Source organism: Sphaerisporangium perillae, from assembly GCF_023276435.1.
Classification (GTDB): domain Bacteria; phylum Actinomycetota; class Actinomycetes; order Streptosporangiales; family Streptosporangiaceae; genus Sphaerisporangium; species Sphaerisporangium perillae.
In genome coordinates, this window is record NZ_JALLPO010000054.1 from 1 (window position 1) to 51,396 (window position 51,396).

Annotated in this window: 52 protein-coding genes and 2 pseudogenes; 21 read left to right on the forward strand and 33 right to left on the reverse strand. The window is 66.1% G+C overall.

The genetic code is table 11. From position 1 onward, the window contains the following. Positions 1-458 precede the first annotated feature (458 nt). The 11 genes from MYF83_RS43360 to MYF83_RS36765 all read right to left on the reverse strand — a co-directional run bounded on the left by MYF83_RS43360 (position 459) and on the right by MYF83_RS36765 (position 4,582). Positions 459-584 carry a hypothetical protein gene (locus MYF83_RS43360; RefSeq protein WP_279340575.1) on the reverse strand — a complete coding sequence of 42 codons (126 nt, stop codon included), beginning with the start codon at positions 582-584 and terminating at the stop codon, positions 459-461. 38 nt (positions 585-622) lie between these two features. Beyond that, positions 623-745, reverse strand: a complete 123-nt coding sequence (locus MYF83_RS43365) for a hypothetical protein (RefSeq protein WP_279340576.1) — start codon at positions 743-745, stop codon at positions 623-625. Between the two features lie 44 nt (positions 746-789). Beyond that, positions 790-918 carry a hypothetical protein gene (locus tag MYF83_RS43370; protein WP_279340577.1) on the reverse strand — a complete coding sequence of 43 codons (129 nt, stop codon included), beginning with the start codon at positions 916-918 and terminating at the stop codon, positions 790-792. Next, the gene (locus MYF83_RS36730; protein WP_248965417.1) at positions 918-1,079 is read right to left on the reverse strand and encodes a hypothetical protein; all 162 of its coding nucleotides are present in this window, start codon (positions 1,077-1,079) and stop codon (positions 918-920) included. The genes MYF83_RS43370 and MYF83_RS36730 overlap by 1 nt, the downstream gene beginning before the upstream one ends. Before the next feature lie 20 nt (positions 1,080-1,099). After that, positions 1,100-1,255 (reverse strand): YjjA family protein, encoded by a 156-nt coding sequence (locus tag MYF83_RS36735; protein ID WP_248965418.1) that lies wholly within the window; start codon positions 1,253-1,255, stop codon positions 1,100-1,102. A gap of 16 nt (positions 1,256-1,271) precedes the next feature. Next, complete coding sequence (locus tag MYF83_RS36740; RefSeq protein ID WP_248965419.1) at positions 1,272-1,592, reverse strand: hypothetical protein; 321 nt, start codon at positions 1,590-1,592, stop codon at positions 1,272-1,274. Positions 1,593-1,615: 23 nt separating this feature from the next. Further along, positions 1,616-2,317, reverse strand: coding sequence for a DUF2637 domain-containing protein (locus tag MYF83_RS36745; protein WP_248965420.1), 702 nt, complete (start codon positions 2,315-2,317; stop codon positions 1,616-1,618). A 108-nt stretch (positions 2,318-2,425) separates the two neighbouring features. Further along, a complete protein-coding gene (locus MYF83_RS36750) occupies positions 2,426-3,586 on the reverse strand; it encodes an FtsK/SpoIIIE domain-containing protein (protein WP_248965462.1) in 1,161 nt (386 codons plus the stop codon). Positions 3,587-3,591: 5 nt separating this feature from the next. After that, positions 3,592-3,744 carry a hypothetical protein gene (locus MYF83_RS36755; protein WP_248965421.1) on the reverse strand — a complete coding sequence of 51 codons (153 nt, stop codon included), beginning with the start codon at positions 3,742-3,744 and terminating at the stop codon, positions 3,592-3,594. 2 nt (positions 3,745-3,746) lie between these two features. Beyond that, positions 3,747-3,974, reverse strand: a complete 228-nt coding sequence (locus MYF83_RS36760) for a hypothetical protein (RefSeq protein WP_248965422.1) — start codon at positions 3,972-3,974, stop codon at positions 3,747-3,749. 275 nt (positions 3,975-4,249) lie between these two features. Then, positions 4,250-4,582 (reverse strand): SCO3933 family regulatory protein, encoded by a 333-nt coding sequence (locus MYF83_RS36765; protein WP_248965423.1) that lies wholly within the window; start codon positions 4,580-4,582, stop codon positions 4,250-4,252. 149 nt (positions 4,583-4,731) lie between these two features. Between MYF83_RS36765 and MYF83_RS36770 the strand changes: the two genes are divergently transcribed. Further along, positions 4,732-5,481 carry a GntR family transcriptional regulator gene (locus MYF83_RS36770; RefSeq protein ID WP_248965424.1) on the forward strand — a complete coding sequence of 250 codons (750 nt, stop codon included), beginning with the start codon at positions 4,732-4,734 and terminating at the stop codon, positions 5,479-5,481. 9 nt (positions 5,482-5,490) lie between these two features. Beyond that, the gene (locus tag MYF83_RS36775; protein ID WP_248965425.1) at positions 5,491-5,916 is read left to right on the forward strand and encodes an NUDIX hydrolase; all 426 of its coding nucleotides are present in this window, start codon (positions 5,491-5,493) and stop codon (positions 5,914-5,916) included. Between the two features lie 900 nt (positions 5,917-6,816). Here MYF83_RS36775 and MYF83_RS36780 read toward each other — a convergent pair. The 3 genes and pseudogenes from MYF83_RS36780 to MYF83_RS36790 form a co-directional block, all read right to left on the reverse strand. Then, entirely contained in the window at positions 6,817-7,230 is a 414-nt protein-coding gene (locus tag MYF83_RS36780; protein ID WP_248965426.1) for a hypothetical protein, read from the reverse strand. 767 nt (positions 7,231-7,997) lie between these two features. Beyond that, on the reverse strand, positions 7,998-8,462 hold the full coding sequence (locus tag MYF83_RS36785) for a hypothetical protein (RefSeq protein WP_248965427.1): 465 nt from the start codon (positions 8,460-8,462) through the stop codon (positions 7,998-8,000). Positions 8,463-8,917: 455 nt separating this feature from the next. Continuing rightward, a pseudogene (locus MYF83_RS36790) lies at positions 8,918-9,677 on the reverse strand (transposase family protein). Positions 9,678-9,806: 129 nt separating this feature from the next. On the opposite strand from MYF83_RS36790, the gene MYF83_RS36795 reads away from it, so the two are divergent. Then, the gene (locus MYF83_RS36795; RefSeq protein WP_248965428.1) at positions 9,807-10,799 is read left to right on the forward strand and encodes a pentapeptide repeat-containing protein; all 993 of its coding nucleotides are present in this window, start codon (positions 9,807-9,809) and stop codon (positions 10,797-10,799) included. 152 nt (positions 10,800-10,951) lie between these two features. Here the strand turns inward: MYF83_RS36795 and MYF83_RS44610 are convergent, their stop codons facing one another. Next, positions 10,952-11,497 (reverse strand): GIY-YIG nuclease family protein, encoded by a 546-nt coding sequence (locus MYF83_RS44610; RefSeq protein ID WP_372500348.1) that lies wholly within the window; start codon positions 11,495-11,497, stop codon positions 10,952-10,954. Between the two features lie 269 nt (positions 11,498-11,766). Here MYF83_RS44610 and MYF83_RS36800 point away from each other — a divergent pair, with 269 nt between their 5' ends. Next, the gene (locus MYF83_RS36800) at positions 11,767-12,237 is read left to right on the forward strand and encodes a lamin tail domain-containing protein (RefSeq protein WP_248965429.1); all 471 of its coding nucleotides are present in this window, start codon (positions 11,767-11,769) and stop codon (positions 12,235-12,237) included. A gap of 386 nt (positions 12,238-12,623) precedes the next feature. On the opposite strand, the gene MYF83_RS36805 is transcribed toward MYF83_RS36800, so the two are convergent. After that, complete coding sequence (locus tag MYF83_RS36805; protein WP_248965430.1) at positions 12,624-13,580, reverse strand: SRA domain-containing endonuclease; 957 nt, start codon at positions 13,578-13,580, stop codon at positions 12,624-12,626. A 1,375-nt stretch (positions 13,581-14,955) separates the two neighbouring features. Next, positions 14,956-15,501, reverse strand: a complete 546-nt coding sequence (locus MYF83_RS36810; protein ID WP_248965431.1) for a GIY-YIG nuclease family protein — start codon at positions 15,499-15,501, stop codon at positions 14,956-14,958. Between the two features lie 146 nt (positions 15,502-15,647). On the opposite strand from MYF83_RS36810, the gene MYF83_RS36815 reads away from it, so the two are divergent. Next, positions 15,648-15,944, forward strand: a complete 297-nt coding sequence (locus MYF83_RS36815; RefSeq protein ID WP_248965432.1) for a hypothetical protein — start codon at positions 15,648-15,650, stop codon at positions 15,942-15,944. A 247-nt stretch (positions 15,945-16,191) separates the two neighbouring features. Here MYF83_RS36815 and MYF83_RS36820 read toward each other — a convergent pair whose 3' ends face one another. Continuing rightward, complete coding sequence (locus tag MYF83_RS36820; protein WP_248965433.1) at positions 16,192-16,824, reverse strand: hypothetical protein; 633 nt, start codon at positions 16,822-16,824, stop codon at positions 16,192-16,194. 703 nt (positions 16,825-17,527) lie between these two features. Beyond that, positions 17,528-18,664, reverse strand: a complete 1,137-nt coding sequence (locus MYF83_RS44040) for a helix-turn-helix transcriptional regulator (protein WP_248965434.1) — start codon at positions 18,662-18,664, stop codon at positions 17,528-17,530. 112 nt (positions 18,665-18,776) lie between these two features. Between MYF83_RS44040 and MYF83_RS36835 the strand changes: the two genes are divergently transcribed. The 3 genes from MYF83_RS36835 (at position 18,777) to MYF83_RS36845 (ending at position 20,212) form a co-directional block, all read left to right on the forward strand. Then, positions 18,777-19,283, forward strand: coding sequence for a cupin domain-containing protein (locus MYF83_RS36835; protein WP_248965435.1), 507 nt, complete (start codon positions 18,777-18,779; stop codon positions 19,281-19,283). Between the two features lie 9 nt (positions 19,284-19,292). Then, positions 19,293-19,688: a Cif family virulence factor gene (locus tag MYF83_RS36840; protein WP_248965436.1), complete on the forward strand. Its 396-nt coding sequence runs from the start codon at positions 19,293-19,295 to the stop codon at positions 19,686-19,688. A 173-nt stretch (positions 19,689-19,861) separates the two neighbouring features. Continuing rightward, entirely contained in the window at positions 19,862-20,212 is a 351-nt protein-coding gene (locus MYF83_RS36845; protein ID WP_248965437.1) for a hypothetical protein, read from the forward strand. 23 nt (positions 20,213-20,235) lie between these two features. Here MYF83_RS36845 and MYF83_RS36850 read toward each other — a convergent pair whose 3' ends face one another. Both MYF83_RS36850 and MYF83_RS36855 read right to left on the reverse strand, forming a co-directional pair. Further along, complete coding sequence (locus MYF83_RS36850) at positions 20,236-20,409, reverse strand: hypothetical protein (RefSeq protein WP_248965438.1); 174 nt, start codon at positions 20,407-20,409, stop codon at positions 20,236-20,238. A 415-nt stretch (positions 20,410-20,824) separates the two neighbouring features. Then, positions 20,825-23,860: a putative dsRNA-binding protein gene (locus MYF83_RS36855; protein ID WP_248965439.1), complete on the reverse strand. Its 3,036-nt coding sequence runs from the start codon at positions 23,858-23,860 to the stop codon at positions 20,825-20,827. Between the two features lie 1,124 nt (positions 23,861-24,984). On the opposite strand from MYF83_RS36855, the gene MYF83_RS36860 reads away from it, so the two are divergent. From MYF83_RS36860 to MYF83_RS36880, 5 genes are all read left to right on the forward strand, one after another. Next, a complete protein-coding gene (locus MYF83_RS36860) occupies positions 24,985-25,341 on the forward strand; it encodes a hypothetical protein (protein WP_248965440.1) in 357 nt (118 codons plus the stop codon). Between the two features lie 34 nt (positions 25,342-25,375). Continuing rightward, entirely contained in the window at positions 25,376-25,750 is a 375-nt protein-coding gene (locus MYF83_RS36865; protein ID WP_248965441.1) for a rhodanese-like domain-containing protein, read from the forward strand. After that, entirely contained in the window at positions 25,747-26,193 is a 447-nt protein-coding gene (locus MYF83_RS36870) for a MerR family transcriptional regulator (protein ID WP_248965442.1), read from the forward strand. Before MYF83_RS36865 ends, MYF83_RS36870 begins: the two co-directional genes overlap by 4 nt. A gap of 5 nt (positions 26,194-26,198) precedes the next feature. Beyond that, the gene (merT, locus tag MYF83_RS36875) at positions 26,199-26,558 is read left to right on the forward strand and encodes a mercuric ion transporter MerT (RefSeq protein WP_248965443.1); all 360 of its coding nucleotides are present in this window, start codon (positions 26,199-26,201) and stop codon (positions 26,556-26,558) included. Between the two features lie 73 nt (positions 26,559-26,631). Then, positions 26,632-26,964: a YnfA family protein gene (locus MYF83_RS36880; protein WP_248965444.1), complete on the forward strand. Its 333-nt coding sequence runs from the start codon at positions 26,632-26,634 to the stop codon at positions 26,962-26,964. Positions 26,965-27,383: 419 nt separating this feature from the next. Here the strand turns inward: MYF83_RS36880 and MYF83_RS36885 are convergent, their stop codons facing one another. Continuing rightward, positions 27,384-28,064 (reverse strand): hypothetical protein, encoded by a 681-nt coding sequence (locus tag MYF83_RS36885; protein WP_248965445.1) that lies wholly within the window; start codon positions 28,062-28,064, stop codon positions 27,384-27,386. A 132-nt stretch (positions 28,065-28,196) separates the two neighbouring features. Beyond that, positions 28,197-28,577 (reverse strand): hypothetical protein, encoded by a 381-nt coding sequence (locus tag MYF83_RS36890; protein WP_248965446.1) that lies wholly within the window; start codon positions 28,575-28,577, stop codon positions 28,197-28,199. Between the two features lie 513 nt (positions 28,578-29,090). Between MYF83_RS36890 and MYF83_RS36895 the strand changes: the two genes are divergently transcribed. Continuing rightward, complete coding sequence (locus tag MYF83_RS36895) at positions 29,091-31,085, forward strand: recombinase family protein (RefSeq protein ID WP_308201566.1); 1,995 nt, start codon at positions 29,091-29,093, stop codon at positions 31,083-31,085. On the opposite strand, the gene MYF83_RS36900 is transcribed toward MYF83_RS36895, so the two are convergent. Further along, positions 30,987-32,057, reverse strand: a complete 1,071-nt coding sequence (locus tag MYF83_RS36900; protein WP_248965448.1) for an IS4 family transposase — start codon at positions 32,055-32,057, stop codon at positions 30,987-30,989. The genes MYF83_RS36895 and MYF83_RS36900 overlap by 99 nt on opposite strands. A 91-nt stretch (positions 32,058-32,148) precedes the next feature. After that, complete coding sequence (locus MYF83_RS36905; protein WP_248965449.1) at positions 32,149-34,440, reverse strand: NACHT domain-containing protein; 2,292 nt, start codon at positions 34,438-34,440, stop codon at positions 32,149-32,151. 693 nt (positions 34,441-35,133) lie between these two features. Here MYF83_RS36905 and MYF83_RS36910 point away from each other — a divergent pair. The 3 genes from MYF83_RS36910 to MYF83_RS36920 all read left to right on the forward strand — a co-directional run bounded on the left by MYF83_RS36910 (position 35,134) and on the right by MYF83_RS36920 (position 39,737). After that, positions 35,134-35,754 carry a DUF4190 domain-containing protein gene (locus tag MYF83_RS36910; protein WP_248965450.1) on the forward strand — a complete coding sequence of 207 codons (621 nt, stop codon included), beginning with the start codon at positions 35,134-35,136 and terminating at the stop codon, positions 35,752-35,754. Between the two features lie 282 nt (positions 35,755-36,036). Next, complete coding sequence (locus MYF83_RS36915; RefSeq protein ID WP_248965451.1) at positions 36,037-36,435, forward strand: effector-associated constant component EACC1; 399 nt, start codon at positions 36,037-36,039, stop codon at positions 36,433-36,435. Positions 36,436-36,470: 35 nt separating this feature from the next. Continuing rightward, positions 36,471-39,737, forward strand: a complete 3,267-nt coding sequence (locus tag MYF83_RS36920; protein WP_248965452.1) for a caspase, EACC1-associated type — start codon at positions 36,471-36,473, stop codon at positions 39,735-39,737. Positions 39,738-39,840: 103 nt separating this feature from the next. Here the strand turns inward: MYF83_RS36920 and MYF83_RS36925 are convergent, their stop codons facing one another. The 5 genes and pseudogenes from MYF83_RS36925 to MYF83_RS44625 form a co-directional block, all read right to left on the reverse strand. Then, the gene (locus MYF83_RS36925) at positions 39,841-40,176 is read right to left on the reverse strand and encodes a transposase (RefSeq protein WP_248965453.1); all 336 of its coding nucleotides are present in this window, start codon (positions 40,174-40,176) and stop codon (positions 39,841-39,843) included. Positions 40,177-40,465: 289 nt separating this feature from the next. Next, positions 40,466-40,882: an alcohol dehydrogenase catalytic domain-containing protein gene (locus tag MYF83_RS36935; protein WP_248965454.1), complete on the reverse strand. Its 417-nt coding sequence runs from the start codon at positions 40,880-40,882 to the stop codon at positions 40,466-40,468. Positions 40,883-41,002: 120 nt separating this feature from the next. Next, on the reverse strand, positions 41,003-41,506 hold the full coding sequence (locus MYF83_RS44615) for a ferredoxin reductase domain-containing protein (protein WP_372500351.1): 504 nt from the start codon (positions 41,504-41,506) through the stop codon (positions 41,003-41,005). A 51-nt stretch (positions 41,507-41,557) separates the two neighbouring features. Continuing rightward, positions 41,558-41,776: pseudogene (locus tag MYF83_RS44620) on the reverse strand (hypothetical protein); the annotation flags it as partial. Continuing rightward, on the reverse strand, positions 41,686-41,961 hold the full coding sequence (locus MYF83_RS44625; RefSeq protein WP_372500350.1) for a transposase: 276 nt from the start codon (positions 41,959-41,961) through the stop codon (positions 41,686-41,688). The gene MYF83_RS44625 and the pseudogene MYF83_RS44620, both read right to left, overlap by 91 nt. Positions 41,962-42,220: 259 nt before the next feature. Between MYF83_RS44625 and MYF83_RS36945 the strand changes: the two genes are divergently transcribed. Beyond that, positions 42,221-42,553: an NAD(P)-dependent oxidoreductase gene (locus MYF83_RS36945; RefSeq protein WP_248965456.1), complete on the forward strand. Its 333-nt coding sequence runs from the start codon at positions 42,221-42,223 to the stop codon at positions 42,551-42,553. A gap of 55 nt (positions 42,554-42,608) precedes the next feature. Next, a complete protein-coding gene (locus tag MYF83_RS36950; RefSeq protein ID WP_248965457.1) occupies positions 42,609-45,857 on the forward strand; it encodes an ATP-binding protein in 3,249 nt (1,082 codons plus the stop codon). Between the two features lie 3 nt (positions 45,858-45,860). Here the strand turns inward: MYF83_RS36950 and MYF83_RS36955 are convergent, their stop codons facing one another. Then, positions 45,861-47,162: an SGNH/GDSL hydrolase family protein gene (locus tag MYF83_RS36955; protein ID WP_248965458.1), complete on the reverse strand. Its 1,302-nt coding sequence runs from the start codon at positions 47,160-47,162 to the stop codon at positions 45,861-45,863. 226 nt (positions 47,163-47,388) lie between these two features. Then, positions 47,389-48,819 (reverse strand): FAD-dependent monooxygenase, encoded by a 1,431-nt coding sequence (locus MYF83_RS36960; protein ID WP_248965459.1) that lies wholly within the window; start codon positions 48,817-48,819, stop codon positions 47,389-47,391. Positions 48,820-49,264: 445 nt separating this feature from the next. On the opposite strand from MYF83_RS36960, the gene MYF83_RS36965 reads away from it, so the two are divergent. Together MYF83_RS36965 and MYF83_RS36970 are read left to right on the forward strand one after the other, a co-directional pair. Then, on the forward strand, positions 49,265-49,495 hold the full coding sequence (locus MYF83_RS36965) for a Rossmann-fold NAD(P)-binding domain-containing protein (RefSeq protein ID WP_248965460.1): 231 nt from the start codon (positions 49,265-49,267) through the stop codon (positions 49,493-49,495). A 125-nt stretch (positions 49,496-49,620) separates the two neighbouring features. Beyond that, positions 49,621-49,983, forward strand: coding sequence for a DinB family protein (locus MYF83_RS36970; protein WP_279340579.1), 363 nt, complete (start codon positions 49,621-49,623; stop codon positions 49,981-49,983). 332 nt (positions 49,984-50,315) lie between these two features. Here MYF83_RS36970 and MYF83_RS36975 read toward each other — a convergent pair. Next, positions 50,316-51,396, reverse strand: a 1,081-nt coding sequence (locus tag MYF83_RS36975) for a non-reducing end alpha-L-arabinofuranosidase family hydrolase (protein WP_248965461.1), incomplete at its 5' end; no start/stop codon positions are given.

Here is a 51,396-nt window from a genome sequence, read left to right on the forward strand (position 1 = left end):
CCCGGGGGGTGGGGTGGGCGGGCATCAGGTGGTCACCCTTCCGGTGCCGTTGCAGCGGGGGCAGGGGCGGGTTTTGACCAGGCCGCGGCGCAGGCCGGTTCCTCCGCACATGTCGCAGCGGTAGGTGGGCATACTGGTGTCTCCTTTGCTTTGAAGGGCGAAGGGACGCCCCACGGGAGCGGCGGAAATCAGCTGCCAGGCTTGAGCCGCCCCGTGGTGGCGTCGATGAAGGTGAGCCGAGGTTGTGAGGGCCGGGTTAGTCGAGCCAGCCGCGGCCGTTGCAGACGGCGCAGGGGCGGCGGGTGCGGTCGTAGGCCAGGGAGCCGTCTCCGCCGCACAGGTGGCACGGGCGGGTTGTGTTCGACATCGGGGCAGTCTCCTTTCCAGGGCGATTGGGAGGTCTCGCGGGGGCGGTGGCGGCTGGCAGGCGGTGAGCCGCCACGTGGTGGCGTCGCGGGTTACGGGGTGTCGCCGGTGCCATTGCAGGTCGGGCAGGGCGTCCAGTTGGTGGTGGGGTTCCACACGGTGCCGAGCCCGCGGCACAGCCCGCAGACCGAGCCCGCCGCGGTGTTAGTGGGGCACATTGGTGGTCCTCCTTTCTGATGTCGTGGCGTTGTGGGGGTCAGCGGAAGGTGTCGATGCCAGTGCCGTTGCACCAGGAGCAGCGGGCGTTGTCAGCGTCGATTCCGGTGCCGTGGCAGTTGCTGCACATGTGCGTCCGGGTCGGGATGCGGGTGCGGTTCACCGTGGTTCACCTCCTCTCTGGCGATGGGAGGTCGGGACGGGTAATCAGCAGTGGGTGTCGATGCCGGTGCCGTTGCAGTCGCGGCAGCAGGCGTGCTCGTGGTCGAGGCCGGTGCCCTGGCAGGTGGCACAGCGGTGCGCGGGGATGATGACGGCGCGCTGGTAGTGGCTCATCAGGTGGTCCCGCAGCAGGTCAGGCACAGCGCGTAGGACTGGATGGTGCGGCGGCGAAGACGACGGCGCACCACCTGAGCGGTGAGCACCTGCCCGGTGCCCTGGCAGTCGGGGCAGGCGTCCGGGTCGTAGTCGGCGGGGGGCGGGTCGGGGAGGGACATCAGGGGGTCCTCCTTCCGGGTCAGTTCAGGCCGGTGACGAAGCCGGCGATGTTGTCGGCAGCGCCCCCCAGGGCGTGCACGGCGTGGTTGACCAGTTCGGCCGCCGAGGCGGGGTGGGTCAGCAGGTAGAACAGGGCGAAGACCAGCAGGCAGCGGCCCAGCAGGCGGCGGATCACCGAAGGTCGCCCCGTCTCAGGCGGTCACGGCGCCGTCGTAGCTGACCAGCGCGTGCCAGTCCCGCAGGGTGTCATCCCAGACCGCCGCCGCGCGGTAGGTGATCGGCCCGAAGTCGCGGGTGGTCTCGTAGGTGGTGCCGTCGGTGGCCGGGGAGGCGATCAACTCGGCGATGCGGTCCACCGCGGCCCGCTTGTCGGAGTCGGTGCCGAAGGTGTTGACCTGGATGTCGGTGCCGTAGGCGGGGATCGGCACCTTCGGGTTGGCGGCAAGGAAGTCGGCCAGACGGCGCAGGCCGGCGATGAACTCGGTACGGGCGGAGGGGTCGGTGGTCATCATCAGCAGGTCCTTTCAGGGGAGGGTCAGGCGGATTGCGATGCGAGGAGGCGCCGCAGCACCTCGGCGGCCAGATCGGGGGAGATGCGTAGCCGGCGCACCAGGTCATCAGCGGTGATCGCGGTGTCGTGCAGCCGGGCGTGTTCGCCGGCCAGGAACCGGGCGTCCTCCAGCAGCGCCGCGTCTACTGCCGGCAGGTCTGGCACCGTGGGGACGGGGTCGAGCTGGGCCGGTGCGGTATCGGCCGCCAGCGACGGCACATGCTGGCTGGCCGTGGTCACGGCGCCGGAGTCGGCGGTTTGTTCGGTGACTAGTTCGGCGTCAACGACCGCGGGCGGGCCGGCGTGGTCACCGGCGCGGCGTTCGAGCATCGACATGGCGATCAGGAACGCCCCGGCAGGGGTGGCGGCCAGGATCCAGCCCCAGGGGTTGGGTTCGGCTTCGGCGAGGTTGGCGGCCAGGGTGAGCACGATGCCGCCGGTCAGCACCAGCGACGGCCAGGAGATCGGCCCCCGCCGAGTGCGACGGGTACGTTTGTCGCGCTGGATCTCCCGAGCGGCCATCACGCACATCAGGTCGATGCACACCGCGACCGCCCAGGACCGCCACGAGCTCTGACCGTGCTTGGCGGCCAAGTGGCTGATGTGGTCGAACGAGCCCACCGCGGCGATACCGGCGAGCACGAGCACCGGCCCGGAATCGGCCAGCAGCGAGCGCAGACGACGCATGATCGACGTTCGTCCTTTCACGCAAGGGCAGCCCGTCTTTTCGGGCATGAGCTGGTAGGGAGGCGGCGTGATCAGGGCTCACGCCAGGCCCATTCAGCAGGGGAGCGGTTAGACCGGGAGGTCTTCCAGGTCCGGAGCGGTGAACTCCTCCATGTCGACCTCGTCCAGGTCGCCGGCCGCGGCAACGTTGCCGGTCAGCCGCGCCCACGACGGCGCCAGGTGCGCGTAGGTCGCTGCGGCGGCTTCGGCCTGTTCCTCGGTGACATGCACCGAACGCATCCGGTGCCAGCGCCCCTCAGAGCCGATCACCACGGCGGTGCCGGGCATGGCCGGGGAGATCTGCCGGGCAGCGACCAGCGCGCCGGGGTCCATGTCACCGAGCGCCATCTTGGCGGTTTCCTCGTCGTTGACCATGTGGCAGATCCGCCCCGTCAGCTGAGCGCGCAGTGCGGTCACCCCAGGGCCGAGGTCGGAGCCGACCCGCTGCCCGCACACCTTGAGGTAGATGCCGAACGCCCGGCCGAGCTGAGCGATCCGCAGCAGCCGGGTGGCGACCGCCGAGACCTCCTCTTGCTCCTTCTTCTTGTCCGCCATCAAAAACAGCTCGGCTACCTCGTCCACCAGCACCACGATCGGCACCGGCCTCTCGGACTCCGGCAGCCGCGAGTGCCAGATGTTCTTCACCCGATGCGCCCGGCACAACGCCATCCGCGCCATGATGATGCCGATCAGCTCGGCCAGCAGCTCAGCGCACTCGGCCCGCTCGGTCGCCAGCGCGGACATGCGCGCCTCATACGGGGTGAACTCCACCCCGCCCTTGAGGTCGAACCCCACCAAAGCGACCGGCTGCGGGGCGAGCCCCACGATCAGCGCGTTGGCCAGGTTGGACTTACCCGACTGCGTCGCACCCACGTTCAGCCAGTGCGGCACCGCGCGGAAGTCGATGACGAACGGCGCCCCGGTGTCCAGCAGCCCGACCCGCACCCGCAGCAGCCCATCCGACAGCACCGGCAACGTGACATGCTCCAGCGGATCCACCAGCGTCGCCAACAGGACGACTTTGCCCGGCTTCCACGAGGCCAGCCGCACCGCGTGGACCTTCCAGGCGTGCGCCAGCTTGTCCAGCACCCGCGTGTAGTCCTCCGGGGTCTGCCCGTCGTGCAACCTGACCGAGACGCGGAAACCGAGCCGGGTCGGGCGGATCAACCCCAGCCGCGGCGAGCGTTCCACCTCCACGCGGCGGATCGTGCGACGCTGCTTGACCATCATGGTCTTCACCGGCACGCCTCCTTCGCATACAGGACCGCCGCGGTGACGCTCTCGGCGTCGTGATCGGCGAGCCAGGCCAGCGCGCAGTCAGCCTGTTGCGGTGACAGCCCGGCAAGCTCCTTGTTGATCTGGTCCCAGGACCACGAAGGGGATGCCATGGTCAGCGCCCCATTCCGGGGAAACCGGGGAGCGTCCAGCGCCACCGCCGGCGACGCCGAGCCAGACCGCAGCCCGAGGACACCGCCCGCCAGGTGCCGTACACCGCGAGCGCCTTGAGCGGGAAGCCCAGCACCAACCAGAACGACACCGTGTGCAACCGACGCCATACCTTGAGAGCGACGACCGCCGCGACGACGATCAGCCCGGCGTGAATCAGGAAGTCGGTCATACTGGATTCCTCCTTTCCTTCTCTTTGCAGGTGGGATTGGGGCCCCGGAGCGGCGAAGCCGCCAAGCAGGCCGCTCCGGGGATCGAACGATCAGAACAGCGGGTCCATCGCAGGCGCCGACTCTGGCGGGCGACGAAGCCCCCGAAACGGGCGCACCACCTGGTGCCCGTCCGCGCGACGGATCAGGACGTTCCGCGGGCCACCACCCGGCCCCCACTGGATCAGGACCGTCACTGGCTCACCCCGTTCCAGATAGGTACGGCCGACGATGCCCATCAGGCCGAGACGTTCTCGGCTGCCGGGCGGATCGCCTCCGCGCGGAACCCCAGCCCCGAGCGGCCGTTCATCGTCCAGTAGAAGGCGCACAGCCCCACCGGACGAACCTTCACCCCCTCCGGGATGTCCGGGAACGTCGCCGAGGGGAACGTGACCGAGATGACCGGGTTACGCCGGTCGTCGTTCGGCTTGGGCAGCAGCGCGATCGTGTACAGATCCACGCCCTCGACATTCTTCTTCACCTCACCCGTAGCGCGGTCAGCCAGTTTCGGCTCCGGCTCACCGGTCACCGTGAACGACAGACCCGACAGATCCACCGGGATGTTGCGCATGATTCCTCCTTCTGAGATGTGTCATAAGTTCGACTGCCCTGGCAGCTTAACACATATGTCATAAGTAGCAAGGCGTACGGCGAAATCAGCGGGTGGGAGCCACGCGGTAGCATCTGAGACAAGTCATAAGTCGAGGCAGGGGCCGTGATGTGAACGTGGAGACCCCGCGAGCCCGTTACCGCCAGGTGGCGGACGAGCTGCGCAACGCCATCAAGCGAGGGGACTACCCGCAGGGTGAAGCCCTCCCAAGCCAGCCTGAGCTTGCCAAGAGGTATGGACTCAACCAGACCTCGATCAATCGTGCGATCGCTCTACTGCGCGCCGAGGGCTTGGTCCGGGTCGAGCACGGACGGGGTGCGTTCGTACAGGAGGTGCCTACCGTCAAGCGCGTACGCCGGATACCCCGCGGCGACGCCAACGGCAGCAGCTTCGCCGAGGAGATGCGCAAGGCCGGCCTCGAACCTCGATCGCCACTCGTAGAGCTGAAGACGGTTCCGGCCCCGCCCGTAGTCGCGGAACGACTCGCGATCCCCGAAGATGACCCAGTCGTGATGAGGAAGCGACACATGTTCGTGGGAGATCGCCCCGTCCAGCTCGCGACGTCGTACATGCCGCTCACTGTCGCCGGCGACGAGAGCATCGCGTTGCCCGACACCGGGCCAACGGGCCTTTACCGCCGGCTCGCCGAGCGTGGGCACCGGATCACACGCTTTGTCGAAGAGATCGAGGCACGTCACCCCACCCCCGAAGAGGCGGAGTTCCTCAACCTCACCGAAGCTCAGCAGATCCTCGAAGTGACCCGCATCGCGTACACCGCCGAGGACACACCCGCAGAGACGGTCATCAATGTCTTTCCGAGCCAACAGTGGCGCCTGTCCTACGAATGGACGGCGGGATAGGAGATCCACATGGCCGATCTTCCACGGCACTCCGTCAGTGTCACTGCCGTCGTCTTCCACCCAGATGGGCGCGTGCTCGCTATTCAGCGAGAGGACGACGGGCGATGGGTACCACCAGGCGGCATTGTCGAGCTGGACGAGACGCCGGACCATGCCGTGGTCCGAGAAGTGCTCGAAGAGACAGGCGTCCAGGTCAAGCCAGACGTCCTGACGGGCGTCTACAAGAACATGAACCTTGGCGTCGTCTCACTCACCTTCCGATGCCACCCCATCAGCGGTAACCCGAAACCCAGCGAAGAAGCCCTGGAATCCGCATGGCTCACGCTCGATGAAGTGGAACAGCGGATGCCCGAAGCCCGCGCGATCCGCGTTTTTGACGCTCTCCGCCACGACGGCCCGTTCGTACGTGTCCACGACGGGACGCGATTGCTGTAGTCGGTTTGGCACCCGAGGCCCAACCTGTTACCAGTTTCCGTACGTCTTCAAGCCGCCGCTCTCGCGGCAGTGGCGCCGCCTCAGGCCAGGGAACGTGGTGAAGAGGTAGAGAGATGAGAGGGGGAGGGGCTCTTGCGGACGCTGAGCGAGGAAGCAGGAGGTTCGCAGGAGGGAACCCCGCCGAGAAGGGGATGAGGGTACGGCGAGGGGTTGAGCCGGCGGTGAGGTGTCGATCCCGGGACACCAGGGGTCGAGGAGGGTTGTGGGCACAGCGCAGCCCTTGATGCCATTCACGGCCTACATGTCCAAAGACCTGCCCAGAACTCCATTGAGGGTTCGGGGGCCGCGCTCGCCCGCTGGCGGCTGCGGCTCTTCGGCCGGTCCGCCCGCGGTCGGCGCGCCCCCGCGCCGCAAGCGACGCGGTGGTGATGGCGGCTGCCGATTTGCTTGGTGCCGATGGGGTTCTCTCCAGGAGGTGAAGGGAGGGACAAGGCACCAGAGCTGAGCCGGAGCCGGACATCACGACTCGGAGAGCACGGCAGACGCCGAAGCGAAGGAGAAGATGGAGGGGGAAGGGGAGGGAGGAACGAGCATGGGGCTCCGCCCCAAACCCCGGCCCTCCTCAGAGATGGGGGAGGTCGTGCAAATGGTGCGGGTTGTGGGGTGGTCCATCTCCTCGTCGGTCACCACCAGGGATGCCAGACCGTCCGCCCAGGGTCAAGCCGTCCTGTGACCGCAGGACAACCAGCGCGCGAGGAACGGCGACCGGGACACATGGAACACGCGAAGGACGACTTGACCCCGGGCAGCCGGCCCGGCATGGCTACGCCTGCCCGACGAGGAGATGACCCTCCTCACCTGCAGCTAAGTAAAGCTGTAGGCGCGGGTAGGCGACATGAGTCAGTACAGCTTTGGGGGGTTGCCCTTAGTTTCAACCACCTTCCGGGTTTGGCCCTCCCACTTCCAGATCAGGTCTCGCCACTCGGGCGAGTCGAAGTAGTCATTCACGGGGGTCGAGGTGTCGAACTCGGGCATGTAGGTACCCAAGACACCCTTTTCCAGTATGCCGTCAGCGATCACGCCGCGTTCCCGGAGGATCAGGATGGGCAGGCCGAGTTGGAAGGCCATTGCTGGCTCAATGTGCGACCACGGGCTCGTGAGCCATTGGTCGGCGATGGCGTAGCTAGGATGGTTCGCCAGGTCAGTCATGTGGTTCCCGATGGCCCGCTCGATGTACGTCCGGCGCAAGGCAACCGTGATCAAAGCGTTTGACTCGATCATCAAACGACGGATTGCTTTCAGGGGAGCGTCCATGTCGTAGTCCGTCACGCCCAGAGTTCGGGGCGCGAAGCCGCGGTCATCGAGATAGCCGCAGAGTGCTTCGACGAACGCCTCTTGACGAGAGTTGCACGGTTTCGGATAGCTCAGAAAGATAGAGATCTTGAATTTGGACCTTGGGGACAGGGATCTATCGGGCACAGCCGCAGGCTACAACGTGCGCTGCGGGGACGCGTCCGGTGATAGCGCAACACTCCGGTCAGCAGTGGTCCGAGTCGGCGAAACGTCAGCGGGCCGGCTGATACGGAAGGGAATGCGGCTCGCAGGCCAGCATCTTAGGTGTACATGCAGCGAAGAGGAGATCAGGCAGATACGAGAGGCGGCCCAGACGGGTGTGTGCTCTACCCCTGGCCAACGCGGCCACCCGGTGACTTGGGCGAGTGACAACGAGGGTGGACACCGCTGAACGTACGCGGACGTTGGTGAACCCTTCTCGCAGCTGAGTGGTCATAGGAGTGCAGGGCAGCGAACCGTGATCGTTGCCGTAGGGCAACCAGTCACCGTGGAAGGGGCCAACGGATCGAACACCTTGCAGGCTAGCTGAGAGATTTATCTGTCATCTCTGGCGCCAGAACCCAAATGCGAGTGATAGAAATAGAACTAATCCGGCTGCGGCTAAAGAAATAAGGAGTATGCCACTCCCCGCGCCGGCTTCAGAAGTTATGCCCAGAATCGAGAGCATTACACCCGCGGTGGCGGCACTCAATTGCAGTGCGAGCAGGGTGAGGCCCGGACGGGGTCTCCTAGCCATCGGCACCAACCCCAGTGGTAACAGCTGCTAATACGACAATAAATGCGAGTAAATCGACCAGTATAATCCGCCACCAGCCTATTGGCCAAAATTTTCCTTGCACGTGCGCCCACATTACACCTCTGCCGGCGGCGTTGTATATGTTAAGTTTCCCGTCATTTCGATACAAGAAGTCGTGGAACAGCGAAGGAAATACGAGAGAGCATAGCACGAGTCCGCCCATCGCCAATTGTCGAGAATTTGGATCGAAAAATCTCTCGCCAGGTTTGGTTGTGCCGAAGAAAATGATAAATGCAACAACGGCCGATCCCATCCATTCCACCCAAAGGACGAAATCCTCCGCTATAAATGCCACTCGCCTTCCATTTGTGGGTGGGCGAGAAGTTGCCTTTAGCCACGTTTGTACGGCCGCCGTGGCAAAAGTTATCCAAAGTGCGGTGATCTGTGCTGCGTCCATTTTGTCCTGATTTAGTCGGATCTGTACAGCGAGATCATCATTCTATTGTGCCACACAGGCGCCAAGATGAACCAATAGGCAAAAGGATATATAAGGGTTACATGCAAGGGCGGCCACAAGATTCAGCTGCTCACCGCACCCCGTAAGCCGGATGTGACAAGACCTTGTCCATTGCTGCCCCCGAGGGTCGTTGAGCTGGGAAAACCCCTCTGTAACCTCCTGCGGTCAAGGGTGCTGGCGCCTGAGCAACTATCAAACGATGACGGGGAGAACCGAGCACGAGGCGTGCAGATGCTCGGACTTCGCTTAGATAGGCATGGAAGCGGGGGTGGTGCCGGATCTGGTCGGGGTGACCGCACCCGTGTGCCGCCGCGCACCAGCTCCACCCATCTGTCGGCCCTTTGCTGGGGAGATCTTCAGGGTGTAAGCGGACGTGAGGAAACACTGAGCCCTTTTCATCCTCGGACGAGCTGGTGGTTCTGAAGGACGGCGATGGCCTTGCATAGATGTCCGGCCTGGCTGGGGCTGCAGCGGAGCTTACGGTGGATGCGCCAGCTTTTGAGCTGGGCGTTTGCACGCTCGCCTGGGCCGCGGAGGCGTGCGTGTGACCGATTGGCCTGCTTTTGGGACTCGGGCTTGTTCTTGCCCTTGTAGGGGGTGGCGACCATGCCTCCAACTCCTTGGTAGGCCTTGTCTGCCAGGATGAGGATCCCGGCTCGCTCCAGCGCGCGCAGGATGCCCCAGATCCGGGCGGCGCTCAGGTCGTGCGTCTTGCCGGGCAAAGCCCCAGAGGTCCACAGGACGGTCCCGTCCGGTGAGGCGATGACCTGGACGTTCATCCCATGTACGCGGTGTTTGCCGGAGAAGTACGGACGGTCGGCCTTCACTCGATCGGTGCGGATGAGCGTGCCGTCCAGCACCAGGTACTGCAGCCCGTCGTTCTTCGCCTTCCGCAACGCCTGCCCGAGTTTGGGTGAGCGTGCCGATAGCAGCATCACCGCCTCCTGCATACCGCCATGCGGTCGCCGTTGACACCCCGAACCCCGCCGCGAGCTCGGTGAACGTCTCGCCCTTGCGTAGGTGGACCAGCACCAGCAACGCCTGCTGTCCCGGGTTGAGCAGCCGCCAGGTCGACCCGATCATCTTGCGTCGCCGGCGGATCAGTCCGGCGACGTAGTTCAGCGTTGAGCGCGACAAATCGACGGCAGCGCGCAGCGCACGAGGCCGACTACCCCTGCTATCTCACTGGCAAGGGCCGCTGTTGCTACTCCCTCAAGTCTCACTGGTGCGTTGGATGCGATCCGCGGGCGAGCGCTCACGATCGCCACTGGACTGGTCGCGCTGGTGGCGGTGTACTACAGCGCCCGCAACGCCGACACCGCGCGCCGGAGCTTCCAGCTTAGCCAGCAAGGCCATGTCACCGACCGCTACACCAAAGCCATTGAACAACTCGGCTCTGACAAACTCGACATCCGCCTAGGCGGCATCTACGCACTGGAGCGAATCGCCCACGACTCGACGCGAGACCACCCCACCGTCATGGAAGTCCTGACCGCCTTCGTCCGCGAGCACTCCCACGATGTCGACGGAGGCGACAAGTCGGGCGAGGAGAAAGCCGCAAGACCTCCAAAGCGGGGGCTTCGCACGGATCTTCAAGCCGCCCTCACCGTGATCAGCCGTCGCATCGCCAGCCACGACCAGCCCGTCAACCTGCGCGGCGCGAACCTCACCGGCGCGGACCTCGCCGACGCGGACCTTGATTACGCGGACCTCGACGGCGCGAACCTCACCGGCGCGGACCTTACTGACGCGCACCTCATCGGCGTAAACCTCATCGCCGCGAACCTCCACGAGGCGGACCTCGACGGCGCGAACCTCACCGGCGCGGACCTTACTGACGCGCACCTCATCGGCGTAAACCTCATCGCCGCGAACCTCCACGAGGCGGACCTCAGCGGTGCGAACCTTACCGACGCGGACCTCGCCGGCGCGAACCTCTACGAGGCGAACCTCACCGACGCGATCCTCTACCGGGCGAACCTCACCGACGCGATCCTCTACCGGGCGAACCTCACCGACGCGATCCTCTACCAGGCGAACCTAGGCGGCGCGGCATTCTTCGGCGCGAACCTCACTAATGCGAACCTCGACGGTGCGAACCTCACCAAGGCAAACCTCGACGGTGCGAACCTCACCAGGGCGAACCTCACCAGGGCGAACCTCACCCACGCGAACCTCGCCGGCGCCTTTGGACTGCCCACCGGGAGGGCAGACCGCGACGAGCTAAGAGACACCGCCCATCGCGCACCATCCGGGCTCGGGTGGCCAACCGAGTGAGAACCGGCGGAGACTAATGCTCTTGTCCTGAGGCTGTGAATGCTTGGTCATGCCCATCCGGTGCCCCAGTCGGCAGCTCTGGGCAATGTTCGACCTGGTCGGAGCGCTTTGGTGGTGGGTCTGTAAACCGTCGGCTCGACCTTGATAGATCGTCAAGATGCTATGGGCAGCCCCCGGGCGCGAGCCCGCGCGGATGCTCGGAGGTCGCTCAGGTACGTGTGGAAGTGGTGGTGCCGGTTCTGGTCGAGGTTGAGCGGGAGGTTCAGTTGGGCGAGTAGCTCGGACTCGGCAATCCAGGGTTCCGGGTGTACGAACCAACACACGCGGGCATGCTCGGCCATCCAGGTCGTCAGTTCTCGTTCTCCGGCTTGTCCGAAGGTCAGGCGCTTGCCGTTACCCACACGGCGCAGTTCGAACCCGAGAAGGCAGCCTAGGGTGAGCCGTAAGGTCGAGCCCTCCGCATTGCCCCGGTAATGATCGCGAATCCTGGTACGCAGGTTTGGCGTAGTCGCTCCGGTCGACATCCGACGCGGGGCGATGCCGACGTAAAGGAGACGGCCGGCGGGCAACTGCGGATCGGGCGACTGGTCGAAGTGCCACCCGTAGACGCCAGGAGCGGCAGGGATAGGGCTGGGCCGGGTCAGTACCTCGTCCGCACGCCATAACTTGCCGGGCTCTAGGAGCTCAGCAGCATCCATCGCATCTCCCGCCGGGTCCGTGTGGATGGGGAGAGCCTAGCGGCCCGCATCCACCGCCCGCGCAGAGCGGCGAGCCGTCAACGAGGGGCGTGCCTTCCCTGCGCGTCGTGTGCCGATGCTGGCGGCGCGCACCAGGCCGATCTTCCCCATGAACGTCCGGCACGCAAAAGCCTCATCAGATGCCAAACCGATACAGGAACGGTCAATCAGGGTTAAATGCTACCAATATGATCGATTCGGATCATGTCGCCCACCTCAGGAGTGTCCCTGTGCGTATCCGATCTCTGCTGATGGCTGCCGTGCTGGCCGCTGGCGTGGTCGTGGTCTCCCAGCCCGCCTATGCGGCGGGCCCGGCCATTCAGATCACCAAGATCTACTACGACTCGCCCGGCTCGCCGGACTCTGGCGCGAACAGCAGCCTGAACGGCGAGTACGTACAGATCAAGAACACGACCAAGAAGGCCGTCAGTCTCAAGGGCTGGAACCTCCGCGACAAGACGAACCGGTCGGATCACGTCTACACATTCGGCACGTTCACCCTGGGAGCCGGCAAGACGGTCACCGTGCGGACCGGCAAGGGTACGAACACCGCCACCACCCGCTACTGGGGCAGGAGCGGGGGAACTCTCGCCTACATCTGGAACCAGGCCAAGGACACCGCGTACCTGCGGAACGCGTCCAGCACGCTGGTGGACTCCTGCTCGTATAACTCGACGCGGTACGACTACAAGATCTGCTGACCTCGGCCGGACCTGCAAACGGCCCCCAGCAGGTGCCGCCGGGGGCCGTTCTGTGTCGTCCTCGGCAGACCATAGACAGATGACGTTGGGGAAGCCGGAGTCAGTGAAAAGTCAGCAGATTCGCTAACGCAGGGCCGTCTCGAAGGTCACCGGTCGGCATAGCCCCTACACCTGACGGCACCTGGTGGCACCCTCTTGTTCTGCACAGCACGCTCAACCAGCGTTCGCATCGAAGGGGTCAGGGGTTCAAATCCATAGCTTCACAGACGTCAGAGGCCGGTTCCGCTTAGCGGGACCGGCCTTTCTGATTTTGGGGTGATGCGCGTAGAGGTTAGGCCCGGGTTGGCTACCCCTGACCAGGGAGCACGCGGCTCTCGAGCTCACACCTAGAGGGTAAAATCGGCCTTGCTGGTGTCGTAGCCGCTCTTGATCGGCCAGATGACCAGGATGTTCTGACTGTGGGCGAGCGAGAGTAGATCGGAGCGAGGCTCAGTCGGTAGCAGGATCGCCCGGGTAGCATCCAGGAGGAAGCGGCCATAGTCGGCGAGCTGACCGATCGCCATGCGTACGTTCTCACGGGTGACGCTGCCCTTCGCCTCCACCAGGAGGTTCAGGTCCTGGTCGTACAGGTCGGTGAACAGCGGCCGTGTCTCCCCCCTGGGCAGCATCTGGTGCCGGCTTACCGTGTGCCCCTGGCCACGCAAGTAGTCGGCCAGGGCCTGCACCAGGCTGGCTTCCTTCCGCTCGGCCTCGTATGGCTCCTGGGCGGGGTTTACGAAGCTGCGCTCCGTGAGCTGCTGCTCCAGAGGCAGATCCTGCACCTGATCCTCAGCCTCGGTGTTGTTGGCTGCGGCGAGCAGACGGGCCAGCTTGGTCTGCGGCGGCTGAGGGTCGGTGTCAAGCGGCTTCAACCGGAAGACGATGACCCGACGCAGCGGGCCGCCGCCGCTCTCCGGAGCGTCCGCCTCGTACCACGGGTCCTTGTCGTACACCTCGAACTTGCCGAGGTAGGTAACGGTTCCGCGGGCGCCCTGGAAGACGCGTAGTGTGCGCCCCTCCTGTCGGTGGTTGAGGATGCTCGCGTTGCCGGAAATCATCCTCTGGTCGCCGTGCTGCCCTTCGCCGCTGTAGTGGAACAGGCCGTCCGGCATCCAGCCGTCGAAGTAACCGTGCTTCTCGCCCGCGATCGGGTCAGTGAAGATGAAGACGTTCAGGGTGCGGCTGGACGGGCCGATGCCGCCCTGAGTGCGCCCGCCGAAGTCCTCGTGAAGCTTCTTGCGCTCGACGGGGCGCCCGGGCTTGAGGGTCCACGAGGGGGAGGCCGGGGGAGTCGGCGTGGTCATGTTGCCTCCAGTAGATCACGATCTTCCTCGGCAGACCGTACCCATGAACCGTCCCCTATGTCAACATTGGATGCGACTATCCAACCAAGCAATCGGATGTCGATTTTCGGCATCCGATCCAGGCGGCGGGGGGAGTGGCGGCAGCGACGGGGGTCTTGGAACACGCGAAGGACGGCATGACCCCGAGTGGTCGGCCCTGCATGGCTACGCCTGCCCGACGAGGAGATGGACCCCCAGGGAGACGGTTGGCTGCAGAGCGCCGGGCACATCGAGGGCACATGGCAAGCCTGTGCTGCCCCCTCGTCGGCTGACCTGCTCAGGCCTTATCCGGCACTCGTAGTCTGCTGGGCGAAGTGATACACATCGTTGAGTAGCTTGGCCTCGGTCACCTTATTCGCCAGACACGATGGATCACGCGATACACAACTGGTGAGAGCGGCGCATCCTACGGTGACCATTTGGCACCCTTGGACTGTTCGCATCTCCGTAATCACTATCTCAAGCATCGCGCACGCAAGCCTCCGTAATGTCGTGGAGTCTGTTGGGCTTGTGTGCAAATTCTGCCAATGTGCGACGATGTCGGACTGTGGGGAAACGTATACGGATACGGATGCCGACACGAACTTGCTAACCGGTGGAAGACGGTTTAGGTAAGTGACACGAAGATTCTCCCACGTCGGAGCCGCGAGCACCTCGTCGGTCGTACGACTGAGGTCTTCTAGCAACACTTGGAGAGCCACCCCAGTCTCCCTGCGGGCCGCCTGCCCCAGCGTATTGATCCACAGCGATAGGCAAGCAACAACACGAACGATCTCGGCTATGCTCTGATCCTGTTGAGGTCGCGGCCTGGTTGTAAGGCTTCTTCCCCCGTTTTGTTGGATCATGACGGCCGCGTCACCATAGTGCAGCAGGGTGCCGTAATCCGTATGAAGATCCCCTTTCGACAATGTCGGCAATAGCATTCGGGAGACTTTGGGCGTGACACCTCGTCTTATCTCGCGGCCTGGACGTAGCTGCAGGTAGAGGGCGTGAAAGGCAGCCACAGCGGTAATTCCGAGCACGGCGCCAACAGCCCCCCAACCCCAGGGGGCGTAGCCGGTAGTCTGTTCGACCACCACACTGAGGAGGACACCACCTAAGATTGCAGCCCAGAAATACGCCCAAACCATGTCTAATCCTTTGCAGGGTGAGGCTGCACGATATCGCAATAGATAAGTCTGAAGCCACCCTTCAGTGCTCGAGGACGACAGCGCGCGTCGTGTACGTTGCGAAACGCCAGGCATACCGAGTTAAGCGGCATTTCCCCAGGTCATTGCTACGTAGGAGCGCTACCTATTGGGGCCTGTAGAGCCATCGGCTCGACCTTGAGAGATCGTCACCAGGCGACGGGTAGCCCCCTGGCGCGAGCCCGTGCGGTTGCTCGGAGATCGCTCAGGTAGGCATGGAAGTGGTGGCGCCGGTTCTGATCGAGGTTGAGCGGGAGATCTAATTGTCTGATCAGCTCGGACTCGGCGAGCCAGGGTTGGGGATGTTCGAACCAGCACACGTGAGCATGCTCGGCCATCCAAGCCGTCAGTTCCTGCTCCCCGGCCCGCCCGAAGGTCAGGCGTTTCCCGCTACCCACACGGCGTAGTTCGAGCCCGAGCAGGCAGCCCAAGGTGAGCCGCAAGGTGGAACCTTCGGCATTACCGCGGTAGTGGTAGCGGACCCTCGTGCGCAGGTTCTGCCTGCTTGCCCGGTTCGCCATCCGGCGTGGGGCGATGCCGACGTAGAGGAGACGGCCGGCGGGCAACCGCGGATCGGGTGATTGGTCGAAGTGCCACCCATAGACCCCAGCAGCGGCAGGGATTTGGCTGGGCCGAGTCAGCACCGGGTCGGCACGCCATAACTTGTCAGGCTCCAGGAGTTCAGCAGCGTCCATCGATTCTCCTACCGGGTCCGTGCGGATGGAGAGAGACTAGGGCACAACGACGGCCCGACGCGGGGCCATTTCAGCGGCGCGGGGCATTACGCCTGCTCGAGAATGCGGGAGCTTGCACGCGGGCACAGGGCGGCTGAAGGAGGAGCGTGAACGAGACGGAGCGTCGGTTCCACCGTGCGATGGTGGACATCTATCAGACCGCCAAGCGCGATCTCGGGTACAACGCGACGCGCTTTGTCCAGATGGTCTCGGAACGCGGGGGACTCGCGACTGCGAAGCAACTCCTGTGGAGCGACCAGATCTCGGACGGTTTCGAAACTCTGCGGAGCCATGGCCGACTCGATCTGACCGTGGAGGCGCACGTGCTAAAGGAAGAGTTCACGGAGCTTTTCACCGACGAGGACAGGCAACGTGCACGGGACAGGCTGGACCTCTTCCAGTGATCAGCACGGATCTACATCGTCAAGCAGACTGCTGGTGAGGCGGTCCCGCACGGGGACCAGGTGGGGACCACACGTCTTGCGTGCAGTCGAGCAAGCCGCACGTCATCAGACGTCGGCCGGAGCTACCTGAAAGCCGTTGGCTTGCGAAAACGCCTACTCCAACGTCCTGGGGGTCCAGTGCGATGATTTAGAGGCTGCGAAGCGAAGGAGAACGGGCCAGCCGTCCCCGTTGTAGCCCCTGTTGGGGCTAGAAACCGCGAACCTTGGGCGCCTGCTTGAAGTAAATCGGCAGGATGACCTCCCAGTGAGCTCGGTGTTCCTGCGTCTCCTCCCTAGCGAGTGGCCGGCCGCATGGGCACGTCCAGTCGACGTCATCCAGTTCTGCGATCGGCGGCCAGAACTTGAACCGGAGACGTTGCGTCTGCGGTGCCTTCCGGCCCTCGGGCCAGTGTTCGATGTGGAACCCGTACTCCTCGTTCGGGCGGAGGAGCAGCGGCAGATTGGCGATCGGCGTGGTCGTCTTTTCATCCAGCATGGCCACCGCGTCCGCCCGGTACTCGCGGTTCACGGTGATGGTGCCGAACAGGCTTCGCCTACCTGAGGTGCCATTTAGGCGCGCCTCGATCTTCGTCTGATCGGTGGGGTGGAGCTGGCGGTGCAGTTGCTCACGCTCGTCACGCTGGCGGTCCCGCTCGATCTTCGAGATCGCCGCGGCCTCGTCTGCAGACCGTTCGGCGGCGCGCTTCGAGCCTCTGGCGTAGATCGCCGCAGCGACGGCACCGCCCAGGGCGACGCCGCCGCTGCCGATGGAGATCCAGTTGTCGTCATTCAGGCCCAACCAGGCCCATTCTGCGGCGGCGACGAGGGAGACGCGGTCCATGAAGGGACTGTACCGACCACCACGGAACCATGTGGGTTGATTTGAGTGGTCCTGCCGACCATCCATGCGGATGGAGAGACTCGGGCAACGACAGTTTGGCGCGTGGCCATGCTCAGGCGTGGGCAACAACGCCTGGTCGACAGGCCGGAGCCGGCACGGGGGCACGTGGCGGTTGTTCCGTCGCTGTTCCGTGGAACGGCGAAAGGCAGCGCTGAACGGCGAAAGGTGGCCGAAGGCGCGAGCCGTGGTCAGCGGCATGATCAAGGCATTGCCCCAAGTCGCCGCATGCTGCGTCAGAGATCTACACCATCTTCGAGGGCACCAGCGAGATCCAACGCTTGCTGATCGGCCGCGCGGTCACCGGCCTGCCCGTCCAGTAACGTTTCCGCACGTCAGCGCCCTAGCGCAGTGATCGTCCGGCGGCCCCGACGGACCGATCACCCCTCGAATCGCGTCCGAGCTCCAACAGCAAAATGCTCGTTATTCCTTGTTCGTCCCCGTCGTTTCCAGCGCGGTGCTGAGTTGGTGCTGACATTTGAGCTATACCCCGTACCCGTACAGAGGAGCACCCATCGGGCATGGTCGCCGTGCCGCACGAGCAGCACTGCGGTATGTGCGCTTGGGTTTGAAGCCTTGTGACGAGCCGGAAGCATGATCTTTTGGGCCGTGCGGGCCGGTCTCCCGTCGTCGGAGGTGGTGCCGGCTAGCGGCTCTTTGGGCCGCCGCGGAGGGGTTTGTTGTCGATGGTGCGGTGTTCGTTGTCGCGGAAGCGTGGTTCGTAGTGTGCGAAGAAAACCTTTGCGACCAGGTCGCGGCGGCTACGCACTCCGGTCTTTTCGAAGATGTTCTTGAGGTGCTGCTGCACGGTGTGTGCCGACACCACGAGCTCCGCAGCGATCTGTGCGGTTGAGCTGCCCTGCAGGATGAGCCTGGTCACGTCCCGCTCGCGGTCGGTCAAGCCGTATGCGGACATGAGCAAGGGGTAGATGCGGGCGGGGTGGGCCGGTTCCACGATGATGGCCACCCGCCGCGAACCGTCGGAGACAAGGCAGGCGCCGTGCAGGACCACCCAGGTGCCCCCGCGCGAGAGGACCCGCGACACCGCGATCTCGCCCGGCTGACTGGGGTTTTCGGACGTGCGCATGGCTCTACCAGCCAGGGATACGACCGCTGCTGGGAGGCGTCCAGCGCCCCAGTCGCCGTCGGGGAGCGCGGAAAGCCACCGCTCTACCCCGGGTGTGGTGGATTCGATCTCCCAACGTTCGGTGAGGATCAGCAGCCCGGGCGCGTCGGGCCCTTCCGGATCGGTGGCCTCGCCGACCAGCAGCGCCCGGCGGGCGCCCTCGGCCAAGTGTGGGGCCAACGCCAGCACGAACTGTTTGTCCGCGTCGTCGAAGAGCGGTTGCCCTGGCTGCCGGTAGAGGCCCAGCGCCCCCCACACCTCACCCGATCGGGACCGCAGCCGCGCGATCAGCTCCTGGTCCCCGCCCAGCGTCATGTTCTGCTGCCAGCGGGGGCTGCCCGACGGGTCGCCGCCGGTCGCCTCGTGCAGGGTGCAGATCCCGGTGTCGGAGCGTGCCACGTCGACGAGTTTGTTGACGTCGTCGGCGTAGTACTCGTTGGCCAGCCACTCGGCCGGGAACTCCGGCATGCCGTCGTGGAAGTGGCTGGTGATCAGCAGCGAGGCCGGGTCGAGGGTGTACCAGCACGGCGTCCAGTAGTAGCCGACGCTGCCGGCCAGGACCTCGGTCGACGCCTGCCAGAAGGTCACCAGGTCGTGCGGCCGGCGGGCCAGCCGGGCGATCTTGTCGATCGCCCGTTCCCGCGCGGAGTCCCTCACACCAAGAATTGTAGGCACCGCCGACGGGTTGGTAGATACCACCTTTCTGGAATACCCGGTTGGTTTGACCCGCCGTAGCGTCGCCGATGACCAACCGGGCTAGGGAGGATCGATGACCGAGCAGGTGAAAGTTTCAACGGGGGTACGCGTCCTGGGAGCGGGCGACGGGAGGATCGTCCCGGGTCTTGGCGGCGTGTCGAACCGTTTCATGATCGACGGCGGCCAGACCGGTGGACGGTTCGCGCTCGTCCAGCACCTGTTCCAGCCCAAGGCTCTTGCTGCCCCGATGCACCGCCATCATGACGAGGACGAGTACACCTACGTCCTGTCGGGGCGGATCGGCGCGGTGCTCGGCGATGAGGAGGTCGTCGGCGGTCCCGGCGACCTGATCTTCAAACCGCAGGGGCAGTGGCACACCTTCTGGAACGCTGGCGACGAACCCGCCGCCGTCCTGGAGATCATCTCCACGGCAGGTCTGGAAGAGCTATTCCGCTCGTTCGAGCACTTCACCGCCCCGCCGGACCCGCAGACTTTGGCCGGTATGGCGGCCCAGTACCACTGCGACCTGGACTTCGACCGCACGTTCCCGATCGTCGCGCGTCACGGCCTCGCGTTCTAGCCGCTTGCCATGACCGTCGGCGGGCAAACACCCGAAGAGCTGGAGACGCTCCTGGAGGATGCGCTGCTCCTGCGCGATGCCGAGGCGGTCGCCGGACTGTTCGACGGCGGCAGCGTGCTCGTCACCGGCCAACCCGCGCAGCAGATCCGCGGCCCCGACGAGATCCCGCGGGTGGCCGCGCTGCTGTGGCAGCACCAGCGTGGGTACGTGGCCCACCCACGCCGGATCTTCCAGGCCCGCGACACCGCGCTGCTGCTCGGCGACGGCGTCATCAACGTCGCTCGACGCGGCCATGACGGGTCATGGAGGTACGCCATCTCGATCCTGCGCGACGGCCGGCCGGCGCCCATCCCCGACTCCCCGGGCGTAGGCGGTCGACCAGCAGAAAGGAAGGACGAACGATGACCAGCCAACAACACAATCCGGGTGAGGTAACAGGGTTGCAGAGAGCGGGCCGACCGGCACCGCCCTCGCCAAGAGTACGGCTGAGCCCGCCACCCCCTGCCCTCATGCGCATGATCAATCCCTTGGTGCGGCGCGTTCTCGCGTCTCGCCGCTTGGGCAGACGCATCGGCGCGATGATGCTGCTGCAGTTCGTGGGCAGACGCAGCGGTCGCGTGGTCCGGGTTCCCGTGGCCCTTCATATGATCGACGGAGTCCCGATGGCGTTCACCCACCGACGTTGGCGGCTGAACTTCACCGGTGGCGCGCCTGTCACCGTCACGCACCGCGGTCAGGTTCACCGCGGCCACGGCGTCCTGCTCCACGCCACACCGGAACAGGTGGGTACCGCCCTGCGCAAGGCACTGGACAACGGGACGTCCCCGTTCGTCCTCGGCCTTAAAGTCGCCCGATCATACGACCCGACCATTGCCGACCTGGCAGCTGTCGGGACCTCCATGATCCAATTCGAACTCGACCGCGACTGAGCCGCCCACCTCGACACGGCCGATTAGTTGTCGCCGCCGCGGAAGCCGGTGCGGTGTTGGAACTCGGCGAGGCTGGGCGGATCCACAATCGCGGTGTAGCGGATCGCGGCGCCGGCGGTGTGGGAGTAGGCGATCTGTTTGAGTCGCCGCCGTTCGCAGGCGGTCAGGGCGATCGGGCGTGCGCGGCAGAGGGACAACCGAGGGGCTTTCTACGGCGGATCATCGTGAGGTGACCCGCCCACTTTGCCCAGTAATGCGCTGATAGTGGGCCAACAACACGCCGAACGGGCAAGATGGCGGTCATGCCCGTCATCCCCGCCTCGACCAAGACCTCCCTGGCCCAGCGGCTTACGCTGCACGCCAAGCAGCACTGGCCCCAACTGGCCGGGGTCCACGTGCGGTATCACGGCCAGTTCGGCTACGTCGAAGGTGAACTCGCCGGTGACAGGCTCCCGCTGATGCGGCTGCGCCACCGTAGGTGTCGGCCCTACGCGGGGAAGCGCACATGTCCCAGTCGTTGTGGATCGGCCCACACGTGGCCGGCCCTGACGACGTCTGTTGATCGGCGCCGAGAGAGTCAACGTAGTGTGACAGTAGTACGTCGCCGATAAGCTACAGCCTGGCAGCAAGTTGCTTGAGGGCTCTGGTGTGGGCTCGCGCAGCATCGAGCGCCTCGCTGGCTTCCACTAGGCGCCGGTAGCGATTGGTTCTATCAGCATCCAGGGAAGCCATTCGAGCCGATTCGAAGATCGCAATCTGTTCGTACAGAGGCGGTATATGGCTGCGGAGTTGGTGTAGTAAATTGCTCCCCTCGGCAGATGCGCGAAGTGCCGCGAATCCCGCCTGCTCGATGGGGGACGTGTCAGCGAGGTCGATTTCCCCTTCGGTGGCTACCTTGATCAGGATGTCGTGCTCGTTGAGGAAACATGTCAGCGTGGGCGTGATCTCGGCCAGGAGTTCGGCTACAGGACCAATGTTCACCTGAAAATCATCCTGTTGGGCGCTGATAAGAACGAGTGCTCCACCGGGTGCGGAGCCAAGACTAACAGTCGTCGCTGAAGTCATAGATTTTCTTGCCGCTGTGTCGAGAAGTACGCTTATGGCCGTTGCTTCGTTCAGGCTCAGAAGGATCTTGTCCCCCTGAAATCCATCTTCGATGTTGAGCGGTATCGAATACTTCTCGGTGAGAGTCGCTGTAACGCTGAAAATATCATTCTGATTCTCAAGGCTGGCTGCACTAAAGCTGGTGGCGAGTTCTTTTAGTTGGCCATAGGTGGAATCTTCCATGACCGTGATGCCCTGTTCGGGATCCAAGGAGTCACTCCAGCCGATCAGGCTGTGCAGTTGTGTTTGGGTAATTGGATGAGAGCCTTTTTGTATTTCTCCCAGGCACCTCGTATAGAAGTTTGTAAGATGCGCCTGGTCATCAGTTGTCAGATTACCGAGGATGCGACTCGTTGCTGTAGCCCACTTCTTGAAGAGGTTCAGATCCCTGGTTGCAAGGTGTGAAAGACCGAGATGTCCCGAAAGAATGCAGCGCTGAAGGTTCCTCGGTTCGACATTCTCTGTATTGGCAATCTGTTGGCCGACGTAGAAAGATATCAATTCTCTCTCGGTCTTAGAGAGCGCCGACTCGTTCTCATGGTAAGAACTGAGCAGCGAGACGACCTCCTTGGATGCCTCGATTTTCGCGCGCGTCTTTCCGGTGTGATAGAAGTCGCATTCGAGAGTAAATGTGTGACCCTTTGATTTAAAGATGAGATCCACGGCATATGACCTATCGTGATCGGGGCCTTCCTCGTAGAAAGCCGAGTCGATCGCGACATTGTATATGGCGCTCATGTAGGTGAGCTTTGTGAATCCGTCATGGATTGGCGCGTAGCTAGAGAGAATTCTGTGCAGTACCTCTGGACGCTTTTCGAGGATCCTCGCTCTGTGGCATCGCCACGCGACAGCAAGCACTGACTGAGCTACGTCGGCCTTTGCGATATCCGGGTTGCTTGCCTGCCCCTTGCCAAGAAGTACGGCGCCGTTGAGCTTGAGTTGATCAAACAACTCATCACAGAATTCGGCGCTGGGTGTTCCCATGCGAGCCTCATCCTCGTTCGGCGCAAGATTGGTGGCCGCAAGTCTTTGAACGAGCTCATGAGTGCACAACGTGTCGAGAATAACGGATCCGTGGTGAGCGAGTAACGCGTTGTCTCGCTGCCGAGCGGAAAGAACCACCTGCCGGTTCTCGTAAGTCCACGAGCGATGAGTAAGCGCCTGACTGAGCCACGCGTCGCTCTCCTGAGGAAGTTCGAAGAGCCGTCGCAGGTCGTATACGGCTTGCCAGTGCTCCTCAGGCGGATTCTTGTAAGTCATCGGGGGTGAATTCTTTGAACGGGTCTGTTGTGGATGAGGTTGACTCAGGGCTGAGGGGAAGTATCGGCGAACAAATGCCTCTGAAGCCTCCTGGGCTGCCCTCTTCTTGGACGGTCCACGTCCCTTGCCGTTTCGACCGCGTGAGTCGCTGACCGTCGCTTCGAATGACCTGTTGTGATCGGGACCATCCTCGATATATTTCCACATCAGGCCATAGCGCTGAGCATGCTGCTCCAATAGGGTTCGCCAGTCCTTCTCGCTTTCCACGGTTGATCGGGTCTGCCTGTACGCCGATTCGGCGATTCGGTAAACAGTCGCGATTCCACCCGTGAGGGCGAGTATACCGATGACCTGCCGGACTCCCATAGAGGCGGATCTGCTCGGTCGCGCCGCGCTCTCTACAGCTTCCCCACGCCCGAGGAGGACGGCACCGAACGACATGAATTCCTGGTCCACGACCTTGTCCGCGGCAGAACGGAGAGTGATCGCTGTAGTGCTTTGGTTGCCAGCCGACTCTGGTTGATGATCGGTTAGATAGCAGTCCAGTAGAGCGAGATTGAGCCAGCGTTTCCCGGCTTCTTCCAAGGCATTCAAGAGCTTTGCGTTCACCTGTGCCGAGAGCGAACGCTCTCGTTCGTAAAGGTAGCTCCTGTGCATGGACGCAATGCGGAGCCATCGGGCACACACGGGGTTGTCACGCACATCCCAGCCATGCGTGGCAAGAAACTTGACGAGCCCCTCGCTAAGCGGAATAGCATCAGCCCATGAACCAGGGTCACCTAACCTCGGATGATCTGAGTTATCGACAACGATAATCTCTCGTTTGACCGATGGACTGGCAGGGTGATGGTACAGCCTATACGTGAATGCTGGCGCAGCGGTGGGAGGTCGGTTTGGAGGCCGAGATATTTGTCTCCGGGTCCTGTTCTTGATTGTCGTACGCACTTGCTTGGAGTCTCGGTCGTTGATGAAGTCTGCCATCTCCGACAGAATCCAGCTGGGTACTTCACCAGAAGCGGCTCCCTGTCTGCTTACGACCTGGGCAAGGTGGAAATAGTAGGCAGCACGCCCTAGATTGTTGGACAGCGCATGTCGTTCGCCCAATTGCTGAAGGACCCGGCAGAACCGGCGTTTGGAAACCTCCAGTCGAGAAGAGATCCTGATACGGTCCAGCTGCTCAATCTCAAGCCGGAGCACGGCCATTTTGTGCAGAGGCACAGCGATCGGCGGCTCGGTCAAGGCAACAACGCCGACCCAGCGGTTGCCACCACTGTATGAGGGCACGGACGCCTCCCGGTCAGCGAATGTCGTGGGCGAGGTGCTGGCCTGACCACCCGTAGCCGGTAGGTGTGAATTCCTCCCGGGCGTGGGTGCATACGAGGAGCAAGCCGCTACCTTCCCGTTGCATCGAGCAGGAGGCCAGTGGCAGATGTGGGGCGGGCCATCGGCCACTCACTGCCTCGCGGCGCTTCGCATGCTCTTCGATCGGCCTGTTCAGGTTCTCGGCCAATCCCGAACTGACCACTGCGTGGTCAGCGATTAGATGTTTGTGAACCTTGAAGACGTCCATCCCGCCCGCATCCCGAGATTTTCGAGTCTGTGGAGAAGCACGGTACCGCTCTGTGCGACAAATTGATACAGATACCTACGGCGTACCGCCTGGGGTCGTCCATGGCATCGCCGGCCACCGCGACATCGAGGTCACCATCACCATCTAGCCCGCGCCATCTGCAGAAGTCCCTTAGAAGGGCCCGATATGGTGCAATACGCCCAGAAGGTGTCAATGAGCTCAGTGCTGCTGGCCGAAACCCAAATTCGCCCGCGCTGGCCGATGACCTGCGGTTATGGTCTCGATCTCGGTGCGGTTGAAGGCGTAAGTGTTGACGTCGGTCGGCGGTTCACCATCGAGCGGTCACCAAGGCCATGGTGGACGGATTCAGCCTGCTCAACGACCGCGGACTAGAAATGGCAACCACTGTCCTGCACCAAGCGTCCCATCTACATCTCGGGGATGGCTCGCTTGAAGGGAAGCAGACGTGAGCACCTGGGGGAAGATCAAGGATCTCATCGGGACCGTGTTTGCGACCGCCGCCTTAGCGGGGCAGCAGCGCTACTTCTCGGCTTCTTGATCACATGGGACATCATCGATGAGCAGTACAGCCCGCAGTGGCGCATCTTCTGGCGGTTGTTCTGGATCGGCTTCCTCGGCTACTGGGCTTACGTGATCCTCTATGGGAAACTGTGCCCTAGCCGACAGCGGCCTGCACTTCATTGCCGACCCGGCCGACCCCCTCCGCTACACGGTCGGCTGACCCGGGAACGCCGGTGGATCGAGCCCCGATGCCCCCCCGAAAAGGTGGGCCGCAGGGCTTGCATCCGGTACCTAGGTACAGGCTTACCGTCGAGGTATGACCGAAGACATTGCCCTTGACCAGCAGTGGGTGCCCTCATCCTGCACCCTTCCTACCGCCGAGCAGCCGCTGCGGGTGGCCGAGTTCGACGCCCTGTTCGCCGCAGCAGTACAGACGATCGCACGCCCGTGGCCCCGGCGGCTCCGCCTGGAGCTCGTCTTCAGCCCGGACAACGCGGCCCGGGCCGCCGAGCTGAGCGCGCGGGAGAACGGCTGCTGCTCCTTCTTCACCTTCACCCTCACCATCGCCGACGGCAGCCTGGCCGTGGAGGTGACGGTGCCGACGCAGCACGTCGAGGTGCTGGACGCGCTGCAGGCCCGGGCCAGCACGGCGGCAGCCCCGGCTCGCGCGTGACGCGGCCGCGCCGCGACCGCAGGAAAGGAATGTGATGAACCGCGTCACGCGCGAGGACCTGCTCGCGCTGCTTCAGACCCGGGCTGTACAGCTGGTGGAGGCCCTGCCGATCGACGCCTACGCCGCCGAGCACATCCCCGGCGCACGCAACCTGCCTGGCCACCTGTCGGCCGACGTGGTCGCGCAGATGGCGCCAGATCGGGCGGCCACGGTGGTGGTCTACTGCTCGGGCCCATGTTGCAACCGCTCCAAGATCGCCGCCGCTGCGTTCGTCCAGCTTGGCTACGCCGACGTGCGCGTCTACGCCGGCGGCAAGCAGGACTGGGCCGAGGCCGGACTCACCTTCGACGCCGACCGCATGCCCCCGCCTGCCGCGGTGTCCGTCTCCGGAGCGGGGCGGCCGGCGTGAGACAGGACATCGACGGGCCGTACCTGCGCAGCGGGCAGGTCGCCGAGCAGGCCGGAGTCAACCCGCAGACCTTGCGCTACTACGAGCGCCGCGGCCTGATCGCCGAACCAGCGCGCAGCCCCGGCGGGCACCGCGCCTACCCGCCCTCGACCGTCACTCTCCTGGGCGTCATCAAGGCAGCCCAGCGGCTCGGCTTCACCCTGGAGGAGGTGGCCGAGCTCATCGACACCGGCCGGCGCGGCCACCCCACCCCAGACCTGCGCGTCCGCGCCCAAATCAAGATCGTCGAGGTGGATGCGCGGATTGCCGACCTGACCACCATCCGCCAGGCGCTCACCGCAGTGATCAATGCCGGCTGCGACAGCCTGACCCATTGCACCTGCCCCGACTGCCCGCTGCCGTTCGCCGACCTGGCCGCAGGCCATGCCTCTGAGGAGAACTGACCGCCGTGAGCACCCACCATAACCCCCGCACTCGTGCTGGCGGGCCGATCACGCTACCCCTGGTCGCCGGCAGCGCGCCGCGCGAGCCCACCCCGGGCGGGGGCGGGCCGCCGCTGCGCAGCAAGGTCACCGCCGCGCTGGCCGTGCTGGCCTGTGCGGCCTGCTGCGGCCTGCCGCTGCTGATCGGCGCCGGGCTGCTCACAGGCGCGGGCGCCGCGCTGGCCGAGCAGACCCTGCTGGCCCTGACCGGGTTGTTGCTCGCCGCCGCGGCGGGCATGTGGTGGCTGCATCGCCGTCGCACCGCCCGCGCGCCGGCCATCGCGGCGGGGAGCTGCGGATGCGGTGGGAACGGCTGCGGGTGCTGAGCACCCGCTCCACTGGCGCGACCCCGGCCGTCCGGCGGCGGCCCGGCCTCCGGAATGCGCTGTACTACCTGCTATGACGATCGTTTGCTCTCTGTTGTTGTTCGTTCTGGCCGCCCTCGCCGAGATCGGCGGAGCGTGGCTGGTCTGGCAAGGCGTACGTGAGCAGCGCGGCCTGTTGTGGATCGGTGCTGGCGTCATTGCGCTGGGCCTCTACGGGTTCGTCGCTACGCTGCAGCCGGATGCGAACTTCGGGCGCATCCTGGCCGCCTACGGCGGCGTGTTCGTCGCCGGTTCCCTCGGCTGGGGGATGTTTGTCGACGGGTTCCGGCCCGATCGGTGGGACGTCATCGGCGCCTTGGTCTGCCTTGTTGGTGTCGCTGTGATCATTTACGCACCGCGAGGCTGAGCTGGATGATCAGGAGCCGAGGCAAACGATCGGATGGCCGCCCCAGTTAGAGGCCGGAAGCGCACACCCACGCGATCGGTTCAGTCCCTGGCGGCGGAGCCCGGCGAGGTAGACGAGCAGGATGATTCGGATTAGACCGGCTCTACCGCGATGGGCGAACGGCTGCGATTGGCGGTGAGCCATTCGAGGTGCGCGGTCATACCGGTGAGCAGGTCAGTGGTTGGAGACCAGCCAAGCAGCCGATGCGCCGTGGACACGTCCGCGAAGGTGACCGGGACATCGCCGCTACGCGCGTTGGTAGAGCGGACGTTGATGGGCCGACCGGTGATCTGGCGGGCCAGCTCGATGACATCGTTGAGGCAGGTGGTGCCCCCGAGGTGTGGACACCGTCATAGTGCGGATTTGGCTTGTGGGAACGATCAGTCCCCGAGGTCGCCGAACGCTTGCCGTGCCCAGTGCCGCACCGCGGGATGGCGATGTGGGAAGTCGCCCGCCAGGACGGTCTGCTCGAACATGGGTAGCATGCGAGCTCGGTCGCTGGCGGGAATGCTCTCGGCGTCTGCGGCGAGTTGGCGCAGCACGATGGCAAGGTAGGCGTTCCTGCCGGTGACGTCTTCCTCGGCGTGGCTGCAGTCGGCGACCTGGATACACACGTCGTAGGCGCCGACGAGCTCGTCCGCGGTGAGGCCTTGTCCTGAAGCGAGCCAGAGACTCACCAGGGCATGGGCCATCGAACGTGCGCGCCCGTCGGGTTGCGAGGCGAAGTCGGTCACCGCCTCACCGTGGCTGGGGTCGGATTCGGGGATCAGTGAGAGCCCAGCGAACGGCTCCAGAGCGTGCCAGGCGACGTCCTCGCCCTGGTCGCAGGTGAGGTAGCTCTCCCGGCGGAGATCCCGGGTCATGACGCGGTGCCACCCTCCATGGCGGAGAGGATGCTCTTCCGGCATCTTCTGGGACCAGAAGGGGTTGAGTGGAGGCGCCGTCCACGGTCCCATGCTGACGACCACGTCCCGCTCGCCGGCGTGCCAGACCCGTTCCAGCTGGATGGCGGAGGCGAGGCCGCGCCACTTCTCGCCGCTGAACTGTGATCGCCAGAGCAAGGCGCATCTGCGCCACTCCGAGGCTGGGTACCGGGACCCCGGGAAGAGCTCTCGGCCCGCGATCGGAGCGCCCATCAGCGTGGCCAGCAGGACTAGATTCAATGCCGTGTAGTTAGGCATTTGGGTTGTGTGTCAAGGATCTGTGGCCGGGATGTCGATGGTGATGGTGGCCTTGTAGCTGGTTCGGTCGATGGTGCCTTTGGCGTTGTACTTGGAGATCGCGCGTTTGACGACGCGGGGTCGGGTGCGGCTGCGGCGGTTGGGCATGAGGGCGGTCAGGATGTGTCTGCCGATGGTGCCGACGAGGTCGATGACGGTGCCGGTGATGACGCCGGCGGCTTGGGTGATCAGGTCGCGGGCGGTGTGCAGGGCGATGGTGAGGCTGGCCCGGTCGGGGTCGATCTGCGGCCGGGTGCCGGTGGCGTCGGCCATGGCCAGGCGCAGGACTTGGTAGGCGACCAGTAGGGCGTAGGTCTCTTGGACGAGGCCGCAGGGGGTGCGGGCGCGCAGCACACGGCCACCCAGAAGGGTGGACTTTACTTCCAGGTACGCGGTCTCAATCCGCCACTGGTGATGCACCTGTATCTGGACTGTTCTCTATTGCACCGTCTGGACCTGGGGTGATACTCAGCGTGGAGGCGTTGCTGCGGCTGGTGGCCTTGGTCGACCGGTTGCCGTCCCCGGCGTCTGGTGAGGCAGGTGAGGCCGAGTGCCCGGTGAGCGCGGTGAGCCCCCCGATCCCGGATCTGGGTGAGGTTGCCGGTCCAGAGCCAGCAAGCAGCGGTGAGGTTGTTGGCCGTGTTGGCGGCTCGGGCCGTGGTCGACCGGAGCGGAGGCGGGCGTGATGAGCCTGGCGAGGTATCGGCCTTGGGGCCAGTCCCAGGAGAAGATCCGCCCGGAGCATCGGGATCGGGCGGCGGTGGTGTATGTCCGCCAGTCCAGCCGGCAGCAGGTGCTTGAGCACACCGAATCGACCCGATTGCAGTACGCGCTGGTGGAGCGCGCGGCGGCGCTGGGCTGGGCCCGATCCCGGATCGTGGTGATCGACGACGATCTGGGGGCCTCGGCCGCGATGGCCGATGCCCGGGTGGCTTTGCCAAACTCGTCACCGAGGTCACGATGGGACGTGTGGGCATCGTGCTGGGCATCGAGATGTCCCGGCTGGCGCGCACCGGCCGAGACTGGCACCAACTGCTGGAGCTGTGCTCCTTATCGGGTGCGCTGCTCGCCGACCCGGACGGCGTCTACGACCCGAGTTTCTACAACGACCGGCTGCTGCTGGGGTTGAAGGGCACGATGAACGAGGCCGAGCTGTACCTGATCCGGCAGCGGATGCTGTCGGGCCGCCTGGCCAAGGCCGAACGCGGGGAGCTGGCCTTCCAGCTGCCGATCGGGTACGTCCGCCGCCCTTCGGGAGAGGTCGTCTTCGACCCCGACGAGCAGGCCCGGCACGTGGTCGGCCTGGTCTTCGACACCTTCACCCGGCTGGGCACGCTCAACGCGGTGCTGCGCTACTTGGTCGACCACCAGATCCAGCTGCCGGTCCGGGTACGCGGCGGCCTGGCCAAGGGCGAGCTGGAGTGGCGGCGCCCGACCCGGGAGACGTTGCAGATCATGCTGCACAATCCGATCTACGCTGGGTACTACGCCTACGGGCGGCGCCGAGTCGACCCGCGCAGGAAACAGCCGGGCCGGCCCAGTACCGGGCGCATCGTCGGTGACAGCGACGAATGGCTGGTGCTGCTGGCTGACCGCATGCCCGCCTACATCACGGTCGAGCAGTATGGGGCGAACCTGGCCCGGATGGCAGCCAACCGGCAGACCGCCGCCTCGCCTGGAGCCCCGCGGGACGGCTCGGCGCTGCTGGCCGGGCTGCTGCGATGCGGCCGATGCGGCGGCGGGCATCGCATGACCGTGCGCTACCACACCCCCAGCAGCCGAAACCCCGCCCACGGCTACGTGTGCGCCTACAACCAGGTCAATTACGGCACCGGCGGACCATGCCAGCACATCGCCGGGCCCGCGCTGGACGCCTATGTCACCGGCCAGGTGCTGGCCGCGGTGGCGCCGGCCGCACTGGACATCTCGATCTGCGCGGCGGCCCAGGCCGAGGCCGAACGGGCCATGCTCGACAAGCTCTGGCGTCAGCGTCTGGAACGGGCCCGCTACGCCGCCGACCGGGCCCGCCGCCAGTATCAGCTGGCCGAGCCGGAAAACCGCCTGGTCGTCCGGCAGTTGGAGAAGGAATGGGAAGCCGCCCTGGCCGAGACCGACCACCTGCAAACCGACTACCAGCGGTTCACCGAGTCCCTGCCGATGACACTCACCGACGCGCAACGTCAGGCCATCGGGGAGTTGGCTGAGAATCTGCCGCGGATCTGGAACGCACCCACAACTGGCCCGACCGACCGCAAGGAACTCCTGCGCACCCTCATCGAGAAGATCACCGTCGCGGTCGTCGGGAACAGCGAACTGGTGGACGTCACCATCACCTGGGCCGGCGGGCACCACACCACCGGCCAGGCCATCCGGCCGGTCGCTCGTCTGGACCAGCTTTCGTACTACCCACGGCTGCTCGCCCGCGTCACCGAACTCGCCGAACAGGGCAAGACCACCCGGCAGATCGCCGACACGCTCAACACCGAAGGACTACGGCCGCCTAAGCGGACCAGCCGCTTCGAACCCGCCCAGATCCGGACCCTGCTCAACAAGCACGGCATCATCGCCCCTCGACGACGTGACCGGCCCACTGCCCTGGCAGACCTGCGCCCCGACGAGTGGACGGTCCCCGGCCTGGCCGCCGCTTTGGAGATGCCCCTCGCCACGGTCTACAACTGGATCTACCGGGGATGGATCAACGCCCGCCACGCCCCCGAAGGCAACTACTGGATCATCACGGCAAACACCGCGGAACTGCGGCGGCTACACGAACGCCGGAGCCGGCCACCAGGCTTCTACACCCGCGCCCGCTGGACCGAGCCCCCCGACGAACCATCCATGCAGGACGGAGCCCCACAGTGAAAGACGAACACGACTTGAGGGGCACTTCGGGTGGCGTATCTCGATCTCCCAGCGCTCGTGGTAGAGCTTGATCAATTCTCCGGCGGGATGGCTGTGGTGGTCGGTCAGCGTGGTGACCAGCCGATACAGGCCGGTGCGACGGCCTGCGGTGGTGGAGATGGTGATCTCGCAGTCGATGACGCGGACCGCGACGGTGCCCAGCATCGACAGGTAGGAGCCATCACCATGGCGGTGCAGCACGGGTAGTCGGCGGCTGTTCTTCACCCGGACCAGCACGTGCGCGCCGGTAGTGGTGATCTGGGCCACCAACGCCTGGACGGCGAAGTTGCGGTCCAGCAGCACGATCATGCCTTCGCGCAGGCTACGCAGCAGGCGTTGAGCATAAGTGCTCTCCCCGTCGGAGGTTGGTCCGAACACCGCGTCCATGACCGTGCGGGTGCCGCAGGACACCAACATCAGCAACCGGATCGCTGGATAGCCCGATCCGCCGTTGTTGCAGCGATGCTTGGTGAACTCGGCCAGGTTCGCCGCCGTGTCGGGTACCGCCATCGTCGTGCCGTCGATCGCGCAGACCAGCAACCCCCGCCACCACGCGCCCGCCGTGCCGATCCCCGCGGCCGGGCCACGCAGCAGATCGAACAACCATCTCAACGGCTCCGCCCCGACCCGTCTGCGGGCCTGCGACAACGCGCCGCCCGTTGGGTCGGCGACCGGCAAACCCGCGAGCCCGATCGTCAGCCGCCGCCACACCTGCGGCCAGCCCAACTCGGGGAACAGAGACCCGGCCAGCAGCAGGTAGACCACCACCCGAGACGGGAGATCGCGGATCCGGGCCTGCGTCCTGCCGGTCGCGGCCAACGCCTCATCGACCATCTCAAAGGGGACAATGCGGGTCAGTTCCCCCAGATGACCGGGCGCGAACGCCCCGCCGGCAACCACAACCTCACGAGAAATGACAGACTGAGCATCCAACGGAGCTCCCGCCGAACAGTGATCTTGGTCGACACGGTTCTAGCAGGAGTTCCGTTGCTATTTCAGGCGACTTGACACACTCGCCCCACGCCTAACTACACGGCATTGGGACTAGATTGGCGGAGTAGACGGCGTGCCGGGCTGGAGGGGTGCGATGTTCCGGTTCGTACTCCGCGTGCGTGACATCCTTGGCCGCCTCCATCGAGTTGTGGAAGTAAGTCAGCAGGAGGCCGCGCAGCGCCTCGGTACGAGCGGGGCCGAGCAGCGCGCGCAGGAAGCCTGCGTCGGCGGTTGCCCGGTGACGAGCCGTTACCTCGGTGACCGCTACTAGGTCGGCGAGTTCTCGTGCGATCAGCCGAGTCACCAGGAATTCGCCGAACGTCGCATGTAGGAACTCGCAGGTGGTGACCCGCGTGTCATCGCGGATCGCCTGTGCCTGGTGGACGAAGAAGAACCGGCCGATAACGATCTGTGCCGGCGTGGAGGGGATGGCGAAGCTCATGACGGGACGTTGTGGCCAGGTGCCGAGCAGCGCGGTGAGGTCAGCATCGAGTTCCTCCTCGGTCGCCCACTGGCGGCCGCGGTTCAACATGGCGAAGGCGGCGACGGCCAGGCGCAGCAACTCCTCCTCGACGGCTTCGCGTAGTCGCTCGCCGTGCATCGCTGGCGAGGCTTTGAGGATCTCCCGCTCGGCGAACCGCATCAGGATCCGGTCGTACAGATCAGCAGGGTCGAGGTTCTCGCCGTGCCGTTGCAGCGCATTGCCGGAAGCGTCATACAAGGCGAGCATTAGCAGCAGAAGAGGTTGCGACGCAAGGGCGGGCTGACGCATTACCACCGGAACGGACAAAGGCGCCAGCCCACGCCCGGCCAGGTAGAACGCGTTGGCGGCGTTCCATACCGAAAGCCACCGCTCGATCTGCTCCTCGGTGAAAGGTTCGAGCCGCACGGCCACCGCGCCGCCGGGAGGGATCCGTGCCCTGTCGGCCACGGCGGTGCGGCTGGTGACGATGACGGCCACGGGCCGTCCCTGGTCCGCTTCGCGTTCCTGGAACCGGACGACCTGTTCGAGGAAGTCGCTTTGGCCGATGTTGGTTGCCTGGAGAAGCTCGTCGAACCCGTCCAGAAGGATCACCGGCAGCGCGTCCCCGGCCGAGCGGGTAAGCGCGGGCCACGACAGGCTCTCACCGGTGGCGTCCCTGATCGCGTACTCGATCTGGGACTGCAGGTCGGTGTCCGCGGGCACCTCGCGGAGAAGGACACGTACCGCCATGAAGTCGTTGGCGGGTAGGCGCGCCGACAGGACCTTCGTGAGCACCGATTTCCCCGACCCCGGCTGGCCGAGAACGATCAGTGGGCACTCTGCCGCATATGGGGACGTCAGGTGACCGACCAGGAAGCCTTGCAGGTCGTCACGCACCGCGTGACCTTCCCACCACGACTCCTCATCCAGCCGATCCGAGAAGACGACGGGCGCGACGCGGAAGTCGGGGTTGACGTAGGCGTCGCCCAGCGTGGGGATGACCAGCGCGTCAGGAGCGTCGCCCGTCGCCACGATGGGGCGTTCAAGCTGCTTGCGGTACCGGCGCGCGAGCGCCTGCCTGCGGTCGTCGGGCAGGCGCCCGGTGGAGATATCGTCCAGCACCCGCCCGAGCCCTTCCAAACCGACGGTCATTTCGCGCACCTCCCGCCTGGTCTCATCGTGGTCCAGCCGCTCCGCCCAGAACGCCACCTCAGGGAAGTCCACCGCTAGGCGCCTGAACAGCTCCTGGTACCGGCGGACGGCCGCGCCGGGAACGGTCTCGGCGAGGACGCGGGTGAAACCCTCGCGGGAGGAAAGAGGCAGGGAGCCCCAAACGGGCAGGCCGTCTACGTATGCGATGAGGTCGTCCCCGAGCGACTGATAGAAACGGTAGAGCTCCTCGGCCATGGTGCCGGCCCGGTCACGGGGAGAGGGGCCCGGGATGTCGCCCTTGACGAGCAGAGCCGCCAGGACGCCGGGCCGCCTCGACGGAACGGCTTCCCTGGTCGCCAGGCCGACCTGCGCGGAGGCGCCTAGGCGAAGCCGGGCCGCGTCGAATGGCAGCTCAACTTGGTGGACGACGTCGAAGTATGCGGTGACCACCAGCACCTTCTGGGCGGCGGCGAGCCGGTCGGTGCGGTCGAACCGGCTGAGCCCCTTCAGCCGATCGCCCAGCCCGTTCACCAACTCGTGGCTCAGCCGGGCCAGCTCTCCCTTGGCGTCGAACAGGCTGAGCGCCAGCTCGCTTCCTCCGCCTGTCGCCGCGAGCAGCAGGCCACCGGTCAGCCGGTCGAGCGCTTTTACCAGGGCACCGCCTCCGAGCAGCTTGGCGGCGTCACCGTACGAAAGCCTTCGTGGCATGGCATCTCCGTGGAAGAGGAGATCTCCATTCTGGCCAACGGATCGGAGCGGCGGGCGGGCAAACGCCGGGTCGACAACGTGAAACTGGCGAAGGATCAGAAGTCAGGTATTTGACCTGTGGGGCTAAAATACCCGGATTCGACTATGCCACCTGGGTGTTGGGTGGCCGGGGAAGTCTCGCTCGTACGGCTCTTGTCATTCTGATCGCCAGTTGGAGGGAGCCCATTTCCTTCCGGCCTGATGGCCTGCCCCACCCATTGGGCTTGACACCTGGGATGGCGCAATACCAGGTTGTCGATCATCAGGTTGAGCATGGCGCAGATGGCGATCATTCATGGATGTCCGCTTCCGGCCATGCCCGCGGTGAGCATCGTGGCGCAGTGGAGGGCCGGACGTACCGAGATAGACAGCGTCGGGATACTTCCGGAGAGACTGGCGCACGGCGGTGCGTACGCGAGTGAAGATGTACGGCAATGCACCCGCGCTTCCTGCATGCCGTATCCATCAAAGAGCGGATCCGGCAGAGGCAGGTCGGTACCGTATGGTCGGCCACGGTGGCTCACCTCCGCCTGATCGATCGCGGGCGTAACAACTTGCACAGTTCTGACAACCGGGCGCACTCGGCGCGAGTCGTCATCAAGACCGGTTGGGGACCGGTGTCGCGCTACGCACCCTTGTGATCAGGAGTGACCCATGAACCAGCAGTCGTACGGCTACGGCCAGCCGCCGTGCCCTCGGCAGCAGTACGGCGGGCCGCCCGGGCAGCAGTACCCGCTGCAGCAGCCGTACGGCTATCAGCAGCCCATGCCGATGATGGCGCTCCCCGAACCGCGTAACGGGCTCGGCTTAGCTGCGCTGATATGCGCCATCATCGGGTGCCTGTGTGGCTTCGTGCCGATCGCCTTCATTCTGGGTGGGCCGCTCGCCGTGGTCGCCATCGCGCGCGGCATTGCGGGCATGGGCCGTGTCCGCCGCGGCGTGGCCACGAACTCCAGGACCACAAACATCGGTGTGGTTCCCGGCATCCTGGCGCTCATCATGGCGTTCAACGGCGCCTGCATAACGTTCACCGTGGTGAACGAGTTCGGCAAGACGGTAAACGGGATCAGCAGAGACAACCAGCAGTGCCTCGACTGCGTGAAGAAAGCGCCGACGCAGGACGAGTCCTGGCCTGCGCCGAGTAGTCTCTCAGGCGACGGACAGCTCCGCGGGGAAGATCAACCGCGGGTCGTTCTCGGCGTACTCCTTGGCACGGTCACCCACCTACCTGGTGTCATGCCGCAGGCTTACTATCGAACTGGCGAGTCGGGGTGATGGGGTTTTTTAGGGTTGCCGTCGAGCTGATCAAGCAGTACTCCGAGCTCGCACGGGCTGACAGGAAATCCAGTGCCACGGGTAGGCCTTTCTCCACGTTCGCGACGCTGTTTCCTTGAAACCTGGAAGCAGTGCTCCCCTTCCTGGCTACAATCGATACTGGACGTATGAGGCATTCGCTAAATCGGCGAATTCAGCCCGCGTCACAATACAATCCGGGACTTCCCGGCTGAGGTCGACCGGCCGGCTCTCTGGACCGGCCATGATGTCGGGAGGCAGGGCATGCGGGTACAGATCGCGGTGGATGGGACCGTCGCCGATGCTGAGTCGCTTTGGGACTGGCTGCGTCACGAGCCTGAGCTGCGCGGACGGGTCAAGGTAAGCAGTGGCCCGGCCACTGAGGAGGCGATGGGCGCGCCGATTGAGTTGGTCGTAGTCTTGGCGTCCAGTGCCAGCGGCGTGGCGACCGTCTTGGCTAGAGCCTTGTCAAGGTGGCTGATCGAACGCGAACGCCAACGCCGGGCTGACATCACCATCAAGGTAACCGGACGCGATGGACGTCAGGTGCAGATTTCGGGCCGACGGGTGCCCGACTCCGAACAGTTGTTGCGTGCCGTGCTGGAAGCCACTCCGGATCTCGAAGATGAACCTGTTCATCGCAAAGCGGCGCTGGACCAGTAGCGGTGCGCCTACCTGACCCCCAACGCTCGTTCGCGGTGCTGATCGGTACCAGTACCTATCAATCGGCCGGGCTGGCTGACCTTCCTGCGGTGCGTAACAACTTGGAAGGGTTGGCCCAGGTGCTCACCGATTCGTCCCTGGGAGGGCTGTTACCGGAGCAATGCATCGTTTTGAGCGACCCCGATGTTCGAACGGTCTACCGGGCGTTGCGCCATCATGCGGCTACCGCTGAGGACACTCTGCTGGTCTACTTCGCCGGTCATGGCCGCACGGGACTGCGCTACAGCGAGCTGTACCTGACCATGTCCGACACCGACCTCGACGATCTCCCCGTCAGTTCCCTGCGCTTCGACGACGTTCGTGACATCTTCATCAACAGCCCGGCGGCCAACCGGGTGCTCATCCTTGACTGCTGCTTCAGTGGACGGGCTATCCCGGACATGAGCGGGGCGGGTGAGGCGATTTTGGGGCAGACCGAGATCGAGGGCACCTACACCCTCACTGCAACCTCGGCCAACGAAGTGGCCCTGGCCTTGCCTGGCGCGTTCTATACGGTCTTCACAGGTGAGCTGCTCACCCTGTTACGCACCGGAGTGGACGACGGGCCCGAAATACTCACCTTCGCCACCTTGTATCCGCGACTGTTGCACAGGCTGAGCGCCCAGGGGCATCCTCGTCCCCGCCAGCGCGGCATCGGCTCCGTCGATCATCTCGCTCTCACCCGCAACCCTGCGCACCCCACCTCCACATACAAGACCGGCACGCCGGCCCCACGCCCTGGTTCGGCTATATCCATTGATCGCGAAGTCGGGTTCGAAGAAGCGGTGTTACTCTCCAGCTCACCGCATCCGGTACCAAGACTGCAGGAGGCCTCAGGCGTCTCACCTAGCACGATCGGTGTTGATGATTCTCATTCTCGCTCACCAAGGACGGCCTTGCGGGCAGCCCGACACATGCGGGGCGCCCGCCATGTCGCGTCGCCTAAGACGACTGCCGTTGAGTCACGCCATTCCCCTCGACGTGTGGCTGTCGTCATCGGGTTAACCGTCGCTGTGGTGGGTGTGGCCCTGAGCGGCCTGAAATTCTTCCGAGGGGAGTTCGATAGGGGAGACATTCATCTGGGGGTCGGGACCGTCATCAGTGCGGACCAGGTGTTCGCCTCTGTGCCTGGCGCCATCGGAAACGGCTCCAGCCAGGTGCTCAACGCGGTGACCTCGGTCGGTTCGACGGTCGTCGCGGTCGGCACCGACGCGACCAGCCCGGCGTCGCGGCCGCTTTTCCTCGTCTCATCCAACGGCGGCAAATCCTGGGAACTCGGCCGGGTCACCACGGTCGGCGCTTACCCGTCGGAGAGGTCGGTGGGACGGGTCGTCGGCGGTGCCGGTCGCTGGCTAGCCGCCGGGACCGAGGCGCCCGGCACGGCCGGTGCCTCTGCGCGGGGGATGTGGACCAGCACCGACGGCCGTACGTGGACGGCGGTCGACCCCTCACGTCTCTCAGTCTTCATGAGCGGTGACCGGATCATCGATCTGGCGCGGACCGCCAGCGGGTTCGTGGCCGTCGGCTCCACCACCCTGAAGGATGGCAGGTACGGCCCGGTGGCCTGGGTGTCGCCGGACGGACTGAGCTGGACCCGCGTGGACACCAGCCACATCGGCGCCACCAACAAGGTCCGCGCGATCCGTGCAGTGGTGGCCAAGGGGGACGCCGTCGTGGCGCTGGCCGATCCGGGGAAGGGGAACACCACGTCGATAATCCTGCGCTCCACGGACGGCGGCAGGACCTGGCTCCGTACAGCCGCGGCGCTGCCCGGTGTGCGGCCCAAGCAGGGCGCGCTGGTAGTGGCGAGTAAGGGATTCGTGCTGGTGCCGATCCTGCAGAAGTCGAGCGCCGGTGAGGTGCGGGTCTACTGCTCCGACCTCGGAGACGAGTGGCGCCTGTGTGGGGTGATCGGCGGGCTCGGGCCCGAGGCAACCGGTGTGCGTGGGCTGGTCTCCTTCAAGGAGGGCATCTCGGCGGTCGTCGAGTCTGGTTGGGAGCGGTACGGCGTCTTGACCAGTAGCGATGGCCAGGACTGGACCAAAAGCACCGACCTCGGACAGATCTCGGGCACCCTCCGCGGCTTCACTCTTACCGATGCGGGCACGCTGGTCACGGCCGGGGAACGGCGTGCCGATGGTCTGGACAACCTGCCAGTGCTGATGACGGCGGCCAAGGACAAGCCCGCCAGGCCGGTGCAGATGGGGAAGATCAGCGGGCTGACTCGCTCGGCACGCGAGACCAACGCACTAGCAGCGGCGGAGAACTCCTTCGTCGCGGTCGGCTCAGTCAAGGGCGACGCAGGCATCTGGACCAGCTCCACAGGCCAGAACTGGAAGATCGTAGATTCCCCGGCGCTCGCACTCGGCGGCTCGGTTAGGCAGTCGCTCAACGACGTGACGCACGGCGCTCAGGGATGGCTCACGGTGGGCAGCACCACGGTCGATTCGGCGTTCGTCAAACCGCTGCTCGCCACCTCCACCGACGGTCGGTCTTGGCAGACTGTCGACTCACCCGCACTGAACGCGTCCGGGCGGTACGCCGTCACCCCGCGCGTGGTGACGGCGGGCCCGAAGGGATACGTGTTCGCGGGAGACGACAGCGGCCCCGGAGGCGTGGTCGCCGCGTTGTGGTTCACCGCGGATCTGCACCGTTACGAGAGGGTTGGCGGGCTGCCCGCAAACGGTGCCGGTGTGCGTCTGGAAGACGTCGTTGCTACCTCCGACGGGTACCTCGCGGTCGGGAGTTCCGGTACGGCCAACCACGAAAAGGGGGTGGTGTGGGTCTCGCCTGACGGACTGCACTGGACGGCAGGTAAGCGCGTGATCCCCAAGGGCGCGCACTCGGCGAGCCTACGGAGGGTGCTGGTAAAGGACGGCCAGATCATCACCGTGGGCGGCGCTACGAACGAGAAGGGCGTCGTGCATCCGTTTGCGGCGGTGTCGGGGGATGACGGAGATACCTGGGAATACTCGTGGTTGCCAGCCGATGCGGAGGCGGCCGTGCTAGACATGACGTCCTCGAGGTCCGGCCTGGTGGCTATCGGCTCGTACGGCCCTCCCACAACCGGAGATAGCACGGTCTGGACCTCAGTAGATGGTCGAGACTGGCAGCGCCACACCTTGACCGGCGACGGCATGACCGGCGAGGGCGCCCAGTGGCTCGGTGCGATCGCCGTAATCAACGACAAGGTGGTCGCCGTGGGCCGCTCCACCACCTACACCGCCGACCACCTGACGCTGTGGCGCACACAAGTCACATAAGCATATGACGACAATTTATGTCCGGACCCTCGAAGGAGGGCTACGGGTTCGGAGGCCGCAGTGGTTGTGATTTCTGTAGTAGTTACTACTTCAGATAATTGATCTAGAGATCTTCAAAGGCTGCGGTTATGGCGGTACGAAGTCGAGTTCGGACTTGGCGAGGAAACCGGCGAGCAAGGCCGGGCGGTACTGCATCTTCTTCAGCCGGGTACAGACCATCCGGACCAGAGCATCCAGCGTCGGTCTTGACCAGATTGGCCAGCGTGCGTTTCAGGTGCGACCAGACCGCCTCGACCGGATTGAGCTCAGGAGCATACGACGGCAGCTGAATCACCCTCAGCCAGGACAGGGCCCTTGGCGGATGCGTGCGGCACTGCCCGCGTGTGAGGGACCGTCGTTGGATGATGCTCTTATTGTCATGGTACGGACAGGGGCACACGTGGCGATTTGAGGGATGAATCGAGGCGGGGGAGAGTGCGGTGTATTAATTGTGCGATGCTGTCGATCAATATTTTAACTTGTTCGAGAAGTCAATCTTGAGGCGCGTCCGATCTACGTATGCGGGTGCTGATAGGGTGCTGGCCCCACCGGACCAATCATGCCTCTGAGCTGGGGAAATTGGTCGTCGATCGACGAGCTACACCATCTTCGAGGGCACCAGCGAGATCCAACGGTTGTTGATCGGCCGCGCGGTCACCGGCCTGCCCGTCCAGTAACGTTTCCGCACGTCAGCGCCCTAGCACAGTGATCGTCCGGCGGCCCCCGACGGACCGATCACCCCTCGAATCGCGATGCCCCGAGTGCGGATCTGGGTGCAGGGGCGGCGGCGCGCGCAGTCCGCGCACTGCTCGCAGCCCTGTCCCGGCCTCCAGGGTGACGCGGGTGCCCACGGTCAGGCCCCGCTTGAGGCCGGGGCCGAGGGTGCGGATCACACCGGAGACCTCGTGGCCGATGGTGACAGCGTCGGAGGCGTGGGGGTACAGGGGGACGAGGGCTCCGTCGATCAGGTGGAGGTCCGACAGGCACACGCCGGCGGCCTTGACCTCGACGAGTACCTCGCCCGGGCCGGGCACGGGGACGGGGACCTCCTCCATGAGGAACTTCCTGCTGTCCAGGTGGAAGCGTCCGGCGAGCATGGTGTCCATGGTGACCTCACTTTCTTGACAGGGGTTAGACGGTTGGTGCCGTGCGCCCGGCATGCAGCCAGGGCGGCGCTTTCGGGCTCGTCCGACTGGCTGACCCGGTTCGGGCGCGGTGGACGGGGATCAGGCGAAGACGTCCTGCTGGTAGCGGCCGTCTGCCTCGAGCTGGTCGACCCACTGCCGGGCAGTTTCGTCGTCGCTGCCGGTGTGGCTGCGGTGGATGGCGGCGAGTGCTTCACGTACGGCGGGCGCCATGCGGCGGGCATCGCCGCAGACGTAGACGTACGCGCCGTCTTCGAGCGCCTGCCACACCGTGTCGGACTCGGCGATGAGGGCGTCCTGGACGAACCGGGCCGGGTGGTCGACCACGGCGGAGAAGGCGGTGTGCACCTGGGCGATCCCGGCTTGCTGCCAAGCGTCCATCTTCTCCCGGTGGAACCAGTCGTGCTCTGGGTGGCGGCAGCCGACGAAGACCTGGGACGGGCCCACCTTCGTACCGTTCTCCCGCTGCCAGGCGCGCTCCTCCAGGAAGCCGCGCAGCGTTGCGATGCCGGTACCGGGCCCGACGTGGATGAGCGGTGTGGCGGGGTCGGCGGGCGGCGCGAAGGGAGGAGAGGGCACGCGCACGTAACCGTAGAAGACGTCTCCGGGCTTAAGTCGTCCCAGGTACTGGGAGCACAGGCCGCGATACGCGCCGTTGCCCGACAGTGCAGGGCCTTCGACGAGGCCGACGGTCAGCCGTACCTGGCGCGGGTTGGCCAGCGGAGAGGAGGAGATGGAGTAGAAGCGCGGGCGGATCGGGCCCATCATCTCCAGGAAGACCGCCAGCGGCAGTTCGATCGCGGGGAAGCGGTCCAGGAGATCGAGCACCGAGACCCGCTTGCCGAGGATCGCTCGCTGACGCTCAACGGCGGCTCGTCGGTCGCGTGCTCGCGCCGATAAGCATTGACCCAATTGCCAAGGGTCGCCTCGTGTACCCCGAGTTCCTTCGCGACCTGAGCGACCGGACGAGATGTCTCGATCACCAGCTTCACGGCCTCTTGCTTGAACTCAGGCGAGAAGTTCCTACGATTCCGCGACAACCATCTTCCTTTCCAGACGACCCCAATCTTAATGGGGGCACTGTCCGGAAGGCTCGGGGCGGCTCAATGGACTGCCCGATCCCGTTTGAGGAGAGCAGCGTCATCGCTGCGATGTATGGGGACATCGACGCGGTCTTCGAGATCACCGAACCGGGCAGCGAAACTCGACATGATCATGATTCCGCGCGCCGGACCGCAGGCCCGGGGCGAGGGCCCGCGCGTGCGTCTGATGCGCCACATCCCCGCGTACGATGATCGCATGAAGATCGTCGTTCTGGACGACTATCAGCGGGTGGCCCGCGACCTGGGGCCCTTCGACTCCCTGCCCGGCGATGAGGTCGAGGTGCTGCACGAGCACATCGCCGGCCCGGACAAGCTGGCGGCCGCGCTGCGCGGCGCGGAGGCCGGGCTGGATGTCTACGACACCGAGCCGCTGCCCGCCGGCAACCCGCTGCGGGGCGCGCCCAACACCGTGCTGCCGCCGCACCTCGGGTACGTCACCGAGGCCGGGTATCGCTCGATGTACAAGCAGGTCGTCGAGGATGTCGCGGCCTGGCGGGCCGGGTCCCCGATGCGGGTGCTGACGGCCTGAGCGCACACTGGAAGGCGGGTTGGGGCTTGCGGGCTGTACGCGGGAGGATCGGGCGGTGCACGGGAACGAGGAGACGCGCCTGCGGGTGACCCTGCTCGGCACCCTCGAGGTGTGCCGCGGCGACGCCGTGGTGGCCGTTCCCGGCGCCCGGCTCCGCGGCCTGATCGCGCGGCTGGCGCTGGCCGGCGGCCGGCCGGTCGAACCGGGCGTCCTGGTCGATGCGCTGTGGCCGCAGGAGCTCCCGGCCGACCCGGCGAACGCGCTGCAGTCGCTGGTCTCCCGGCTGCGCCGGCTGCTCGGCGGGGCCGGCGCGGTCACTCAGTCCGAGGGCGGCTACCGCCTCGGCGTCACGGAGGACGACGTTGACGCGCTGCGGTTCGAGCGGCTGGCCGCGCACGGCCGTGACCGGCTCCGGGCCGGCGATCCCCGGGCGGCGGCCGGGCTGCTGAGCGAGGCGGTCGCGCTCTGCGGCGAACCGTCGGTGATCGCCGCGGTCGCCCCGGCGGTCGCGACGCGGCTGGCCCGCACCGCGGTCGAGGCGGGCGCGGATCTGGCCGAGGCGGAGCTGGCGCTGGGCCGCGCCGACGACGCCGCCACCCGGCTGACCGCCTTGCTCGCCGAGCACCCGGTGGACGAGCGGGTGGCCGCGCTGCAGATGGACGCGCTGGCCGCCCAGGGCCGCCAGGCCGACGCCCTCGACCTGTACGAGCGGGTGCGCGAGACCCTCGCCGACCGGCTCGGCGCCGACCCCGGCGCCGCCCTGCGCGAGCGCCACCTGCGCCTGCTGCAGTCGCCGGCTCCCGCTCCCGAGGCGCAGCGCGAGGCGCCCGCGAGCAATCTGCCCGCCGCCCTGACCAGCTTCATCGGGCGCGACGACGACCTCGCCCGGATCGACACGCTGCTCGCCCGCGGGCGCCTCGTCACGGTGGTCGGGCCGGGCGGGGCCGGCAAGACCCGGCTCGCGGTCGAGGCGGGCCGCCGCCACCGCCACGAGTACCGCGACGGCACCTGGCTGGTCGACCTGGCCGCGGTCACCGAGCCGGCCAAGGCCGGCGCGGCGATGCTGGCCGCGATCGGGCTGCGCGGCGCCGCGCTCTTCGAGGCCTCCGGCCGGATGCGAGCCGAGGGCAGCGAGCTGGACGTGCTCGCCGACCAGCTCAACGGCCGGGAGAGCCTGCTCGTGGTGGACAACTGCGAGCACCTGATCGACGCCGTCGCGCACCTGATCGCAGCGCTGCTGCCGCGCTGCGCCGGGCTGCGGGTGCTGGCGACCAGCCGCGAGCCGCTCGCGATCGACGGCGAGGCGCTGGTCCCGCTCGGCCCGCTGGCGCTGCCGGGGCCCGGCGACGGCCTCGAGGACATCCGCCGCAGCGCGTCGGTGCGCCTGTTCACCGAACGGGCCGCGGCGGTGCGCCCCGGCTTCGACATCGACGAGCGGACGCGCGCAGACGTGGTCCGGCTGGTGCGCGGCCTGGACGGCATGCCGCTGGCGCTGGAGCTGGCCGCGGCCCGGCTGCGGACCCTGTCGCTGGCCGAGCTCGCCGCCGGGCTGTCCGACCGGTTCCGGCTGCTCACCACGGGCAGCCGGGCCGCGTCGCCGCGGCACCGCACGCTGCGCGCGGTCATCGCCTGGAGCTGGGATCTGCTCGGCGAGAACGAGCGTACGGTGGCCGAGCGGGTCTCGGTCCTGCCCGGTGGCGTGACGCCGGAGTCGGCCGCCGCGGTCTGCGCCGGCACCGCGGTGCTCCCGGGCGAGGTCCCCGAGCTGCTCGCCGCCCTGATCGACAAGTCGCTGCTGCAACTGGCGCCCGACGCGGGCCGCTACCGGATGCTCGAAACTCTGCGCGAGTACGGGATCGAGCGGCTCGCCGACCGGGGCGCGCTCGACGCCGTCCGGGATCTCGCTGCCCGCTACCTGACCGACCTGGTCGCCCGCGAGGAGCCGCTGCTACGCGGCCCCGATCAGCTCGCCGCGCTGCGCGTGATGCGCACCGAGTACGACAACGCGCTCGCCGCGCTGCGTCACCTGTGCGACACCGGCGACGCCACCGCGGCCGTCACGCTCGCCATGGACCTCTCCTGGTACTGGCAGATACTCGGTCGGCATGCCGACGCGGTGTACTGGCAGGGGAAGGCGCTGGCGCTACCTGCCGCGGGGCACACGCTGGACCGCGACACCGCCGAGGCAGTGCTCCTGCTCAACCGCATCAACGCCCGCTCCCCGCTGACCGTCGAGGGCCTGCACGAGAACGAATCCGCGCTACGGGCCCTGGCCGATCGCCTGCTCGCCCACCCGTCACTGCCCGGATTCGCCGGCGTCCTGGCCGCGATCACGCTCCACTTCCTGCGGGAGCACGAGGCGTCGCTCGCCTTGGTTCAGCATCTCGTCGACGGCCCCGACGTCTGGCTGTCCGGGCTGGCCCACATGTTCCGGGCCTCGTTCGCCGAGAACGAGGGCAACCTCGACCAGGTACGCGCCGACGTGGCCGCCGCGCTCGACGCCTTCGGCCGGGCCGGCGACCGCTGGGGTCTGGCCACCGCGCTGCCGATGCGCGCGCTGCTGCGGCAGTACGACGGGGACCTTGACGGCGCGTTGGCGGACCTGCGCGAGGCCCGGGCACAGGCGCGGGAATTGGGCTCGCTGAGCCTGGCCGACGAGATCTTCCTCGACGTGCGCTGGATCGACCTCTACCTGCGGCGGGGCGAGGACGCCCGGGCGAGGGCGATGCTCGACGCGGTCCGCGAGCGGGCGGAGCGATCGGCGTCGCCGGAGCTGGTCGTCCTCGTCACCGCTCTCGAGGCCGGCACGTGGTTGCGGCTCGGCGACCCGGACCGCGCGCAGGCCCGCATCGAGGCGGCCGAGGCGGAGATGGCCGGCGAGTCCCCGACCGGCGGCGACTACGGCCAGGCGATCGTCAGCTCGGTGCGGGCCTCGCTGTGCCTGCGGCGGGGCGACGCCGAGGGCGCCGAGGTGGCGCTGGCCCGGGCGTACGGGGCGGCCCTGGAGAGCGGGGACTTGCCGATCATGGCGATGGTCGCGGTGACCGAGGCCGAGCTGGCCGGGCTGCGGGGGCGGCACCGGGACGTGGCCCTGTTGCTCGGCGCGGCGGCCCGGCTGCGCGGCACCCACGACCTCAGCGACCGGCAGATCCAGGCGATGGTCGCCCGCGGCCGCACGGCGCTGGGCGAGGACGTCTTCGCCGCGGCGTACCAGGATGGCTGGCAGCTGGACGGGAAGACGGCCTCGCTCCAGGTCGATCCGGCGCGCCTGCGCCGGGAGCTGGACGGCCCGGCGCAGGCGTAAGCCCTATCCCCGGAACAGCTCCAGGTCGAAGGCCTCGGCGATCGCCTTGTTGCCCGCGTCGTTCGGATGGATGTTGTCGCCGGAATCGAACTCGGTGCGCAGCTTCGTTGGTGCGGCCGGGTCACGGGTGGCCGCGTCCAGATCGACCACCGCGTCGAACTCACCGCTGCTGCGGATCCAGCGGTTCACGTCCTGGCGCATGCGCTCGCCCTCCGCCGTAAAGACGAACGTGCCGCCGAATTGCGTCAGCGTGCAGCCGATGATCCGCAGGCCATGCAGATGCGCGCGGCCGATCAGCATGCGGTAGCCGGCGATGATGTCCTCCGCCGTCGCCCGCTCGCTCTGCGGCATGCCCGGCATGAAGCCGAAGCAGATGTCGTTGCCTCCCTCGGACAACACCACCCAGCGCACGCTGGGCCGGGCCAGCACGTCGCGGTCGAAGCGCGCCAGCGCGCTGGCGCCGAAGCCGTCGGTTTCGCGCAGGACGCGGTTGCCGGCGATACCCATGTTGATCACCGCGCGCGGCGGCAGGTCCTGCTGCGCGGCCAGCCGGCGCGCCAGCAACGAAGGCCACGGCGTGTCCGCATCGGGCGTGGTGGCGGCGCCATCGGTGATGGAATCGCCGAAGGCGACGATGGTGGCGGCCGTGGGCTGCGCCAGCACGTCGATGCCGGCGAGCCATAAATAGGACTGAAACCTGGTGGCGTTCTGCAGGTTCTGTGTGGCGGCCTGGTTGCCCGGTGCCAGCCACGCCGTGCGCAGTCCGACCTCGTGCGTCGTGGGAGTGACGTTCTCGTCGGGGATGTACAGCGAAACGACCAGATCGGTCTGCGCGGGCACGTCGTACTCGATGGGATCGCTGTAGATCTGCGCGCCCGTCGGCAACACCACCGCACCGCGCCCGCCGAAGGTCAGTTCGCGCGCGCTGCCCGCGCGGATCGCCGCGCCGCTGTCGTGCCGCGCGATCTGCGCGGCATCGATGCGCACCGGCGGATAACCGAAGGAGTTCGACAGCGCGACGCGCACGGCCGTGCCGCCCACGGTGGCACGCGCGACCATGCGCACGGTCTGCGCGCTGACCTTCGTCGGCGCGCCCGGCGGTTCGGCCGGCTGGGGCGTGGGATCCTGTGCCGACGCGTCGGCGGCCGGCGCACCGGCCGGAGGAGCGTCGTCCGGCGGACCCGGCAACTGCGGCCCCCCACCGGGCTCGGCAGGTTGCGCCAGTTGCTGGGCCGTGCCCCAGGTAGCGATCCAGTTTCCCTGACTCGCAGGGCTTGTCCTCGAGTTTTCGCGGAGCTCTTCCATGGACCCAACCTCCCGAATTGAAAATTGACATAGGTCTCGTGGTCATATCGCGGATCGATGTTTCCGTCCGGGCCCGGCGGTCGACGTAATTCCCGTCCACCGCCTCGGGGGGATGGGCGGCGCAGGCCCTCGGAGCCGGCCTGCGCCGCGGCCTATGCCACTGCGGCCCGCCTCGTGCCCGGGGCGCCGCCGGATGGCGGCGCGGCGACGGGCACGTCGCTCTCGTTCAGAACCAGCGCCCGAGCGCCTCGTCGAGTGGCTTGGACGACGCGTCTGTCCACGCGATGCAGCCGTCGGGACGGACGAGCATCGACGGGCCTTCCTTGGTGTGTGCATGGTGCACGTTTCGCGGGAGTGACCGTTCCGAAGGCGAGACGAACAGGCCGCCGCCTTTCTCCATCAGCGCGTAGAGCCGCTCTTCGCTGCCATCGGCGAGCGTGAGGAGCTGGTCCTTCGCGAGCGTGCCGACGAGCGGGTCGTCGTCGCCGAGGTCGTAACGAATGCCGACACCCGAGAGCATCTCGCCGATGTGGCGATTGCCTTCGGGCAGCTTGATCAGGTCGCTCACGATGGTGCGGAGCGCGCTCGTGAGCGGGTCAGGACGCACCAGCGCGACTTGCGCACGGGTGTTCGCAAGGACGCGCGCACCGACGGAATGGCGCTCGGCGGTGTAGGAGTCGAGGAGGTGATCGCGCCCCTTCACCGCCGCGGCAAGCTTCCAACCAAGGTTCGCGGCGTCGACGAGGCCGAGGTTCAAGCCTTGGCCGCCGAAGGGTGAGTGGACGTGCGCGGCGTCGCCGGCGAGAAGGACGCGGCCCATGCGGTAGGTCGTTGCCTGCCGCGCGTTATCGGTCCAGCGCGTCGCCTTCGACATCGAAAGGATCTTGACGTCGGTGCCGCTCACGCGCTGGATCGACGCTTCGACCTCGGCCTGCGTGATCGGCGCATCCCGATCCGGCGGCGGGCCGTCGAACTCCGCCGTGAAGACGCGCCCCGGGATCGACGTGATGAGGCCGCGCGGCGTTCGCTGCCACCCCTTCGCGAGCTTCTCGGGCGCATCGAACTTGACGAGAGCCTGATAGCCGGTGATGGTCGGATCCGTGCCGGGGAACTCGAAGCCGGCGAGCTTGCGGACGCGGCTCCGGCCACCGTCGCAGCCGACCAGGTACTTCGCGCTCAGCGGGCCCGCGCTCGTCTGCACGGTCACGCCGTCGTTGTCCTGCTCGAAACCTTCCACCGCAACGCCGCGACGGATCTCGATCCCGAGCTCGCTCGCGCGCGCGGTCAGGATCCTCTCGAGCGCCTCCTGCGGCACCATACGGCTGTGGCGCTCCGGGTCGCGCTGGAGGTCCTGGTCAATCACGAACAACGCGGAAAAATGGCCTCCCGGCTTCTTCACCGGTCCGGATCCGGCACGCGCCGCCTTCGTCATCGGCATCGTCACTTGTTCCTCGTCGAGCGCACGCGCGAACCCGCGTCGCTCCAGCGCCTCGACTCCCACCGCGCCGATTGCGGCGGCCTTGATCCCGCGGTCGGGCTCCACGAGCCGCTCCAGCACGAGCGGCTTCACGCCCGCGGTCTCGAGCTCGATCGCGAGGAAAAGCCCGACCGGGCCAGCGCCGACGATGACGATGTCGTGCACCACAAGATCGCTCATGTCTCCGTCCTTCCATCTCGGACCGGCGCCGTGCAGGCTCCGCCCTCGACATGCAGACTGCCGCGGCCCTCTGACATCGCCCGCACATATCGCTGGCACGCCCCTGGCGGCCCGCCGTCGACGGCCCTTGCCACACTCGTCGGCGTGGACGATCTCGTGCTGCGGCCCACCGCTCGCCGGCTCCGTGGCCTGCTCGCCGGGGCCGGCATCAGCCTCGGAGCCGCGGCGGTGCTGCTGGTCGCCGGTCCACGCTGCGGGTGACGGAGTGGGCTGGGCGGCCGCCGCCCTGACGTCGGGAAGGGCCTACCGTTCGGTGCTCCTGCTCGATGCCGGCGTTGCCACGGCTATGAGTGCACCGGCAAGCTGGTCGCGGTGATCGGCGCGGATCAGGCCCGGGTAGGGCTGGCGCTGCAGCGGAGTCACTTCGCCGCGCGGCATCGTGTGGGTGCCCGACTACGTCGTCAGCGCGGGCGGAGTCATCAACGTGGTCACCAGGGAGTTGCACCACGAAACCCCCGACGAGGCACGCGAACGCGTCGAAGCCATCGAGCACACCGTCGCCGGCCTCCTCGACACGGCGGAACACCGACAGATGACACCCGCCCAGGCCGCGACGGAACTGGCCCGGCTCCGCCTCGACACCCCTTCCTCCACCCCGCGACCCACCTCCACGTGAGCAAGATCCACCATGCCCTTGGCCACGAGCCGGTGCCGTCGCCGTGTTCGGGCCACGCAACCGCGTGACCGCCCTCACCAAGCGCCTTCCCCTGCACGCCTGATCGGACGCCACTGATCCGCCACTTGGCCAACGTGGAGCGCCGCTGGTTCCGGCAGGTGATGGCCGGGCACGACGCACCTGCCCGCTTCTCCTCCGACCAGAACCCCGACGAGGACTTCGACGGCGCCGTAGCCGACCCCGCCGTCATCAGTGCGGCACCCATTTCGGCGAGCATCACGTTCAGCGACGCGGTGTCGCGCTTGGCCTCCGCCACCACCACCGGCCGTCCGCCCTCGTCAAGGGTCGCCAAATCCAACGCGTCATACTCGAACGCCACCCGCCGCGCTGGCCAGCGGTGCTCGATCACCAACTCGGCGAATGCCGCGATCTGCACCAGGTACTCACGATTGAGTGACGGGGACGTGCCTCGCGAGAACAGGTTGTAGGGCCCTTTGTTCTGTGCTGCCCCAGCGATCCGGAACTCTCCGTCGGGCTGTACCTCCACCAGACCGGCGCCGCGAGCCACCGCTAGCCCGTGGGCCGCATCCATGTGCAGCGGCGACCGGAGCCGCAGTACTTGATCAGGCAGCCCCCGCTCACGGGCTAACACCGACGCCCAGGCGCTGACTGCGTGACCCGGGCGGGCTCGGCCTTGCACCGAGCCCGCCGTTCCAGCTCCACCCGGTCCTGATCGCGTGCCGTGATAACGCTCACCCGATTCGGCATACGCCTTTGCCGTGAACGTCAGGAACACCCGGGCCGGACCCGCGTCACGCCATTAGCGCTGCAGTGTCAGCACACCTGGCCGGTAGGGCAGGAGGCCGTAGTCGCCGCCGGAGCTGGGGTTACGTCCTTGGTAGAGCAGCTGCAGATTGCAGGGATCAATGGTCTTGGTCTGATCGGGGTTGTTGCGAACCAGATCGCCGTGGCTGATGTCGTTGGTCCAGGTGGCGCCGCTGTTGGCCTTGCCGGCGAAGGGATTGCTCTCGGTTGCGGCCTGCGGTGTCCACGAACCGCCCAGACTGGTGGAGGTGAACGAGCGGAAATAGCGGCCCTGAGAGCCGATCGCCTCGACGAGCATGAGGTATTGGTTCTGGCCCTGGACCTTGTAGACCTCAACCCCTTCGAACAGATTGTTCGTCGAGTCGCTCATGACCACCGTCGAGGTCGAGCCGAAACTGCCCGGGAAATTCCCGATGGGCATATTGGCCCGGTAGATCTTGCCATTGTCCCCGGCGAAGAACAGATACATGTTCGTGCCGTCACCGATGAGCGTCTGGTCGATGGGTCCTGTTCCGGAGCCGGAGATGCTTCCGGAGAAGAGCACCTGCTGGGATGACCAGCCATTCGGATTGGTGGGGTCGCTCGACGTCCGGTAGGAGAAAGCGGTCCCACCCCACTGGTAGGCGAGCACCCAGATGTTCTTCGGGGCGAAGTAGAAAAGCGTGGGCGCGACAGTGCCGGAAGACATCGTGTTCTGGCTGGCCGAGGCCATGTCGGACCAGTTCGTGAAGAGGCCGAAGTTCATCGAACCCCAGCTGCTTCCGTTGTCGTGCGTCGTCGCATAGACGAGATGCTTGCCGTTGTAGACGACGTTGGTGAAGTCCTTGAGCGAGGCCCACCCCGACTTCGGGTTCGCCAGCGCGCCCGTCGATGTCCAGCGGTACGTCGACGGAAGAGCGCACGTGCCGGTCGGCGTCGGCGTGGGGCTGGGTGATCCGGAGCCGCCGTTCCAGGTCCATTTCTGGTTGGTGCCGCTCCAGCAGGTGTAGAGCTGGATTTGGGTGCCGTTGCCGGTGCCCGCACCGATGGCGTCCAGGCACAGTCCGGACTGCACCCCGGCGATGGTGCCGTCGGAG

Excerpts from the sequence above, each read along its gene's own strand:
- MYF83_RS36765 (WP_248965423.1), bottom strand. The coding sequence starts at position 4,582 with ATGCGCAACATCCCGGTGGATCTGTCGGGTCTGTCGTTCACGGTGACC.
- MYF83_RS36905 (WP_248965449.1), bottom strand. The coding sequence starts at position 34,440 with ATGCCACGAAGGCTTTCGTACGGTGACGCCGCCAAGCTGCTCGGAGGC.
- MYF83_RS36805 (WP_248965430.1), bottom strand. The coding sequence starts at position 13,580 with ATGACCACGCCGACTCCCCCGGCCTCCCCCTCGTGGACCCTCAAGCCC.
- MYF83_RS36960 (WP_248965459.1), bottom strand. The coding sequence starts at position 48,819 with ATGAGCGATCTTGTGGTGCACGACATCGTCATCGTCGGCGCTGGCCCG.
- MYF83_RS36935 (WP_248965454.1), bottom strand. The coding sequence starts at position 40,882 with ATGGACACCATGCTCGCCGGACGCTTCCACCTGGACAGCAGGAAGTTC.
- MYF83_RS36845 (WP_248965437.1), top strand. The coding sequence starts at position 19,862 with ATGATGCTGCTGCAGTTCGTGGGCAGACGCAGCGGTCGCGTGGTCCGG.
- MYF83_RS36780 (WP_248965426.1), bottom strand. The coding sequence starts at position 7,230 with ATGGACGCTCCCCTGAAAGCAATCCGTCGTTTGATGATCGAGTCAAAC.
- MYF83_RS36785 (WP_248965427.1), bottom strand. The coding sequence starts at position 8,462 with ATGGACGCAGCACAGATCACCGCACTTTGGATAACTTTTGCCACGGCG.
- MYF83_RS36740 (WP_248965419.1), bottom strand. The coding sequence starts at position 1,592 with ATGATGACCACCGACCCCTCCGCCCGTACCGAGTTCATCGCCGGCCTG.
- MYF83_RS36915 (WP_248965451.1), top strand. The coding sequence starts at position 36,037 with ATGCGGGTACAGATCGCGGTGGATGGGACCGTCGCCGATGCTGAGTCG.
- MYF83_RS36955 (WP_248965458.1), bottom strand. The coding sequence starts at position 47,162 with ATGGAAGAGCTCCGCGAAAACTCGAGGACAAGCCCTGCGAGTCAGGGA.
- MYF83_RS36945 (WP_248965456.1), top strand. The coding sequence starts at position 42,221 with ATGAAGATCGTCGTTCTGGACGACTATCAGCGGGTGGCCCGCGACCTG.
- MYF83_RS36760 (WP_248965422.1), bottom strand. The coding sequence starts at position 3,974 with ATGACCGACTTCCTGATTCACGCCGGGCTGATCGTCGTCGCGGCGGTC.
- MYF83_RS36840 (WP_248965436.1), top strand. The coding sequence starts at position 19,293 with ATGACCGTCGGCGGGCAAACACCCGAAGAGCTGGAGACGCTCCTGGAG.
- MYF83_RS36750 (WP_248965462.1), bottom strand. The coding sequence starts at position 3,586 with ATGATGGTCAAGCAGCGTCGCACGATCCGCCGCGTGGAGGTGGAACGC.
- MYF83_RS43370 (WP_279340577.1), bottom strand. The coding sequence starts at position 918 with ATGAGCCACTACCAGCGCGCCGTCATCATCCCCGCGCACCGCTGTGCC.
- MYF83_RS36755 (WP_248965421.1), bottom strand. The coding sequence starts at position 3,744 with ATGGCATCCCCTTCGTGGTCCTGGGACCAGATCAACAAGGAGCTTGCC.
- MYF83_RS36745 (WP_248965420.1), bottom strand. The coding sequence starts at position 2,317 with ATGCGTCGTCTGCGCTCGCTGCTGGCCGATTCCGGGCCGGTGCTCGTG.
- MYF83_RS43360 (WP_279340575.1), bottom strand. The coding sequence starts at position 584 with ATGTGCCCCACTAACACCGCGGCGGGCTCGGTCTGCGGGCTGTGCCGC.
- MYF83_RS36910 (WP_248965450.1), top strand. The coding sequence starts at position 35,134 with ATGAACCAGCAGTCGTACGGCTACGGCCAGCCGCCGTGCCCTCGGCAG.
- MYF83_RS36775 (WP_248965425.1), top strand. The coding sequence starts at position 5,491 with ATGGCCGATCTTCCACGGCACTCCGTCAGTGTCACTGCCGTCGTCTTC.
- MYF83_RS44610 (WP_372500348.1), bottom strand. The coding sequence starts at position 11,497 with ATGGATGCTGCTGAGCTCCTAGAGCCCGGCAAGTTATGGCGTGCGGAC.
- MYF83_RS36865 (WP_248965441.1), top strand. The coding sequence starts at position 25,376 with ATGAACCGCGTCACGCGCGAGGACCTGCTCGCGCTGCTTCAGACCCGG.
- MYF83_RS36835 (WP_248965435.1), top strand. The coding sequence starts at position 18,777 with ATGACCGAGCAGGTGAAAGTTTCAACGGGGGTACGCGTCCTGGGAGCG.
- MYF83_RS36880 (WP_248965444.1), top strand. The coding sequence starts at position 26,632 with ATGACGATCGTTTGCTCTCTGTTGTTGTTCGTTCTGGCCGCCCTCGCC.
- MYF83_RS36810 (WP_248965431.1), bottom strand. The coding sequence starts at position 15,501 with ATGGACGCTGCTGAACTCCTGGAGCCTGACAAGTTATGGCGTGCCGAC.
- MYF83_RS36860 (WP_248965440.1), top strand. The coding sequence starts at position 24,985 with ATGACCGAAGACATTGCCCTTGACCAGCAGTGGGTGCCCTCATCCTGC.
- MYF83_RS36730 (WP_248965417.1), bottom strand. The coding sequence starts at position 1,079 with ATGTCCCTCCCCGACCCGCCCCCCGCCGACTACGACCCGGACGCCTGC.
- MYF83_RS36820 (WP_248965433.1), bottom strand. The coding sequence starts at position 16,824 with ATGGACCGCGTCTCCCTCGTCGCCGCCGCAGAATGGGCCTGGTTGGGC.